This is a genomic window from Slackia faecicanis (genome assembly GCF_003725295.1).
Lineage (GTDB): Bacteria > Actinomycetota > Coriobacteriia > Coriobacteriales > Eggerthellaceae > Slackia > Slackia faecicanis.
The window spans coordinates 57,672-115,342 of the sequence record NZ_QICB01000004.1; the positions used below are offsets into that span (position 1 = coordinate 57,672).

Annotated in this window: 52 protein-coding genes (2 of these 52 cut by a window edge); 10 read left to right on the top strand and 42 right to left on the bottom strand. The window is 61.0% G+C overall.

What is annotated here, in order from left to right; genetic code table 11:
- A protein-coding gene (locus DMP07_RS06375; RefSeq protein WP_123198320.1) for an ATP-binding protein crosses the window boundary here: on the bottom strand, positions 1-886 show its 5' portion. The gene continues 284 nt to the left of window position 1, outside the view; 886 of the gene's 1,170 nt are visible here — the first part of the coding sequence; the start codon lies at positions 884-886; its stop codon lies off the left edge, out of view.
- 200 nt (positions 887-1,086) lie between these two features.
- On the opposite strand from DMP07_RS06375, the gene DMP07_RS08705 reads away from it, so the two are divergent.
- The 3 genes from DMP07_RS08705 to DMP07_RS06385 all read left to right on the top strand — a co-directional run bounded on the left by DMP07_RS08705 (position 1,087) and on the right by DMP07_RS06385 (position 4,623).
- Positions 1,087-1,440 (top strand): hypothetical protein, encoded by a 354-nt coding sequence (locus DMP07_RS08705; RefSeq protein ID WP_148039653.1) that lies wholly within the window; start codon positions 1,087-1,089, stop codon positions 1,438-1,440.
- A 78-nt stretch (positions 1,441-1,518) separates the two neighbouring features.
- On the top strand, positions 1,519-2,544 hold the full coding sequence (gene hypE / locus DMP07_RS06380) for a hydrogenase expression/formation protein HypE (protein ID WP_123198321.1): 1,026 nt from the start codon (positions 1,519-1,521) through the stop codon (positions 2,542-2,544).
- A 321-nt stretch (positions 2,545-2,865) separates the two neighbouring features.
- Entirely contained in the window at positions 2,866-4,623 is a 1,758-nt protein-coding gene (locus tag DMP07_RS06385; protein ID WP_123198322.1) for a glucose-6-phosphate isomerase, read from the top strand.
- A 98-nt stretch (positions 4,624-4,721) separates the two neighbouring features.
- Here DMP07_RS06385 and DMP07_RS06390 read toward each other — a convergent pair whose 3' ends face one another.
- From DMP07_RS06390 to DMP07_RS06405, 4 genes are all read right to left on the bottom strand, one after another.
- The gene (locus DMP07_RS06390; RefSeq protein ID WP_123198323.1) at positions 4,722-5,165 is read right to left on the bottom strand and encodes a PIN domain-containing protein; all 444 of its coding nucleotides are present in this window, start codon (positions 5,163-5,165) and stop codon (positions 4,722-4,724) included.
- Entirely contained in the window at positions 5,149-5,481 is a 333-nt protein-coding gene (locus tag DMP07_RS06395) for a hypothetical protein (protein WP_123198324.1), read from the bottom strand. Before DMP07_RS06395 ends, DMP07_RS06390 begins: the two co-directional genes overlap by 17 nt.
- A gap of 208 nt (positions 5,482-5,689) precedes the next feature.
- A complete protein-coding gene (panF, locus tag DMP07_RS06400) occupies positions 5,690-7,186 on the bottom strand; it encodes a sodium/pantothenate symporter (RefSeq protein ID WP_244594899.1) in 1,497 nt (498 codons plus the stop codon).
- Positions 7,179-7,466: a YhdT family protein gene (locus tag DMP07_RS06405; protein WP_123198380.1), complete on the bottom strand. Its 288-nt coding sequence runs from the start codon at positions 7,464-7,466 to the stop codon at positions 7,179-7,181. Before DMP07_RS06405 ends, panF begins: the two co-directional genes overlap by 8 nt.
- Positions 7,467-7,795: 329 nt before the next feature.
- Here DMP07_RS06405 and DMP07_RS06410 point away from each other — a divergent pair, with 329 nt between their 5' ends.
- Entirely contained in the window at positions 7,796-9,418 is a 1,623-nt protein-coding gene (locus DMP07_RS06410) for a hypothetical protein (protein ID WP_123198325.1), read from the top strand.
- A gap of 294 nt (positions 9,419-9,712) precedes the next feature.
- Here the strand turns inward: DMP07_RS06410 and DMP07_RS06415 are convergent, their stop codons facing one another.
- From DMP07_RS06415 to DMP07_RS06450, 8 genes are all read right to left on the bottom strand, one after another.
- Entirely contained in the window at positions 9,713-10,441 is a 729-nt protein-coding gene (locus DMP07_RS06415) for a LytR/AlgR family response regulator transcription factor (protein WP_342210405.1), read from the bottom strand.
- 227 nt (positions 10,442-10,668) lie between these two features.
- The gene (locus DMP07_RS06420; protein WP_244594900.1) at positions 10,669-11,967 is read right to left on the bottom strand and encodes a GAF domain-containing sensor histidine kinase; all 1,299 of its coding nucleotides are present in this window, start codon (positions 11,965-11,967) and stop codon (positions 10,669-10,671) included.
- Between the two features lie 12 nt (positions 11,968-11,979).
- Positions 11,980-12,834 (bottom strand): sulfite exporter TauE/SafE family protein, encoded by an 855-nt coding sequence (locus DMP07_RS06425; protein ID WP_123198326.1) that lies wholly within the window; start codon positions 12,832-12,834, stop codon positions 11,980-11,982.
- Positions 12,835-12,837: 3 nt separating this feature from the next.
- Positions 12,838-14,130, bottom strand: coding sequence for a glycosyltransferase family 2 protein (locus DMP07_RS06430; RefSeq protein ID WP_123198327.1), 1,293 nt, complete (start codon positions 14,128-14,130; stop codon positions 12,838-12,840).
- Positions 14,131-14,407: 277 nt separating this feature from the next.
- Positions 14,408-14,998: a QueT transporter family protein gene (locus tag DMP07_RS06435; protein ID WP_123198328.1), complete on the bottom strand. Its 591-nt coding sequence runs from the start codon at positions 14,996-14,998 to the stop codon at positions 14,408-14,410.
- A gap of 182 nt (positions 14,999-15,180) precedes the next feature.
- The gene (locus tag DMP07_RS06440) at positions 15,181-15,927 is read right to left on the bottom strand and encodes a DUF805 domain-containing protein (protein ID WP_211324532.1); all 747 of its coding nucleotides are present in this window, start codon (positions 15,925-15,927) and stop codon (positions 15,181-15,183) included.
- Positions 15,928-16,108: 181 nt separating this feature from the next.
- Positions 16,109-17,716: a sensor histidine kinase gene (locus DMP07_RS06445; RefSeq protein ID WP_123198329.1), complete on the bottom strand. Its 1,608-nt coding sequence runs from the start codon at positions 17,714-17,716 to the stop codon at positions 16,109-16,111.
- A gap of 44 nt (positions 17,717-17,760) precedes the next feature.
- Complete coding sequence (locus tag DMP07_RS06450) at positions 17,761-18,468, bottom strand: response regulator transcription factor (RefSeq protein ID WP_123198330.1); 708 nt, start codon at positions 18,466-18,468, stop codon at positions 17,761-17,763.
- A gap of 333 nt (positions 18,469-18,801) precedes the next feature.
- On the opposite strand from DMP07_RS06450, the gene DMP07_RS06455 reads away from it, so the two are divergent.
- The 3 genes from DMP07_RS06455 (at position 18,802) to DMP07_RS06465 (ending at position 22,693) form a co-directional block, all read left to right on the top strand.
- Positions 18,802-20,157, top strand: a complete 1,356-nt coding sequence (locus DMP07_RS06455) for a hypothetical protein (protein WP_244594901.1) — start codon at positions 18,802-18,804, stop codon at positions 20,155-20,157.
- Positions 20,158-20,423: 266 nt separating this feature from the next.
- On the top strand, positions 20,424-21,356 hold the full coding sequence (locus tag DMP07_RS06460) for a LysR family transcriptional regulator (RefSeq protein WP_123198331.1): 933 nt from the start codon (positions 20,424-20,426) through the stop codon (positions 21,354-21,356).
- 218 nt (positions 21,357-21,574) lie between these two features.
- Positions 21,575-22,693, top strand: coding sequence for a 5-methyltetrahydropteroyltriglutamate--homocysteine S-methyltransferase (locus tag DMP07_RS06465; RefSeq protein ID WP_123198332.1), 1,119 nt, complete (start codon positions 21,575-21,577; stop codon positions 22,691-22,693).
- 112 nt (positions 22,694-22,805) lie between these two features.
- On the opposite strand, the gene DMP07_RS06470 is transcribed toward DMP07_RS06465, so the two are convergent.
- The 20 genes from DMP07_RS06470 to DMP07_RS06570 all read right to left on the bottom strand — a co-directional run bounded on the left by DMP07_RS06470 (position 22,806) and on the right by DMP07_RS06570 (position 41,316).
- Positions 22,806-23,066, bottom strand: coding sequence for a helix-turn-helix domain-containing protein (locus DMP07_RS06470; protein WP_123198333.1), 261 nt, complete (start codon positions 23,064-23,066; stop codon positions 22,806-22,808).
- Between the two features lie 124 nt (positions 23,067-23,190).
- Entirely contained in the window at positions 23,191-23,397 is a 207-nt protein-coding gene (locus DMP07_RS06475; RefSeq protein ID WP_123198334.1) for a helix-turn-helix transcriptional regulator, read from the bottom strand.
- Positions 23,398-23,404: 7 nt separating this feature from the next.
- Positions 23,405-23,719, bottom strand: a complete 315-nt coding sequence (locus DMP07_RS06480) for a DUF6442 family protein (RefSeq protein ID WP_123198335.1) — start codon at positions 23,717-23,719, stop codon at positions 23,405-23,407.
- A gap of 425 nt (positions 23,720-24,144) precedes the next feature.
- Complete coding sequence (locus tag DMP07_RS09100) at positions 24,145-24,723, bottom strand: YjdF family protein (RefSeq protein WP_425303986.1); 579 nt, start codon at positions 24,721-24,723, stop codon at positions 24,145-24,147.
- 137 nt (positions 24,724-24,860) lie between these two features.
- A complete protein-coding gene (locus DMP07_RS06495; protein WP_123198338.1) occupies positions 24,861-25,628 on the bottom strand; it encodes a GyrI-like domain-containing protein in 768 nt (255 codons plus the stop codon).
- A gap of 50 nt (positions 25,629-25,678) precedes the next feature.
- Positions 25,679-26,086, bottom strand: coding sequence for an MmcQ/YjbR family DNA-binding protein (locus tag DMP07_RS06500; RefSeq protein WP_123198339.1), 408 nt, complete (start codon positions 26,084-26,086; stop codon positions 25,679-25,681).
- Positions 26,087-26,247: 161 nt separating this feature from the next.
- On the bottom strand, positions 26,248-27,108 hold the full coding sequence (locus DMP07_RS06505; RefSeq protein ID WP_123198340.1) for a hypothetical protein: 861 nt from the start codon (positions 27,106-27,108) through the stop codon (positions 26,248-26,250).
- The gene (locus DMP07_RS06510; RefSeq protein ID WP_123198341.1) at positions 27,109-28,047 is read right to left on the bottom strand and encodes a helix-turn-helix transcriptional regulator; all 939 of its coding nucleotides are present in this window, start codon (positions 28,045-28,047) and stop codon (positions 27,109-27,111) included. It abuts the gene before it with no gap.
- 53 nt (positions 28,048-28,100) lie between these two features.
- Complete coding sequence (locus DMP07_RS06515) at positions 28,101-28,715, bottom strand: LysR family transcriptional regulator (RefSeq protein ID WP_161957049.1); 615 nt, start codon at positions 28,713-28,715, stop codon at positions 28,101-28,103.
- Positions 28,716-29,088: 373 nt separating this feature from the next.
- Positions 29,089-30,483 (bottom strand): M18 family aminopeptidase, encoded by a 1,395-nt coding sequence (locus DMP07_RS06520; RefSeq protein WP_123198343.1) that lies wholly within the window; start codon positions 30,481-30,483, stop codon positions 29,089-29,091.
- Between the two features lie 213 nt (positions 30,484-30,696).
- Positions 30,697-32,040, bottom strand: a complete 1,344-nt coding sequence (gene purB / locus DMP07_RS06525; protein WP_123198344.1) for an adenylosuccinate lyase — start codon at positions 32,038-32,040, stop codon at positions 30,697-30,699.
- Positions 32,041-32,326: 286 nt separating this feature from the next.
- On the bottom strand, positions 32,327-33,007 hold the full coding sequence (locus tag DMP07_RS06530) for a potassium channel family protein (protein ID WP_123198345.1): 681 nt from the start codon (positions 33,005-33,007) through the stop codon (positions 32,327-32,329).
- Between the two features lie 21 nt (positions 33,008-33,028).
- Positions 33,029-33,688, bottom strand: coding sequence for a potassium channel family protein (locus tag DMP07_RS06535; protein WP_123198346.1), 660 nt, complete (start codon positions 33,686-33,688; stop codon positions 33,029-33,031).
- A 54-nt stretch (positions 33,689-33,742) separates the two neighbouring features.
- The gene (locus DMP07_RS06540) at positions 33,743-34,390 is read right to left on the bottom strand and encodes a hypothetical protein (RefSeq protein WP_244594903.1); all 648 of its coding nucleotides are present in this window, start codon (positions 34,388-34,390) and stop codon (positions 33,743-33,745) included.
- A 342-nt stretch (positions 34,391-34,732) separates the two neighbouring features.
- Positions 34,733-35,161 (bottom strand): PspC domain-containing protein, encoded by a 429-nt coding sequence (locus DMP07_RS06545; RefSeq protein ID WP_123198348.1) that lies wholly within the window; start codon positions 35,159-35,161, stop codon positions 34,733-34,735.
- Positions 35,162-35,174: 13 nt separating this feature from the next.
- The gene (locus DMP07_RS06550; protein WP_123198349.1) at positions 35,175-36,044 is read right to left on the bottom strand and encodes a PspC domain-containing protein; all 870 of its coding nucleotides are present in this window, start codon (positions 36,042-36,044) and stop codon (positions 35,175-35,177) included.
- Between the two features lie 39 nt (positions 36,045-36,083).
- Entirely contained in the window at positions 36,084-37,409 is a 1,326-nt protein-coding gene (locus DMP07_RS06555; RefSeq protein WP_123198350.1) for a hemolysin family protein, read from the bottom strand.
- A 58-nt stretch (positions 37,410-37,467) separates the two neighbouring features.
- The gene (trhA, locus tag DMP07_RS06560) at positions 37,468-38,130 is read right to left on the bottom strand and encodes a PAQR family membrane homeostasis protein TrhA (protein WP_123198384.1); all 663 of its coding nucleotides are present in this window, start codon (positions 38,128-38,130) and stop codon (positions 37,468-37,470) included.
- A gap of 441 nt (positions 38,131-38,571) precedes the next feature.
- Positions 38,572-40,821 carry a PH domain-containing protein gene (locus tag DMP07_RS06565; RefSeq protein WP_123198351.1) on the bottom strand — a complete coding sequence of 750 codons (2,250 nt, stop codon included), beginning with the start codon at positions 40,819-40,821 and terminating at the stop codon, positions 38,572-38,574.
- A gap of 3 nt (positions 40,822-40,824) precedes the next feature.
- Positions 40,825-41,316, bottom strand: a complete 492-nt coding sequence (locus DMP07_RS06570; RefSeq protein ID WP_123198352.1) for a PH domain-containing protein — start codon at positions 41,314-41,316, stop codon at positions 40,825-40,827.
- A gap of 290 nt (positions 41,317-41,606) precedes the next feature.
- Between DMP07_RS06570 and DMP07_RS06575 the strand changes: the two genes are divergently transcribed.
- On the top strand, positions 41,607-43,133 hold the full coding sequence (locus tag DMP07_RS06575) for a Mur ligase family protein (protein WP_123198353.1): 1,527 nt from the start codon (positions 41,607-41,609) through the stop codon (positions 43,131-43,133).
- A gap of 58 nt (positions 43,134-43,191) precedes the next feature.
- The gene (locus tag DMP07_RS06580) at positions 43,192-43,473 is read left to right on the top strand and encodes a hypothetical protein (protein WP_123198354.1); all 282 of its coding nucleotides are present in this window, start codon (positions 43,192-43,194) and stop codon (positions 43,471-43,473) included.
- A gap of 155 nt (positions 43,474-43,628) precedes the next feature.
- Here the strand turns inward: DMP07_RS06580 and asnB are convergent, their stop codons facing one another.
- The 8 genes from asnB to DMP07_RS06620 all read right to left on the bottom strand — a co-directional run bounded on the left by asnB (position 43,629) and on the right by DMP07_RS06620 (position 56,394).
- Positions 43,629-45,491, bottom strand: a complete 1,863-nt coding sequence (asnB, locus tag DMP07_RS06585; RefSeq protein ID WP_123198355.1) for an asparagine synthase (glutamine-hydrolyzing) — start codon at positions 45,489-45,491, stop codon at positions 43,629-43,631.
- A 148-nt stretch (positions 45,492-45,639) separates the two neighbouring features.
- Positions 45,640-47,949 carry a hypothetical protein gene (locus tag DMP07_RS06590; RefSeq protein ID WP_123198356.1) on the bottom strand — a complete coding sequence of 770 codons (2,310 nt, stop codon included), beginning with the start codon at positions 47,947-47,949 and terminating at the stop codon, positions 45,640-45,642.
- Positions 47,924-50,539, bottom strand: a complete 2,616-nt coding sequence (locus DMP07_RS06595) for a hypothetical protein (RefSeq protein ID WP_123198357.1) — start codon at positions 50,537-50,539, stop codon at positions 47,924-47,926. The genes DMP07_RS06590 and DMP07_RS06595 overlap by 26 nt, the downstream gene beginning before the upstream one ends.
- A gap of 161 nt (positions 50,540-50,700) precedes the next feature.
- Positions 50,701-51,951 (bottom strand): carboxylate--amine ligase, encoded by a 1,251-nt coding sequence (locus DMP07_RS06600; RefSeq protein WP_123198358.1) that lies wholly within the window; start codon positions 51,949-51,951, stop codon positions 50,701-50,703.
- Positions 51,952-52,083: 132 nt separating this feature from the next.
- Complete coding sequence (locus DMP07_RS06605; RefSeq protein WP_123198359.1) at positions 52,084-52,527, bottom strand: GatB/YqeY domain-containing protein; 444 nt, start codon at positions 52,525-52,527, stop codon at positions 52,084-52,086.
- Between the two features lie 241 nt (positions 52,528-52,768).
- Complete coding sequence (gene cydB / locus DMP07_RS06610) at positions 52,769-53,824, bottom strand: cytochrome d ubiquinol oxidase subunit II (RefSeq protein ID WP_123198360.1); 1,056 nt, start codon at positions 53,822-53,824, stop codon at positions 52,769-52,771.
- A 3-nt stretch (positions 53,825-53,827) separates the two neighbouring features.
- Positions 53,828-55,306, bottom strand: a complete 1,479-nt coding sequence (locus tag DMP07_RS06615; protein WP_123198361.1) for a cytochrome ubiquinol oxidase subunit I — start codon at positions 55,304-55,306, stop codon at positions 53,828-53,830.
- A 602-nt stretch (positions 55,307-55,908) separates the two neighbouring features.
- Complete coding sequence (locus tag DMP07_RS06620) at positions 55,909-56,394, bottom strand: HsmA family protein (protein ID WP_123198362.1); 486 nt, start codon at positions 56,392-56,394, stop codon at positions 55,909-55,911.
- A gap of 175 nt (positions 56,395-56,569) precedes the next feature.
- On the opposite strand from DMP07_RS06620, the gene DMP07_RS06625 reads away from it, so the two are divergent.
- On the top strand, positions 56,570-57,136 hold the full coding sequence (locus tag DMP07_RS06625) for a TetR/AcrR family transcriptional regulator (RefSeq protein WP_123198363.1): 567 nt from the start codon (positions 56,570-56,572) through the stop codon (positions 57,134-57,136).
- A gap of 113 nt (positions 57,137-57,249) precedes the next feature.
- On the opposite strand, the gene nagA is transcribed toward DMP07_RS06625, so the two are convergent.
- Positions 57,250-57,671, bottom strand: the end of a protein-coding gene (gene nagA / locus DMP07_RS06630; RefSeq protein ID WP_123198364.1) for an N-acetylglucosamine-6-phosphate deacetylase. Its footprint extends 703 nt past the window's final position; only the last 422 of its 1,125 coding nucleotides appear in the window; its start codon lies beyond the right edge, outside the window; the stop codon is at positions 57,250-57,252.

Consider the following 57,671-nt stretch of genomic DNA (forward strand, 5'->3'; position numbering starts at 1 on the left):
CCTTCTCGGCCTTCCCGAGCGCGCCCAGGCCGCCCGCACCGCTCCGCAGCTGCGCGATCATGCCGGCTTTCTCAAGGTACATCAGGTATTCCTCGACCACGTTGCGACTGACCTGCAGCTGCTTGGCCAAGCTGGACATGTTGGGCTTGAACGGAACCAGCGTGCTGATCACGGCAAGCAGCTTCTTGAGCTTGCGGCCTGTCGCGGCCGTCATGCCCGCGAACAGAGGAATATCCACCTCGAGCGTGCGCGAAATCACCTGTTCGAGCTCCGTTGGGAAATCGGCGTCCACGCCGAACGGGTAGTATCCCGACTGCAGATAGTCGTGGAAATACGGAAGCGGCCGCATGAGCGGCGGGGTTTCGGCCTTGTGCGCCAGCACGTCCTCGAGCGTAAGCGCCGGCAGCTCGATCCCATGCCGGATGGCCAGATACTCGCGAAACGACAGCCCCTGCATCAGATAGCGGGGAGCACGACGGCTCAGGTCGGCCTCGCCCTTCTCGATATCGAGGATGGACGACCCGGTAAAGTACACGTGGAGCTGAGGGAATACGTCGTACATGAGCTTGAGCTCGCGCGACCAGCCCGGATACTTGTGAACCTCGTCGATGAACAGATACGTGCCGCCGGCCTTGCAGAACGCCTCCGCCGTATCGAACAGCGTATGCGCGGTGAAATACAAGTCGTCGGCAGAAAAATACAGCGTATCGGACAGGTCATGGGCGTTCTTGATGCGCTGCAGGAACAGCGTGGTCTTGCCCACGCCTCGCGGACCCACCAGGCCCAGCATGCGATTATCCCAGTTGATGCGATCGTACATGTATCTGCGGAAGTCCTGAGGCGCATACGCCAACTGACGCCGCATCTGCTCGTAGAGCCTCTCCATCGGGCCGCCTCCCTTGAAATTTCATGCACTAAAGCGGTGCATATTTTCTCATTTTTTGCACTATTATAGTGCAGTATTTTAGGGCTATCGGGCAATTTGAGTTGCTTCTCGCACTACTATAGTGCGTAATTGCTCAAATAATGCACTATAGTAGTGCATTATTTTTTACCTCGCAAAGCCTTTCCTTTCCGCGGGGGGTCATGCTGGCCCTGAACATCCAAAGAAGCCCGACGATTCAGCCGGCGGAATCCTTCGCGACCCGGCCGACCGCAGATGTTCGGCGAGGATCCGGTCGCCGTGACATTCAAAATTCCGAAACCTCAACTCGCGGCAATGGACGAGCGAGGCACGGCCCGAACGAGGGTCGAAGCGACCGCCTGCGCGACCTGCGCGCGGTGTTCGGCGACGTGATAATGCGGGCGCTGCTGGCCATCCTCTCCGACAGCCAGGACATGATGGAGCAGTTCAACAAGAACCCGGAAGCCTATACGAAGATCATGAATAACGACCTCTTGCCGGTCGTCTACCGCCGCTGCAACGCCAAGCAGGACTAAGCTTGTCTGCAACACACGATGCGCGCGTCGGCGCTCTGCGCGCCGCCCGCATGAAACGCAGACCAAGGAGCACTTCCCATGAATGACGAAACCGTTTTGCTCGGCCACGGCTCGGGCGGCACCATGATGAAACGCATCATCGACGAGGTGTTCGCCGCGTCCTACGGCAGCGAAGAGCTTGCCCAAGGCGACGACGCCGCCGTTCTGCCCGCGCCCGCCTCTGGCGAGCGCCTGGCGTTTTCCACCGACACCTTCGTGGTGACGCCGCACTTCTTCCCCGGCGGCAACATCGGCCGCCTGGCCGTGTGCGGCACCGTGAACGACGTGGCCACCAGCGGCGCACGCGTGAAATACCTGTCGGTGGGCATGGTGCTGGAAGAGGGCTTCCCCATGGACGACCTGCGCCGCATCTGCGCCACGATCGCCGAAACCGCACGCGAGGCCGGCGTGCACGTGGTGACGGGCGACACCAAGGTGGTCAACCGCGGCCACGGCGACGGCATTTACATCAACACCGCGGGCGTCGGCCTGATCCCCGCCGAGCGCAGCCTGTCGGGCGCGCACTGCAAGCCGGGCGACAAGGTGCTCGTCAGCGGCACCATGGGCGACCACGGCATTGCCATCATGACCCAGCGCGAGGGCCTTTCGTTCGCCGCGCCCGTCGAAAGCGACGCCGCGCCGCTGAACCATCTGATCGCCGAGGTGCTCGAAGCCGCGCCCGAAACGCGCTGCTTCCGCGACCCCACGCGCGGCGGCCTGGCCTCCACGCTCAACGAGTTCGCCGCCCAGTCGGGCGTCGACATCGTGGTGCGCGAAGACGACGTGCCCGTGAAAGACGTGGTGCGCGGCGCATGCGACATGCTGGGCTACGACGTGCTGCAGGTGGCCAACGAGGGCAAGATGGTCTGCGTGGTTCCGGCCGACCAGGTCGACGCCGCCCTTGCCGCCATGCGCGCGAACAAGTACGGCGCCGACGCCGCCATCATCGGCGAAGTGGCCGAAGCCTCGCCCGAGCGCGGCCCCAAGGTGTATCTGCAGACGGGCTTCGGTAGCAAGCGCATCCTGGACATGCTGGTGGGCGAACAGCTTCCGCGCATCTGTTAAGCAACCGTTGCGAAAGCGCACGGCGAACGGCCGGCCTCCTTTTCGAGGGGGTCGGCCGTTTTTCATGGGCACGCGCCCTGATCGCGCCTCTCACCAGGAAAAACGTCGGTGTTTCACGTGAAACAGGCGGAATGCGGGCACGTGGCGCGCCGCGGCCGCCAAGAAGCGTATCCCACACTGTCTCTCCACATGAGAGCGCATAAAGTGGCGGACGATACTCCCCATTTGGTACACTATGCGGCCAAAGCGAAAATACCACGATGGCGCACGTTGTTTCGTGCGCCATTTTCTTGCATATCGTTTTCGAGAAAGAGAAAGCCCATGCTTGCCAGCGAAACCGAGAAACTCTACCCCGCTGCAAAAACCTTGGTGCGCGATAAGGTTGCCAGCCGCATCCACGCGAAAGACCACACCCTGTACGCGTTCGAAGAGGGCGCGTGCGATTGCGCCGCCGACTTCATGGGCTGGGCCGATCTGGCCACCAACCCGCCGTATCCGTGCGAGCAGATCCAGGCCTTCGCGAAAAAGGCCATCGCCGACGGCATCGAAACCGTGCTTCTCATCGGCCAGGGCGGTTCCACCCAGGCCCCGATGACCATCACCAAATACAACAAGATCGACCGCAACGCCGTGGATTTCAAGGTGCTCGACTCCGTGTCGCCCGTGCGCGTGCGCACCATCCTGACCGGCATCGACCTTGAAAAGACGCTCGTGCTGGTGTCCAGCAAGTCGGGAGGCACCATCGAAATGCGCAGCGTGCTTGACGCCGTGGTGGACCACTTCGCCGAAACCATGCCCGCCGAGCAGATCCCATCGCATCTGGTGGCGATCACCGACCCGGGCAGCGGCCTTGAGGCCCGCGCGCTTGACGAGCATTGGCGCGCCTGCTTCCCGGGCGAGCCCACCGTGGGCGGCCGCTTCAGCGCGCTGTCCGTGTTCGGCCTGGTTCCCGCCGCGCTGGCAGGCATCGACCTGGCCGATTTCCTGGGCCATGCCAAAGAGGCCGAGCAGGCCTGCAGCGAAGACGCCGTGGACAACCCGGCCATCGCGCTGGCGTCGTTCCTGTTCGACAACTACCTGGCGGGCCGCGACAAGTTCTGCTTCTTCACGCCGAAGCGCGGCCGCGTTCTGGGCCTGTGGATCGAGCAGCTGGTGGCCGAAAGCCTGGGCAAAAACGGCCTGGGCATCCTGCCGAACATCGAAATCGACACGCTGCTTCTGGCCGAAGACCCCAAAGACCGCTGCGTGATCACGTATTCCACCAAGACCGACCTGTGGGACGAGCGCAAGAACTTCGACCTCAGCCTGGCCTACCTGGACGACGCTATTCCGCGGCTTTCCTTCCGCATCGAAAGCGCGGCCGAGCTGGCCGAGCATTTCGTCATGTGGGAATACGCCGTGGCCATGTGCGGCTATCTGCTGAAGGTGTGCCCGTTCGACCAGCCCGACGTGGCGTCCACCAAGGCCGCCGCGCTGCAGATCCTGGCACAGGGCCAGCCCGAGCCCGATTTCGAAGAATCGTTCATCGGCCGCGTGCATATGGGCGAGGCCGAGGTCACCATGGCCCCGTGCGTCAAGGCCGACACGATCAAAGGCGCGCTGTACAACCTGTTCTCTTCCGTGCAGCCAGGCGATTATTTCGCGCTCAACGCGTTTCTGCCGTTCGACGGCGAAGGCCGCCGCGAAGCGCTCGAAGTGATCCGCCACGGCGTGGCCGACAAGCTGGGCGTGGCGTCATGCCTGGAAATCGGCCCGCGCTATCTGCATTCCACCGGCCAGCTGCACAAGGGAGGCCCCAACAAGGGCGTGTTCCTGATCATCTCGGCCGACGAGCTCAAAGACATTCCGCTGAGCAACGTCGAGGCCGAAAGCCTGGGCGCGCTGGCCAAGGCGCAAGCCGCAGCCGACCTGTCCATCCTGATCGAACGCGGCCGCCGCTGCATGCATCTGCACCTGCCCGACAACTCGGGCGTCACCATTCGCGCCCTGGGCGATGCCGTGATGCGCGTGCTCTACCGCATCGACGCCGAACGCGCCGCAGAGGCCCAGGAAGCCGCTGACGAAGCGCCCGAGGAATAGGGCGCGCGCACAGCAGCGAAGCCCTTCATATGCCCGAGAGGCGGCCGGACGCAGGTCCTGCCGCCTCTTTTCGTTGCGCGCCGAACCCTTGCGCCCAGCTAGCCCTCCACGTCGTAGAACACGCCTTTGGAGCGGCCGTATTCTTCGAAGAACTCCGTGGCCGAACATGCGGGAATCTTCGACGCCGAAAACCCGCGCACGTCGCGCGTCAGAATGTAGTCGGCCTTGATCTTTTCGGCAGCGACCGACACCAGGCAGTCCTCGAAATCGGGCCATTCCAGCGAAGCCGCCCTGGCGATATCGGCGCCGTCTATCGAGCAGACGTTCAGATATTCCATGCTCTTCGAAAACATGCGTTGCACCGCTTCCGACCCGAGGGGCTTCTTCAGGACATAGAAGACATCGGTGTAGGATTTCGCGGACGTCCACAGCTCCGCATCGCCGAACAGGCGCATCAGCATGAGGCGCTCGCAATCGGCGAAAAAGAGCTGACGGCGGCCGAAAAGATCGATCAGCGCGTTCGTATCAAGCAAGAGCCTCATAATCGGCGCGCCTCCCTTCCTCCAACAGCTCCTTATAAGAGCAGCCCTGCCAGAACGATTCGGGAACTTCGCACGTCATGGAATCGAGCGCTACCCGCAGCGCATCGCGTTGTGCAGGCGTAGGCGTTTTCACCGACCGGCCGCCCGAAGGATCGGCCTCGTCGTGCGCATGCGCGCACGGCAGCGCGCCCGTTTCAAGCACGTACGAATACGCCGCGTTCACGAGCTGGGTGGGCGTGGCCCCGATCGAGCGCAGCACCCGGGCCCCATGTTCTTTCACCTCGACAGGAACCCGCGCCGTGACCACCGCATCCATGGCTCCCCCCTTCATCGGCCTATTGTAATACCGTATTACAATAGTATTTCAGAGCGGCCCCGAAAACGCAACGATGCGCACGCTCCGCCGACCGAAAAGCTCGCGAAGCCGTCGCGCATGTCGCCGGACGTTCGCCCTAAAAACGCAAAAGCGGGCGAAGGGGAATCCTTCGCCCGCTTAGAGCTGCCGCACGCGAACGCGGTTCGCGCTATTTCTCCGGGAAGAACACCTGGAGCATTTTCTTGTCGCCGGGCTTGCCCAGATACGAACCGACCACCATGAGAACGAGCGCCACCGTGATGCCGATCACGATCTGATGCAGGCCGAACAGCTTGAAGCCGATCGCCATGGTGAGGCAGTAGGTCAGCGTGCCGCCCACCATGGACGCGATCGCGCCCGTCTTGTTCGCACGCTTCCAGAACAGAGCGCCCACGAACACCCAGCAGAACGCCGTCTCAAGGCCGCCGAACGCGAACATGTTGATCTTCCAGATCACGTCGGGCGGGGTGACGGCCAGCACGAACACGATCACGCCGATGCCGAACGTGGCGATCTGGCTGAAGCGGGAGACGTGCGCGTCCTTCACTTCGACGCCCTTTTCCTCGGCGCGATGCAGCCACAGGTCTTTGACGATCGCGGAAGAGGAAGCGATCAGCAGCGACGAAACCGTCGAGATGGACGCGGCGATCGGGCCGACGATCGCGATACCCGCAAGCCACGGGGGCAGTGTCTGGGCGATGGCGATCGGAATGATGTTGTCGACGCTTCCGCCGTATGCGGCCAGGTCGTCGGTCAGCACGCCCGCAGACAGCGTGCCCAGCGCGGTGATGCCGATCATCATGGCGCCGATGATCACGGTGCCCCAGATCATGGCTTTGTGCAGCGACTTGGTGTCCTTATAGCCCATGCAGCGGACCACCGACTGCGGCAGGCAGAACGTCAGCACGCCCACCAGCAGCCACTGCGTGAAGTACAGGGTCAGAGGCATGGCGCCGCCCGCGAAAGGCTCCAGCAGCTCGGGACGGTTGGCCTGGATGGTGTTCATCACGTTCTCATAGCCGCCGCCTGCGCTGAAGATGCCGCCCGCCAGCACGGCGATGCCCACCAGCATGGCGATGCCGCACAGCGCGTCGGTCACGGCAACGCCGCGGAATCCGCCGACCGCCGTGAAGATGATCACGGCCGCGCCGAACAGGAACAGGCCGGTGACGTAGGAATAGCCCGTCACGGCCTCGAACAGCTTCGCGCCGCCGACGAACTGGGCCACCATGGTGGCGGCGAAGAACAGCACCAGGATGAACGCCGCGGCCACGGCCAGGGCGTTGGACTGGTAGCGCTCGCGGATCACGTCGATAACCGTGACGGAGCCCAGCTTGCGCGACACGAGGGCCATCTTCTTGCCCATGATGCCGTACAGCAAGAACAGCGTGACCACCTGCACCGTGGCCATGTACACCCAGCCGAAGCCGATGTTCCACGCCTGGCCGGGGCCGCCCACGAACGAGCTCACCGAGCCGTACGTGGCGATCGTGGTCATGGCGAGCACGAAGCCGCCCAGGGCGCGGTCGCCGATGAAGTATTCCTTGACGAAGCCGCCCGTCGACGCGGCGCGCGACTTCCTGCGCACCATGAGCGCGAGGCCCAGGGCCGCCAGCAAGAACACGAGCACGGGCACCAGGCCCGCGAGTCCGATTGCATTAGTCACGGTCGGCACCTTCTTCCTCGTCGTCGTCAAGATCGAAATCGGCGAAGACGCGCTTCGCCAAAAACACCGCCACCGCAACGGCGAACAGCCACGTTCCCACCGTGCCGCCGATGATCCACACGGGCGTGCCGAATACCTTCACATCGAGGCCCGAAAGGCCGAAGCCCGCCGCGGCCCAAACCGCAATGCAGAGCACGAGCGAGACCACCGTGGCCTTCGCTTCTTTGTTCGCCTGAAGCATCTTCTGGCGATAGGTCAAACCGTCTTTCGACGACGCCATGAGCGCTCCCTCCATGTTTCCAAACGCTTTCTCCTACCCGGCGCGGACCGTGAAATATCCGCCACCGGCGCCGCCTTGAAAAACGGCACGCATGATTGTATCGACGCGGCGCAAAAAGGAGCCCGATGGAACAAAGCGAAAGAAAGTTTTACACCGTTCGCCGCGCAATACGCCTTTTACCTGGGGAAACACTTGAAACCCCAGCGCGGCCGTTTTATATTTTATGCGGGGTTCTGCGGGGTACGGCACCGCGCGGCCCCTTCTGGAATGCGAAACGAACGGCATGCGGCCCGCGAAACGGGCGCCGAGCCGCCGAAGAAAGGCCCGCCATGCACCTGAAGAAAACCAAGCGCAACGGCCGCGTCTACCTTTCCATCGTGCATAACTACCGCGAAGGCGGCACCACCAAAACGCGCACGGTGGAGACCATCGGATACGCCGACGCCTATGCCGGGCAATACGCCGATCCCATCGCGCATTTCGAGGAGCGCGTGGCGGCCATGAACGAAGAGCGGCGCGCCGAGCGCACGGCGATCGAGTTCGCGTTTCCGCCCAGCTGCACCATCGACGCCAACCGCACGGAATCGGCCCGCTGGGGCGTGGCCATCGCGCTCGCCTACCTCGACGTGCTGGAAGCCAAACGAGCCATAGGCTCCGCCCATCGCGACGGCAGCCGCGCGAAAACGGCCGATGAAGCCTTCGGCATGCGGGCCGACCCCGCGCGCACCGATGCATTCATCGCGCGGCGCACGTTCGAAGTCTTCACCGTGGAACGCGTGCTGCACGCATCGCCCAAGCACGAAACCTGGGAACGGCGCGAATCGTTTCCGCGCCCGTGTGATTTCGCGATCGACGAGGCCTACCGCGTGCTTCCCGCGATCGCCCGCGCCGACGAGGGCATCGCGCGCTCGATGCGCGCGGCCTACGAGCGCATCAGGCCGAATCACGCGCCGCTCGAATGCGCGCACGTGGTTCTGGGCGCCTTCGCCTTCGACGACACCGACGACGTGGACGCCGCCGAAGAGGGCCACGTCGAAGGACGCATGGCCGTCTGCCTGGCCATGGTGCTCGACGAAGACGGCATGCCCGCAGGCTACCGGCTGCTGGAGGCCGACCCCGACGAGCACGCCGTGCAGCGCCTGGCCGCCGACATCAAGAAGAACACGGGAGCGCGACGCGTGGTCATGGTGGCGGGTCGCCTGTCGCGCGCCGAGGCGATCATGCGCATGCTGGCGACGCAGGGCGACGGATTCATCATGCACCGCCCGCTCGAAACCGCCGTGGCGGACATGCGCCACTGGGTGGCCGACGACCAGGGCTACACCACCAGCCGCTCGGGCAACTACCGCATCAAGTCGCGCGTACGCGCCGCCACGGTGCAGGCCGACGAGCAGGAAGGCGGCGGGGAGAAACGCGTCCGCGTGCGCGACATCGTGTTCTGGGGCCGCGATTACGTGCGGCGCCAGAACACGCGCGGCGATGCCGAATCGGGCTCTTTAGACGGCTACGCGTGCATCGTGACCAGCGAGCTCGATCTGAAGGCGCCCGAGGTATTCCACCTGTACCGCGAGCTGTGGCGTCTGGCCGAACCGTTCCAGGTCCTCGAGTCGGACTTCTCGCCTTCGCCGTACCCCACGCCGCGCGACGAGCATATGCGCGCGCACTTCGCCATATGCTACGCGGCGTTTTTCGCCATGCGTCTGATGCGAAGCGACCTGCACTGGCGCTTCAACGCGGCCCAGGTGGCAGACGCGCTGATCCGCATGGAGGGCGGCTATCTGGCGCAGAATTGGTTCTTGTTCGGCTACCGAAGCCCCGTAAGCGACGCGATCGAGCAGGCCGCAGGGGTTGATGCGGCCCGACGTCTGCGCACGCGCCAAGACATCCGCGAAGGAATAGCCCAGGCGCGCAGACATATCAGGGCAGGGTCCGACAAGAGAAAAGACGCATAACGAGGCCGTCTGACGAAATGCACGCGCCGACGACCATCCATCGCCCAGAAGCGAAACGCTGCGGACGCGCGCCCATCGCCCGGAAACGCAGGGTCCCGCATGCGGCGACGCCCGCGAAACCGCATCCTGGCAAGCCCTCTACATGCGCCGCAGCGTATAACGCACCGCCTTAGACGTCCCGAAATCGGAAACGCCTTTTGTCCGCTAAGCCATGGTTGACCCGCTAATTCGGGCATGCAAAAAGCCGCGTCCCGGGGGGCGCGGCTTCGCTGTTCATCGTATGGGGCGCAAGGCTTAGAGACCCAGCGCCTTTTTCAGGGAGGACACGCGGCGGCGGGAAACCGGGATCTTGTCTTCCACGCCGTTCAGGGTGAGCAGCAGGGTGCCGCCCGCCACAGGCTCGACTTCCTCCACCATGGCCAGGTTGACCAGGTAGCCGCGATGCACGCGGAAGAAGCCATGACCGTCCAGACGCTTCTCCAGCTGAGCCAGCGAGACCGTGGAGAAGTAGCGGTCGGAATCGGTCTGGAGGTAGGCGTAATCGTCGCGCGCCATGACGTAGCGGATGCTGTCGATCGCGATGAGGATTTTCTTGCCGCCCTTTTCGACGGGAATGCGCTCGGATTGCGTAGCCTTCACGTGCAGGGTGACATGCTCGGTAGCGCGATTCACGGCCTGATGCAAGCGATCGATTTCGACAGGTTTGACCAGGTAGTCAACCGCGTTCACCTTGAAGCCCTCGAGGGCATGCTCGCTGTATGCGGTGACGAAAATAACCGCCGGCGGGTTCTTCAGGCGCTGCAGGGCCTCGGCGAACTGGATGCCCGTGACCTCAGGCATGCTCACGTCGAGGAACAGCACATCCACCGGATAGCTTTGCATTTTCTCGATGGCCTCGCGCACGCTTGCCGCCTCGGCCAAAACCTCGACGCCGCCCACTTCGCCGAGCAGATAGCGCAGCTCGGAACGCGCAGGGGCTTCGTCGTCTACGATAATCGCGTTAAGCAAAACGTCCTCCATCATGCATCGATCCGCTTGAAATCGTTCTTGCATATTAGCCGAAATATGCATCCCCGTGAAGAAGTTCCCAGGGAATGGGACACGATAGGCATCATTCCATGAATATCCACGGATATTCCTCCACATTTTACCGTTCGCCGACGTAATAACGCCGCCTGCTGCAGTGCGCATACCGTCTGCCGGGTTATCGCCGACCGACGGCATGCGCCGCACACCGACCGTTCGCCCGTCTATTCGTCCAAAAGAGCGTCTTTGAGATACATGCGCACGCACGTGCCGTCGCCCGGGGTCGAATCCACCTGCATGCGCGATTCGATGCCGTAATATCCGGTCAAGCGTTCGCTGATGTTCTTCATGGCGATACCCAAGCCCTTCGAAGCCGACGGGCTCAAAAGCTTGCGCTGCTGCTCGGCGTCCATGCCGATGCCGTTATCGGATACCGCGATGTAGACGTCGTCGCCTTCGCTGTACGCCTCCACAGAAATACGCAGCTGGCCCTCCTGGGGCATGGCGTGGCGCACGGCGTTTTCGACTAGGGGCTGGATCATGAACGCAGGCACCATGAGGTCTTCGAGGCCGGGTTCCACATCGACATCCATGACCAGGCGGTCTTCGCCGAAGCGTGCCACCTCGAACGTGAAGTAACGCATGGTCTGATCGATCTCTTTCATCAGCTCCACCAAATCGTCGGAGCTTTCGAGCGTGCGGCGATAGAAAATGGCGAACTCGCGCAGCAGCATGCGGGCGCGGTCGGGATCGGTGCGCACGAGCGAGGCGATCGTGTTGATCGTGTTGAACAGGAAGTGCGGGTTGATCTGCGACTGCAGCGCCTTGAGCTCCATGGTGGTGGCCAGCTTGGTCTGCTGCTCGAGCTCCACTGCGGCGATCTGGGTGGACATGAGCTCGCCCAAGCCCTCGGCCAGCGTGAGCTGCGTCTCGGTAATGTCGTTGGCATGGCGGTAGTAGAACTTCAGCGTGCCGATAATCGCATCGCCGCGGCGCAAAGGCACGATGATGCCGGCGCGCAGATTACGGGCCTTGGTGGGAAAGCCGATTTCTTCAGGCGTATGCAGCGCGCGGATGCGGCCGTCTTCGATCGTGGCGTGCGTGGCCTTCGTGCGAATGGGGGTGCCGGGAGTGCTGGGCGCCTCTTCGAGGCCAACGTAGCCCAGGATGTATTCCCTGTCCGTAATGGCTACGGCCTGCGCGCACGTCGCAGGAAGCAACAGGCGGCACACCTTCTGCGCCGTTTCCACATTGAGGCCCTCCTGGAAGCACGCCAGGGTTTCACGGGCGATTTTCAGAATGGTGTCCGACTGGCGCGCGCGCACCGAATCGGGGTTGAGGTGCAGATAAATCAGCAGCGCGAGCGACACGGTGAACGAAACGCCCGCCACCACGTTCAGGTTGCCGAACATGGACGGACGGCAGATGCCCATGACGAGCACGGCCGCCGCCAACGTGGCGACGGTGAACAGAATCAGGTCGATGACCTTCGCGTAGTTCGCCTTCACATTGATGATGGTCACGAAAACCTCTCCTTACCCTATGAGTCCAAGCTCGTTCACCGTCAGCACGACGGCGACGACAAGCAGAAACGCTGCGAATGCGAAGCGCAGGGCGCGTTCGGGCACGCGTTTGACCAGGCTTGCTCCCAAAACGGCGCCGGGCATGGAGCCTGCCGCCGTCGCAATGCCCACAAGATAATCGATATTGCCCAGGATTCCCTGCTCGACCGCGCCGGGAATCGCCAGAATGCACACAGCGAGCAGCGAGGTGCCAGACGCCAGGCGCATGGGCACGCCCAGCATGGCCATGAACAGCGGCACCATGATGAAGCCGCCGCCCACGCCCACGTAGCCGCTCAAGAAGCCGGCCAGGATGCCGATCGCCGCCACCTTCGCCACGAACGCAGGCTTCAAAGCGAAGCGCACATCGGATGCGTCCATGTCGGCCGCCTGCCCCTTGCCGCCCGATGCGCTCTTCGAAGAAGCGGAAGCGCCCGCCGCGCCTTCGGCTTTCGCCTTGGACGCTGCGAGCGCTTTTTTGAACATCGTATACGCCGAGTAGGCGATGACGAGCGCCGCGGCGCCCATGACCATCCACGAGGGCGACGCGGCGGCGGCGAGCACGCCGATCGGCGAGAGAACCGCGCCCGCCAGGCCGCAAATCACGCCCACGCGGATCACGCACGTCTTATTGCGCGCATGCTTGGCCATGCCCGAAAGCGACGTGGGAATGATCGTGAACAGCGACGTCGCCGTGGCCGCTATGGGGTCGAGCCCGAACACCAGCCTGAACAACGGAACCATGACCACGCCGCCGCCGATACCCAGAAGGCCCGACAGCACGCCGACCACCACGCCCGCAAGGGCCGCCACGATGAACATTTCCATGCGCTACTCTCCCGCTCCGAGGTTCAACCTGATTTCCGTGGTTTCGCCGGGGCTGACGCCGCCGGCCGCGCGCGTCGCGGCACGCAGCTCGTGGGCGCGCTCCTGCTCTTGGTTGGACGAGCCGGCCAACGCCGACTGCATAATGACGTCGTTTTCAAGACGCGCCATGACGGTGGGCCACTTGAACTGGAACTGGAAGTAGTTCGCGCAGTTCTCTTCGGCATAACGGGCCGCATCGGTGGTCGCCGATTTGGCGGCCTTGCGATACCCCTTGCCATCGGGTCGACCGATTGAGCGCAGCCACGCGGTGCGCTTGGCGCGCTTGGCCACGCCCGGCTGCAAAAACGGACCCGGATACGGCAGCAGCGATTGCGGTTTGATCTGCATCAGGTCGATCTGCGTGCGGGCGTATTCCACCTTACGGTGCTCGTAGAGCCAGCGGAAGATATCCTGGCGGAAACGCAAGCCCTCGCGCGGAGTGTCGGGCGGCAGATGACGCATACGCCACTGGTTGTCGAACCAGATATCGCTGCCGTACATGCGCAGGTCGAGCATGTAGTCGAGGTCTTCGCCGCGCGCGATCCACGGGTCGAACGACACGCGCCTGAACGCTTCGCGATGCAGCGCCAAACAGCCGCCGCACACATGGTTCGAGCGGGAAAGGCGCGGGCCGTGCATGGCTTTCTCGATCCATGCGTTGAACGCGCGGCCCTGATCCCAGAAACGGTCATACCACTTCTGCGACCTGCTGGAACGATAGCTGCCTTCCTTATTGAGGTAATAGCCGGTCTTGGCCAGAATAGGAATGCCGCGGCGCGTGAGCTTGCCCAAGCCGTACATGGCCTTTTCGAGAAACGCTTCGTCTTCCACCACGGCATCGTCGTCCAAAAACACGGCAGCGTCGAAATCGAGCATATCGGCAACGAGCAGCCCAAGGTTGCGCACGGCCCCGTAGCCCGTCAACCCTATCTCATCGCCCACGGCCACGCCCAGCTGGCCCATGCGCTGCCGGATGATCTCCAGCTCGGGCGAGCCGATCACCGTGATATCCAGGTCGGAGAAATGGTCCGCTACGTTGCGGATCTTGACGACCGCCTGGTTTTCGATGGAGGCTTCGGCAGCCACCAGAACGACCACCTGGCCTAAGCCGCGCACCTTGCGCAGCGAATCAAGGCAGCGCGGCAGTTCGCCCTGCGTCGAAAGCGTGGTGGTGTGGTCGTACGTCGCCGTGACCGAGCCCGCTTCGGTGCGGCGGCGCGCCGATATATATGTAGGTATAAGAACAACAGGGTTCATGGATGCCTTTCTGTCGTGCACCGCATTGCTGCGGGCCGTTGATTCGGCAATGCCGGGCACGACGCATAAAGCGTCACCCTCCCCTGCCGACATCGCACATTCGCCCCTTATTTTACTCTTTTGCGATACGGCACGCCTACGGGCGGCCCCACGGGGCCTCCCGCACGAAAACGCCCCCTGCGCCGTTGGGACGCGCAGAGGGCGTGCATGCGTCCCGCAGAACGCGAATCATGTCGAAAATGCAGGCGTCCGCCAGAAACGGCAGACAGCGCGAACGCTACGACAAATGCTTGAAAATATTAGCCTTACGCAGCGCCGAAAGCAGCGGCATTCCCAGCGCATACACCACCACGGCCTCGCCGATACCCGTTGCCACCAGGCCGAACAGATACATAGGCAGGTACGCCCCGTCGAGGCTGATCGTGGTGAAGGGAATGGTGTAGAAACCGAGGCCCTGCAACAGCAAGGGCAGATACGCCGGCACGATGAGCGCGTTGGCCAGCACCGGGCCCAGAAGCGCGATGCCCGGGCGGTCGGCGAACTTGCGGCACCACAGCGCGCCCACAAGCGTCGCGGCCGACCCGAACACCACATCGAGCAGGCCGAGCACGCCCGTGCCCGAAATAACCATATTGGCGAGATTGGCCACGATACAGCCGATCGTCAGACCGGGAACGGCGGCGGGCGTCAGAACCGCCAGCACCACCAAGGCCTCGGAAATCCTGAACTGGACGGGGCCCCAAGCAAGGCCCTGCAAAAGAACCAGCGCGGCAAGCGTGCAGGCGGCATACACCGCACCGATCATGCCCGCTTGGGCGACATAGGACGTGCGCGCCGAAGACGCGCCCTTCACGGCGTTGTTCTTCATGAAATTCTCCTTTTCCGCATGCGAAAGAATTCGCACGGGCTATGGGCAGCGAATAAACGAACGAGGCACAGGGCCCAACGATGCACCTCGCGACAGCGCAGTATAGCAGAAACCCCGCCGTGCGACCGAAATCGCAGCGACGGGGTTTCGCCGGTTCGAATGGTCCGAATGACGCGCGGCGGCTATTCCGCGGCCTTCTCGGCCTCGGCGGCCTTTTCGGCCTTCTTGGCGGCCTCGCGCTCAGCCTTCAGCTGGGCGATCGGCTTAGACGCCTCTTCTTTGGCCTTGGCTTCGGCAGCTTCGCGCTCGGCCTGGGCCTTCAGCTCGGCCTCGGAGGGCGCGAGGGCTTCCTCTTCCTTCTTCTTGCCGAAGGTGTGGCCGAAGCGCTTCACCTGCTTGGCCTCCTTCTTCGCTTTGCGGGCCTCCTCTTTCTGCTGGGCGACCTGGTTGGCGGCGTTGGTGGCCATGTGCTGCTTCACTTCTTTAGGATGCTTCTTCATCATTTCCATCTGATACGCGCGGCGAACCTTGCGGATCTTGGAGAAGTCGAGCCACAGGGCGCCGATGATGCAGCCGTACGCGGGAATGATGCACATCCAGGTGGCCCAAACGTTGTCGGGCATGAAGTTGGGCATGATCATGCCTAGCACCGTGAGCACGATGGCGCTGATCAGCAGCACCCACCAGATGCGACGCAGCTTCTTGTACTGCTCAGTGGGCGGGTTGTAGAACATGCGGTCCAACTCGGCGCGCTTGGCGCGCTCGGCCTTCTTGATGGCCTTCTTCTCTTTCGGAGTGTGGCCGGCGGGGCGCACGTACACGCTTGCGGCGGCTTTCGCCTTCGGCTTGGCGGACGATGCGGACTTCTTGGTCTGGCCCTTAGGCTGCTCGCTTTGGTAGCGCTCGTTCATCGGGTTACGCTGAGACAATTGGATTCGTTCCTTTCGATACGCGGATGCGCAGAATTTCCGTAAAGTGAAATAATGCCAAAGCCCAGGCCCTCTCGCAAGCGGCAAAGCGTCGTCGTTTAAACGCCGTTACATCCCGAACGTGAAAAGGCGGGGCCGCTCGCCGCGATCCCCGCCTTGTGCGCACCGCATTCGTCGAGTGCTATTTCTTGCCCTTCAACTTGCGCATGCCGCCCGTTTTGCCAGCGCTTTTATCCTTGCACTCTTTCTTTTCCTTCATGGACTTGATGCGCTCGTAATCGTACAGGGGAATGTGGATGGTGAAGCAGGCGCCTTCGCCCTTCTTGCCTTCCACCTGCACCCAACCGCCGTGACGGTCGACGATTTCCTTTACGACGGCAAGGCCCACGCCCAGACCGCCGCTTTGGCGCTCGCGGCTCTCCTCGGCGCGCCAGAACCTGTTGAACACCATCTTGCACTCTTCGGGCGAAAGGCCGATGCCCGTATCGCGCACGGCGATCGAGGCCATGATATCGCCCTTGCGCACGATCACCGACACCTTGCCGGGCGAAGGCGTGTATCGCACCGCATTGGAGATCAGGTTCGCCGTAGCCTGACGGATCATATCGCGATCGCCGTACACCATGACCTCGTCTTCGGCGTCGAATTCGAGCGAAAGGCCGGCGTCGCGCACGAAGGCCTCGTGGGACATGACCAGCGGGCGGATGAGCTCGCCCACATTGATGACCTCTTTGTTCATGGGCGTGGAGCGACTTTCCAGGCGCGACAGGCGCAGCAGCGCATCGACCAGGCGGCTTAGGCGCTGGACTTCGGCGTTCACCGTGCCCAGACGCTCGGCGTCGGGCTCGAACACGCCGTCGACGATCGCTTCGACGGTGGATTGGATGGCCATAAGCGGCGTGCGCAGCTCGTGGGCCACGTCCATGGTCAAACGGCGTTCGAGCTGCTGGTTCTTCTCGACGCTTTCGGCCATGGCGTCGAACGTCTTGCCCAGCTCGGCGATTTCGTCGTTGCCTTCGAGATTCGTGCGGGCCGACAGGTCGCCCTCTTTGATGGCGGCGGCGGTGCGCGTCATGCGGTTGATGGGGTTGACCAGGCCGCGCGCGAACAAAAAGCCGATGCAGGACGCCAGAATGGCCGACAGCACGGCCGCAAAGGCCATGGCCTGATAGCTCTGATTGCGGAAAGTCTGATCCGCCTTGGAAAGCAGCACCTCGGAACCGTACACCCACATATGGACCGAACCGACCGTCTTGCCGTTCGACAGCACGATCGACGACGTTGCCAATTTATCATTGCCGTCCGGCGCGAACGACGCATCGGCGGTGATATCGCGATCGTGGTTGCCGGCGCTTCTTCCGCCGTTCGGCAGCGACGAATCGTATATCACTTGGCCGCCTTGAGCCGACGTCACCTGGATGCCCATGCCGGGCTGCAGCATATGCGCCGACTGGGCCGGCTGCACGTCGTCCACGCCGATGGGCGGATACGGAGCATCGCCCGACCCCCGTGCGGCTTCAAGAGCGGCGGCATGGTTGGATTCGTAACGCGATGCCACGCTTTCGGCCGTGGCGTCGGCCAACTCCTGCACGTTTTCGCGCGTGTAGGCCTGGAAATGCTGTTCCCATACATACGAAAGAACGCCCATGGCCACGATGACGGTCATCATGGCCACGAGCGCGAACGTCACGGTGACGCGTGTTGTATAGGAATATTCGAAGAGGCGGTCATGGATCCGCGAGAAAACTCCCTTGCGGTCCTTGGTCGAAGTGTCGCCCGATGATGCCATGGCACACGCCACCTTTCTGAGCCGCTATGGAAGCTTCGCGGCCGCTAGCTTACTTTCGTGGGGTCCTCGAAGCGATAGCCCACGCCGTGCACGGTGTGCAGCCACTTGGGATTGCGCGGGTTGTCGCCGATCTTGGCACGCAGGTTCTTGACGTGCGAGTCGATGGTGCGCTCGTAGCCTTCGAAATCGTAGCCGAGCACCTTTTCGACCAGCTCCATACGCGAATACACACGACCGGGATAGCGGGAGAGCGTGGTAAGCAGCTTGAACTCGCTGGCGGTCAGGTCCACTTCCTCGTCGTTGACAAGCACCTTGTGGCCGGACACGTCGATGGTCAGCTCGCCGAACTCGAGCACCTCGCGCTGAGGCTCGGAATCGGCGTGCACGCGGCGCAGCAGGGCGCGCACGCGGGCCACCAGCTCGCGGGGGCTGAAGGGCTTGACCAGGTAGTCGTCGGCGCCCAGCTCGAGACCGATGATGCGGTCTTCCACTTCGCCTTTGGCGGTCAGCATGATGATGGGCACATCGGAGTTGTCGCGGATAGCGCGGCAGACGCGCTCGCCCGGCACGCGGGGAAGCATGAGGTCGAGAACCACCAGGTCGAAATGGTGTTTCCCGAATTCTTCGAGGGCCTCTTGGCCGTCGCCGACGGCAGTGACCCAATAGTTTTCACGCTCGAGGTAGGCGGCCACGGCATCGCGGATGGCCTTCTCGTCTTCGACCAGCAGAATGCGGCGAGTTTCGTTGCTCATGATTGGACTCCTCCAATTCTCGGGGGGTTGAAACCCTCGCGCGAACACCAGGTTTCGCGCGGGCCCGGTTTGCGTTTATTGTAACGATTCGAAGCGCGGCCCACGTCACCTCAGGTGAAAATGACACAATAAGCTTCTATGGCTCAAAGAAAACCTACACCACGCCGAACGACCTCCTCGCGTCCGTCGCGCCCTCAGCATGCGCAGCCGAGCAGGTCGCCGCAGGCCCGACGCAGCACGCGGGCCTCTGTCGGCGTTTCCGCAAGCCGCGCCACGAAAAGCAACCGAAGCGCCCATAACGCGCGCGCGCCGCGCGCGCACGGACGCGCCGAGATGCCGGCCTTGGCCAAAGGCGCTTCGAGCGCGGCGTTTCGCGCAAGCCACGCCGCCACCGCACGCGCCGCCGCGGCCTATAAGCCCAAAGCGCGCCGCGTGGCAAGCCCGCTCGACAGCCAGGTGCGCATTCCCCTTCCCGAAGGCGAGCGCACGCTGACGCGTCGCCAGCTGCTCATCGGAGCGGCCGGCCTCGGCGCGCTTCTCGCCGTAGGCGCGGGCGCGCAGGCGATCACGAAATCCAAAGAGGCCGCTAACGCCGTGGAAACCCTCGAAGTTCCCGCCGATGCCGTGACGCTGCTGAGCAGCGATACGTATTCCGCCGTCGAAGGCGATGCACCGCTTGCCGCCGCAGGCGAATACAAGCTTCCCTACGGCACGCTGGTCTGGGCGAACTGCGATTCCTATGCCGCGTGCCTGCTACCCACCGAAGGCTCCACGCCGCTCACACAGGCAGGCATCATCACGCTGGCCGACGGCTCCGTGAACACGGTTCTTCCCCAGCCTGCAAGCGGGGAGCGCGGGTTCGACATCTACGACGTGCGCTGCGACGAACGCGGCATGGTCTGGGTGGAAGCGAACTGCCTCACCGGCGAATGGCGCATCTACCAGGCAACGCATTCCGGCGCATCGCTCGGCGCGCCGGTGCTGGCCGAATCGGGCACGGCCGATTACGACGTGCCCTTCATCGCCGCCGCGGGCGGACGAGCCTTCTGGCAGGTGATTCCCGACAAATCGGGCGCTGCGGCGAACGAAGCATCGCTGCTCAAGTCGGCCGCGTTCGGCTCGTCCGACGTGCGCGAAGACTGGCGCTCCAACGGGCGCATGGGCACGCCGATCTATTCCACGGGCGACGGCGTGGTCATCACGCCGCGCGTCGACGCTACGGGCGTGTACTACCGCCTCACGCTGATCGACGCCGCAAGCGGCCAAACGAAAGATTCGATGACGCTTCCCGCCGGCATGAAGCCGCTCGAGGCGGGCTACGTCAATGGGCGTTTCACGTTCTCGTTCGACGCGGGCTATTCCCAGCAGAAGGGCCTTTCGAGCATCGGCACCTACACGCCCGTCGATAAAGGCTGGGCGAGCGGCGCGCAGTGGTTCTGCTTCGACCGCAACCCCACTGCGGCGCCCGCATGGGCGGGGCCGTATTTCATCGTGAAATCGACCCGCACGGTCAGCGGCGTCGATTTGGCGGCGGGCACGTACTTCTCGCTGCCCTGCCCGAACGGCTGCGACAACTACGGCGACTACCTTGCCAGCAGCGGCACCGTGAATACCCTGGTCACCTACGTGGCCATGCCCGCCGCGGGCGAAACCGAGGCGCATACGCTCCTGCGCGTCTGGAAGGCGTAGAAAAGGCGCGGCCACACGCGAGCACGGCCTGGTAAGGGCGGAAACGCCGGGCGATGGACAGACGCAACACCCGCACCCCGACAAGCCCCGCCATTCGCCGGAGGGCAGAATGGCGCAAGGTTCGCCCAGAGCGCGCCTGGGCGCCGGGCGAACGACGAACGGCCTTTTGCAACAAAGCCTTCCACGTCCGGCAAACGGCGAACGGCATGCGCTCCCGAAGGCCGCTCGACCGCGAACGGCCGCCCCGCGAACGAAGGAGATTCGCCGTGAAACTTCAACAGCTCAAATACCTCACGGCCGTGGCGGAATGCGGCAGCATCACCGAAGCCGCACGGCGGCTGTTCGTGTCGCAGCCCAGCATCACCGCGTCGGTCCGCGACCTCGAACGCGAGATGGGCATCACCATATTCGAACGCACCAGCAAGGGCGTAATCGCCACCGACGAAGGCCAGACATTCCTGGGCTACGCGCGCCAAGTGCTCGAACAGGCCGACCTTCTGGAGGAACACTACAAAAACAACGTCAAGCCCTCGCCGCGCTTCGCCGTCTCATGCCAGCATTATTCGTTCGCGGTGAACGCGTTCGTCGACGTGATCCGCGCCTTCGACGCGTCGCATTACGATTTCACGATCCGCGAGGAGCAGACGCACGAGATCATCGAAGACGTGGCCCGCATGAAAAGCGAGCTGGGCGTGATCTATTTGAGCGACCGCAACCGCGAAGTGATCGGCAAGATGCTGCGCGCCGAAAACCTCGAGTTCAAACCGCTGTTCACCGCGGCGCCGCATGTGTTCATCTGCTCGTCTCATCCGCTAGCGGGTCGTGCGTCTGTCACCTTCGACGACCTGGACGACTACCCGTACCTGTCCTACGAACAGGGCAATTTCAATTCGTTCTATTTCTCGGAAGAGCCTGCATCCACCCTCGACCGTCGCAAGAACATCCGCGTGCGCGACCGTGCCACGCTATTCAACCTGCTCATCGGCCTGAACGGCTATACGGTGTGCTCGGGCGTGATCAGCCACGAGCTCAATGGCGAAAACATCATCGCGCTACCGCTCGATGCCGACGAGCATATGGAAATCGGCGTGGTCACACGCAAGGGAACCACGCTTTCGCGCTACGGCAAGGCGTACCTCGAGGCGATTCGCAGCCATGTTCCAGGCGCTGCGACCGACCCTGGCACCGCCGCCGAATAAGGACGGCGATGCGGGCGATTCGGGCTTAGACCTTTCGCTCCCCCTTCGAATCCTTGCGCCACCTGCGGCTCGGTCGCAACACCTGCCCCTTTGCTACCATTTTCCATAGGAAATACCTATGGATAAGCCATATTTTCTTGTATTTCTCAATCGCGAACGCAAGCGTCATACTCCTCGGCATCGAACATTCCACCGCACATCCGACGAGAGGATTCACCATGACCCAGCTTGCACCCAACCGTTACGACGTCGTCGGCAGCTTCCTGCGCCCCGAGCGCCTCAAGGAGGCGCGCGCCCAGCACGCCGCCGGCGCCATCGACGACGCCGCGCTGACCGCGATCGAAAACGAATGCATCACGGAATTGATCGAAAGGGAGAAGGCCGCCGGCCTGCGCTTTATCACCGACGGCGAGTTCCGACGCGGCTACTGGCACCTCGACTTCATGTGGGGATTCGGCGGCATCGACCACGTCGAGCTCGAGCGCGGCTACCAGTTCGTCGGCGAAGAAACCACGAAGGGTTCGGCCATCCTGACGGGCAAGATCACCGGCAGCGGCCATCCGTTCATCGAGCATTTCAAGTTCGTTCAGCAGTTCGAAGACGAGAACCACACCGCCAAGCAAACCGTTCCCGCGCCCGCTCAGCTTCTGCTCGAGCTGTACCGCAACGAAGCCGCCATCGAACGCGTGCACGCCATCTACCCCGACGAGGAAGAGCTTTTCGCGGACATCGCCGCGGCGTATCGCACCTTCATCGAAGAAATCTACGAAGCCGGCTGCCGCAACCTGCAGTTCGACGACTGCACCTGGGGCATCCTGGTCGACGACCGCTACTGGAAAGACCGCCGCGGCGACGATTTCTCCGAAATCACCGAGGCAGAAAAGTACCTGCGCTTGAACAACCTTGTGCTGGAAGGCAAGCCCGAAGGCATGGTGATCAATACGCACGTATGCCGCGGCAATTACCACTCCACCTACGCCAGCAGCGGCCCGTACGATGCCATCGCACCGTTCCTGTTCTCGCGCGAACATACAGATGCGTTCTACCTGGAGTTCGATGACGAACGCTCCGGCAGCTTCGAGCCGCTGAAATACGTTCCCGAAGGCAAGAAGGTCGTCTTGGGCCTGATTACCACGAAGCGCCCCGAACTGGAAGACCGCGATGCCGTGATCGCCCGCATCCACGAAGCCGCGCAAATCGTGCCGCTTGAAAACCTGTGCCTGTCGCCGCAGTGCGGTTTCGCGAGCTGCGAGATCGGCAACAAACTCACCGAAGACGAGCAGTGGGCGAAAGTCGCGCTGGTCAAAAGCATCGCCGAGGAAGTCTGGGGCTGCTAGGCGAGCCATGCGCCGATCGCGTACAGTCCCTCAGACGCGATCGGCGCCCCACGCTTCCACTCGGGCGACGAGGCGCGTAAGGGCGGCGTCTTCCCTCAAGAAGGCATATTTCTCATTCGCGCACAAGGCGATCGACCGTGCGCTGGATGGCGATGTTCTGCTCTTGAGTGATGTCTTCTTGAAACGACAGCAACGTGTTCGCGTCGGTCTTCAGCAGGCGCGCAAGCGCAGGAACCAACGTTATGTCGGGATAACTTGCCCCGCGCTCCCATTTGTTCACTGCGGGCGTCGAAACGCCCAGGCGCGTTGCCACCTGCTCCTGCGTCATGCCAAGCTCGAGACGCTTTGCGCGAATGACTTCGTTGATTTTCATGATTGCCCCTTCGGTCGAAAGCATATCCGGTCGGCGCGCCTTGACGTTATTTAACTGGATGAGCGAACGGCCCGCAATTGAGGATCCGTCGCGATGCGGGCAAGGAAAATTAACCGCTGGTTAATTAGAAGTAGAACAGTTCTTCGAATTTTTTGTCGAGCGCGATGCAGAGAATGAGCGCGAGTTTCGCCGTAGGGCTGAATTGCCCCGTTTCGATGGAGCTAATCGTGTTTCGAGACACCCCCGTCAACTCAGCGAGCTGCGCCTGCGAAAGACCGCGCTGGTTGCGCGCCTCTCGCAGGGAGTTTTTAAGAATCAACGATTCCTTCATAGTCTCATCAACCCGCAACCACATAGGCGCACAAGCATCCAAGCGCGACGGCGCCGTACAATATAGCTATCAGGAGAGTCCACCCCGACCTGGTCTTTCTCCATTTATAAGCGCCCGCGGCAGCAAGATATACAAACAGGATGGCCAGCAAATCGTACGGATTCCCACCCTTGAAAAGCATGCGGATGAGGAAGATAGAGGCGACCGCCGCCGCTACAGCGATTATTCCCCAGGTTCCCGCCTCGTCGGCCATCATGCGTTCGCGCTCATCCCAGCACCGATTCTCAAGACGGCTTTTAGCGAGAACTTCTTCCCTGTCCATAGCTGCCTCCAATTATGCCAAGTTTTATTGTCATCGCCAGTATAAGAATGCCAATAAAACTTGTCAAACAGCCGTTTACAACGAAAGAGGGCGCGATGGAAGGCGCCGTGGCAAAACGTCGGATCAGTCCGACAACTCACTCTTTTAAAGGCAAAATGTCAGGTTGACTCGACATTTTGCCTTTATATATGCAACCGCCCCTATAGCCGACGATGCCATATACGAACGAGAGCTCGCTCCGTTCCATCGAAGCATGCGATGTGATGGAGGGGTTCGGCGGCGCAGCGCAGCCATCAATGACCTTTATGCTTGTGCTTTCGCTTCTCCTGACGAAGGGCGAAGCGAGCGTCGGAGTCGGCCCTCTTGCGAACGGCCCGAACGCGGCGGCGATCGCCCTTGGCCGCTTCGCGCGCTTCGGCGAGCACCTACTGGGCTTTGGCCCCCAAGGAAACGTTGCGCCTCGTCTGCTTGCGCACTTCTCGCTGACGACGCTTCGGGTTCTTCGCCATAGGAGGCACGTCGGCGGCGCTTTCGGAGAAGCCGTCTGCACCAGCATCACGCGCGGAACCAGCCCACCGCGGCGACCCTCCCTCGCGCAAGCGAGGGAGCCGTTGGCGCTGCGCCGGCCGGCCGGGCAGAACAACGCCAGCTGCATCCTCGCGGACACACGCCGCGGCCTTGCGCTCTCCAGAAAAGCGCAGACAATCCCAAGCATGGCTCAGAATGAGTTGCTCTATTTCTTCGCTGGACGGCTCCGCCCCAAACACGATGCGAGAAACGAAAAGCCTCCCGTTGTCGATACGTTGAACGACGCCCTCCCAAAATCGACCGTCATGAAAAACGGCCAGGGTGCACGACACGCTGATTTTCCGCATGGCAATCCTCCTTTTATGTGAAACCATGCGGAGAAGGGACAACCAAGGAGGCAGGTTACTGACGAAAGCCGCGAATGCACGAACGGCGGCCTTTCGCGCCCCGACTACCCGACGAGGCCGTGTTTTCATCTCCGATAAAACCAATATAGCGCTTTACCGCAATCAGCCCGTGGCCGATACGCGAATTGCTCGCCAGATAATTATCGCGGCGCTTCGAACATCCGAGAAGAGAAGCTCACAGCACAACGCCGCGAGGACCGTGCGCCCTATGCACGGCGCACAGGGTGGCGAATGACCGTCTTGAGGTTTTCAGGCTTCGTGCGGCGCGGGTCGGCGAGATAAATCTCGTGGTGCAGCCTCACATTCGGCACGGCGCCGTTCGAATCAAGCGCGGCAAGCACCGCAGAGCCGTCGAATCCTCCTTGTGCCCTATGCCCTACGGGCGATTCGCCGCCCTCGGCAATGTCGCAAGGCAATCCCTCGCTGTGCATATAGGCCGACAGCTTCTCAACGGAAGCAGGCTCGTCGTCATACGAGCCGCGGTGCATAACCTGAACGCACGGCCCTTCAGCGAAATGCACCAGATACGGAACCCCTTCCGCATATCCCTCCGATGCTCTCTCGCACGCCTCCGCCAACGCAGGCTTCTTCTTTGCCAATTCAGCGCACGCCCATGCGAACACCTCGGGCGTCACGAAATCAGGCTGGCAAATGAGCGAAACCCACGAAAGCGCACCCTTGTCGACGATCGAAGCACCATCGAACGCGCCTGCGCCTGCCCACCACAGGCCTTCAAGCGGCGGCACCACGTAATCGAAATACCCCTCGGGCTGCCACGCGCCCATCTTCGACATTTTCACCGTATACGAAAGCCCGTAAAGCAGTTCGAGCGCCCTCGCGTAGGCGCCATCGGGCTCGTTCGGATCTCCCGTGCCCGCCACGGCGAAAAACGTCATCGGCGGAACTTCGATGAAAACAGGCTTGGCCTTGGGCATGTAAAGATCCTTGTATTCCTTCTTGAAATCGAGCGGCATTGCGAACCTCCCTGCGCTGCACCCGTGGAAACAAGCCGTATCGACACGGCCTAAATAGCGGAAAGCCCTTCGTCGGATGTCGAGGCGATTTCGCGCTGCAGCTTCTTGGTAAGCTTGGAAAACACCAGGCCATACGAGTGGTCGCACAACTCCACGAGCAAACTGCCAGCCACATCTGCATCGAGGTCGATCGATATCCAATTGCGTTTATCCATGTAAAACCCTGGATAAACGGCATGAGGGAGATCCAAACGCAGGGCTTCAGCCCATGCAGGATCGCATTTCAGAGTCAAAAGATGACGCCCTCTATACGGCTCCTTATGCTCGGGGCCCACCGTGAATTCGGCAGCGAACATCTTGCCGCCTACCAGGTAGCGCCACCACTCCCATTCGGCTTTGAAATCTTTTTCGGCGCCAGGCTTGGCGCGCAAATACGCATCGATTTCCTCAGTCTTCATCGAATCCTCCTGACAACATGACGCGCCCATCCTACAGAAGAAAACTGGACAACGCATGGCCTGTTTCGAAGTAAAGAGAGTCCTACGCCAAAAAAAACGACCAGGCAAGCCTGCACGACCAAGCAACAGCCAACGCAGGCGCGGGGCCGTAGGCGCAGCCCCTAAAGAAACGTTGCCGACACGAGCGTTTCAGTGCGTGGATAAAACACGATGCGAATTCTATCTCCCACGGCTGATGTCGCGAAAAACTCGATTTCGTCGCCATCGATCGACGCCAGCTCTATGCGATGCAATGTCGACCCCTCAACGCCACCTTGGACCTCCGCGAAGTCGACCTCCGTCACTTCGCCCGAAAAGCCTCCTTTTCGGGCATCGCCGGCGCGTTTAACCGTGTCTATCTCGACAATCGAGGCCTCGATATTCTGCGGACCCGCCGCCATGTCGATCGCCAAACGCGAAAAACGGACGACCCCGAGTGCAAGCGCAGCACAGGCCAGCACTGCGATAGTCACGATAATCACGTCGCTTATCACGCGTCCCCGCAACAACACGACGTTGCAACGATTGCCAAAACGCGCACGAAACACACGCCACACGATTACAACCCAAGCAATCGTCGCTATCGCAACCCCCGCAACAAGCACCATGCGAGCGGTGCCGTAGGGAAGAAATCCGGAAACCGCAATTCCAAGCGCCCACACTCCGACGACGCCCGCCACTTCCGAAGCCGCGCACAACAACACGGGACGTTCGGCCCTAAGGGCCTCTTTGTAAGAAAATTCCAGTCGTTGATTACGGCCCTTGTCCCACGCACCGCGCAAGACCGTTCCCGTCAAAACAGCGCAGATGCCGCCGAGGAGCAAAGCCGCCAGAATCATCGACGCAGCACCCGCAGCGTACGTAATCAATCCTGCCGCGCCGACGCGCGAGGCTGCACGGGAATAAAGAATACATGCAGCGGCGCATGCCGCCACTATCCCTGCCGCAATACGTGTTTTACGCGAAACGCTCGACTTCGCCATCTACCGGCCCCTTTCCAGCATGGCTCGCGCTTGGCCATTCATCCAATCATGCACCCAAACCGGCTCGAGTATCTCTAATTGTGCGCCATAAGAAAACAAGTGATGAAGCATTCGGTCGCTCGGCTGGCAAAATACCGTCACCGATAAAAACCCGTCAGGCGCAACGTCGATAACGTCGGGGGCGAATTCCTCTCGAACACGACTGGCCGCCTCGGGAGCGAATATCATAGAAAGACGGGGCGCGCCGGCGGGCTGGCCACCTTGGGCAGCCCGCCCATCAGGCCCGATAAAACGCGTGATGGCCGGGGCTTCGCGCGGCTCGAACACGGCGGGCAAAAGCTCGATCGACTCCCAATCCATGCGCAACAGCTTGAACGTACGCCAATCACGGCGCGCCCTGCACCATGCGCGCAGATACCACGACCGCTCTTTGAACAAAAGCTTCGCAGGTTCGACCTCGCGCACGGTCAGGCGATCGGTGCCATCGCGATACGAAAACCGCAAGACATGGCGGTGCACAATGGCCTCGCGCGCAACGTCGAAAGCGCGACGACACGTTGGCGGAGCACCCCAAAAAGAGAAATCGACTTCGATCCAATCGCTCGGCTCCCGACGAAAGAGTCCGGCGAGCCGCCTTGCAAGGCCGCCATCGGCGGCAACGGGCACGTCTATGCTCGAGATGAGGGAAAGCGCTGCGAGCACATCGTCTTTTTCCGCATCACTCACGAACGACGACTCGATTGCGTACCCTGGCAACAAACGCACGCCGCCGCCTTTTCCTTGCACCGTATAGATAGGAACGCCCGCAGCCGAGAGCGCCTCGATATCTCGACGCACCGTACGCGGCGATACCTCGAGCATGCGGGCAAGATCGCCCACCGTGCATGTTTCCCGCGACATCACCGCGTAGACGATTTCGAAGAGACGCTGTTGTTTCACGGCCTCGCCCCATTTCCCTCTGCGTTCGAAGCATCGACGGCATCGTACGGCGTCTATTCCTGCGGCGAAACATTCTCCAGAAGCGCGACGAAGCGCGCCGCGGCCGAAGACGGGCGCCGCGGAAGAAGCGTCACTGACGAGACGCCTTCGGCAACGATGGTCTCGATACGGCAGACGCCGCCCCACAGCTTCTCGCACGCGGCGGCCGACACGTCCGACACCTCGATGATGTCGACGCTGCCGCCCAAATTCGCAACCACGCCGAGTTCGTCGTCGTAGATATCGCCGATCGGCACCAATTCCAGATGCAACGAAGGGTCGGCCTCGTGAATGCGGGGCCACGCGGCGAGCGCCGCATGCGCGGGGCACGCCGCCGAAATCCCCAAACGCACCGTCGTGCCGCCGAACGCCTCCTGTTCGCGGGCACGGCGCAACACGTCTTCGGACATGCGCATGATCGCGCGCGCGTCTTCGACGACCGATGCGCCGGCGGGCGTGAGAAACACGCCGCGACGCGTGCGGCTGAACAGCTCGATGCCGTATTCGCCTTCGAACGTTTCGATGCGCTTGGCAAGGGCGGGGGTCGATACGCCGAGCTGCTTGGCGGCCTTCGAGAAGCTGCCGCAATCCGCCGCCGCGACGACGGAATCGAGCCTTCGGTCGTACACCCCGCCCTCCTTTCTTTCCCCGCAGTTTTCCACAGTGTATTAACTAATTGTTAATAACCTTTTCCCCTTTTTCTTAATAATCAGGGGATAACTTAGCTTGAGTGTTTTGTTTTAGTTAACACTAAAAAAGATACTTTTGTCCGGTGGGTAATCGACATAAATGCCCAGGAAATGTAAAACGGCCGGATAAATGCATAAAAAATGGGCCCTCGCACAGAGCGAAGGCCCGATTCATGCATCGATCGCTATTCAGTTGCAAAGTGGAAATGGGGAAAACTTTTCAAACGCGTCGCGGCGCTTGGGGAAAACCCGCCGAAACCCCGGGCGGCACGACCACGCTGCAAGAGTTCGGCAGCGAGAGCAAAGGCGGCCGCTATCGGCCGATCGTCAGCGCGTCCGCTCCGTCGATGCACAGGTCGGTCGCATAGAACGCCTGCAGCGCGCGGATGCCGTTCAGCACGTCGCGCATGCCCATGGTCTCGAACGACGCATGCATCGCCAACTGCGGCAAGCCCACATCGATAGCATGCATGCTCGCCTGGATATTCGACAGATTTCCCAACGTGGAGCCGCCCGCCGCGTCGCTGCGGTTTGCGAACGTCTGCAGCGGCACGCCCGCATCGGCACACACGGCCGCGAACGCCGCACGGCTGAACGCGTCGGTGCAGTAATGCTGATTGGCCGCCTCTTTCACCACGATGCCGCCGTTGAGCACGGCCCTGTTGGCCTCGTCGTATTTCTCGGGGTGGTTCGGATGCACCGCGTGGGCGTTGTCGCAGCTCACGAGCATCGACTTCGCCAGCGCGCGACGGTAATCCTCGTCGGTGCCGCCCAGCGCCGCGCACGCGCGCGTGAGCACGTCGGGCAAAAACGTCGACATGGCGCCCTGCTTGGTGTTCGAGCCCACCTCTTCGTTGTCGAAGCAGCACCAGGCCGAAACCGCTTCCTCATCGCTGTTGGCACGCAAGAACGCCTCGAGCGACACGTACGCGCACGCCAGGTCGTCGAGTTTCGGCGCCGAGAGGAACTCGCCCGCCGCCCCCCACACGCAAGGCTTCTGACGGCTCACCAAGAACAGATCGCGCGCAAGCACCTGCTCGGGCGCCGCGCCCGCTTCTTCGGCAACCAGCGCGTCGAACGCGCCGCGCTCGAGGGCGCCGGCCGAAAACAGCGGACACAGATCCACCTGCCTATTAGGGGCGAACCCGGCATTCACGCCGCGATCCAGATGCACCGCCACGCTGGGAATGATCAGCAGGTCGCGATCAGGCGCAATCAGGCGGCTCTCGATACGGTTGCCATCACGCACCAGCACGCGACCCGCCACGGTGAGCGGTCGATCGAACCAGGTATGGTCGATCATGCCGCCGTACGCTTCCACGTTCAGACGCAGCGATCCGCCCGCGCCTTCCAGCTCGGGCACGGCCTTCACCTTGAACGTCGGCGAATCGGAATGCGATGCCGTCAGCTTGAAATGGAACCCGCCGCCCGAGGGCTGCACCTGGGCGCCCGCGCGAAACGCAATGACGCTCGAGTTGTTGCGCACCGTGTAGTAGCCGCGACCGGGCTCCATCTGCCAGGAGTCGCCTTCGCGAAGATAGACGAAACCTGCCTCGTCGAGCCTGCGCCGCGCTGCCGCTGCGGCATGGAACATGCTCGGGCTTTCTTCGATGAACTCGATCAGGCCCTGAGCCGCCTCGGCGTAGCAGGCGGAATCGCAACCCGCCCCATATCGTCTTTCGGCCGCCTGTTGCGTCCCGTTCGTCATTCCTGCTCCTTCGGTCATCTCCGACACCCCGCTTTTCGTGCGATCGTAAATCTCTCTCGAGGGCCATGGTATATGAATGCCTCCGGCGCGGCGGCCGAAGACTTCAGCACGTCCGACGCTCCAACGAAAGAACAGCCTCACGCAATACAAAGCCGCCCTCACTTCCCGTTACCGGGAAAAGAGGGGCGGCTTGCCATCGGTCACACAAGCGCTTTAAAACTCCAGCGCCTCGAGCTTCTTGAACACCACGTCCTTGTGGCCCAAAAACGCCCACGGATCGAAGATCTGGTCGAGCACCTCGGACGAAAGCTTCGCCTCGGGGTCGGCCTCCAAACGCTCGCGATACGTCGGGCCGGCCACGGCGTTCTGGATATCCTCCCACACGGCCATGGCGTTGCGCTGCACGATCGCGTACGCCTCTTCGCGCGTGATGCCCGTATCCACCAGCGCCAGCAGCACCTTGGACGAATAGATCAGGCCACGCGTGCGGTTGAGGTTGTACTCCATTTTTTCGGGATACACCTGCAGGCCGTCGAGCATCCACTGCATCTTGCCGAACATATAATCGAGCGCCGCGAAGCTGTCGGCCAGCACGACGCGCTCGGCGCCGGAATGCGAAATATCGCGCTCGAACCACAGGGCCACGTTGTCGTAGCCCACCTGGGCGTTCGCCTTCACCACGCGCGCCAGGCCGCAAACGCGCTCGGCTGTGATCGGATTGCGCTTGTGCGGCATGGCGGAGCTGCCCTTCTGACCCGCGCGGAACGGCTCTTCGGCCTCGATGACGTCGGTCTCCTGCATGAGACGAACCTGCAACGCGATGGTCTCAAGAACGCTGGCGGCCACGGCCAGGGCAGAAAGCACCTGCGCGTGACGGTCGCGGAACAGAACCTGCGTGGAAAGCGGATCGGCGGTCAGGCCCATCTTCTCGCACACGTACTGCTCGACGAACGGGTCGATGCTCGAATACGTGCCCACGGCGCCCGAGATAGCGCCCGTGGCGGCCACGGCACGGGCCTCCTCCAAGCGAATCTGCGTACGCTTGAGCGCCCACGCCCAGCTGCCGAACTTCATGCCGAAGGTCATGGGCTCGGCATGGATGCCGTGCGTGCGGCCGGCGCACAGAGCGTCCTGCAACTCGAACGCGCGGCGCTTGCAGGTTTCGCCGAGAGCCTTCACGTCTTCGAGGATGATGTCGATAGACTGCACGATCTGGCACGAAAGCGCCGTGTCGCCCAGGTCCGACGACGTCATGCCGTAATGCACCCAGCGGCTAGGTTTCTCTTCGCCTTCGGGAACCTCGGCGTCGATGCGCTCGCCCATGCAGGTGAGGAATGCAATGACATCATGATGCGTCACCGCCTCGATCTCATTGATTCGCTCAACGGTAAAGCCCGCGTGCTCGCGGATCCAGGCGGCGTCCTCCTTGGTGATGCCGCACTGGCCAAGCTCGGCCTGGGCCTCACAGGCGAGGACTTCGATTTCCTGCCAGATGGCGAACTTGTTTTCGAACTCCCAGATCTTCCCCATGGCAGGACGCGTATAGCGAGAAATCATGCCGGTTCCTTTCAGCCGAACAAGGCCGCCGCGCATGCCTGAAGGCGCGGCGGCCGATACGATATGCCGTTGCGCTACGGAATCGACCATAGCGTCATGTCTGGGTTCACTATACCGCGCAAAACGCGCCAAAAGCCCAGTTCGGGGCGGGTTCGCGAAAAACAAAGAAGCGCGCCGGCGCGAAATTCGCGCGACACGCTCTGCAATGCATTTCGCCTAAAGCTCTACGACCAGGCAAAACGTTTATCTATACAGTGTAAGGCATCCAGTACTCGACGCTGTAAACTTACAGATTCGCGAACAACGCGCGCACATCGTCGACCACATCGTGCTCGGCCACGACCACCGCCTTGTCGCCCGGATACAGCACCGAATCGGGCGTCGCTATTTCGGCGTCGTTATATTCGCGGCGGTCAATGGCGGCAAGCAACGCGCCTTCGGGCAGTGCGATCATGTACGCAGGCACACCCTGCTCGGGATCGAAATGCTTCATGCGCGCAGGAATGCCGAATTCGATGAGCGAAATGTCGCCGCGCGACAACGCCGACACCACGCCCACGCTGCCCAGCAACGCCTCTTCCTCGATCATGTTCGCAATCAGCATGGTGGACGAAACGCTTTCGATGCCCACCTCGCGGAAGATGCGGCGGTTCTTGGGGTTGTTCACGCGGGCGATGCAGCGCGGCACGTTGAACACGCGCGTGGCGATTTCGCACGCCACCAGATTATCGTCGTCACGGCCGGTAACGGCTACGAACACGTCGGCGTTGCGGATGCCCGCATCCTCCTGGAAGTCGGAATCGCAGCCGTCGCCGTTAATGATCAGATACTGCCCCTGTAACTCCATAGACAGGCGGTCGGCCTGGGCGCGGTTGGCCTCCAGCACGGCCACCTCGTGATGTTGCTTCAAAAGAACGTCAGCCAGATAAATGCCCACCTTACCGCCGCCCATAATGACGATATACATCGATCCTCCCGATTCCGCAGCCTACATCTGCATGTACTTGGAAAAGGCAGCGAGCAGGTCGTGGCGCACGCACGCCAAAACGCTGTCGCCGTGATACAGCACGCTGTCGCGCGTGGGAATGGAGCTGGCACTGCCGTCGCGGCGTTCGAACGCCACGATGCGGATGCCGTGGTTGCGCTCGAGCTCGGACACCTTCACCTGCTTGCGCATAGTGCTGGACAGATCGAGCGAGAAGCGCAGGATCTCGAAGTCGCCGAAGGTGTCCAGATGGCTGCCGTGGCCCGACATGATCTTGGAGAACACCTCTTCTGCCACGAGCGAAGTGCCGCACACGTAGTCCAAGCCGAGCTGCATGTACGCCCTCTCACGCGCAGGATTGTACAGACGCGCGATGACGTGAGGCACGTGGAAAATGCGGCGGGCCACCTCGACCACCATCAGATTAGAATTGTCGGACTGGGTTACCGCGGCCACGACATCGGCGTCTTCGACGCCGGCGCGGATCAATACGTCCTCGTCGAAACCGAGGCCCTGCAGCGTGGTGCCGTTGAAGTTTCTGTTCAGATTGGAAAACGCTTCCGCATTGCGGTCGACCACGCACACGTTGCCGTCGTTTTGCGAGAGCAGCGTCGCCAGCTGAGAGCCGACGCGGCCGCAGCCCACGATGATGACATTCGCCATTGCACGCCCCCTGAAAAAGAGGATGCGCCCCCAAGCGCATCCTCGCCGTTTCCTTTATAGGAATTTGTAGTATACCGAGCGAACGCCCCAGTCGTGCACGTCGGTCACTCCGAAGGCTTTCCAACAGCCGGGAGCAAGGTCGAGCGCACGACCGTACGACTCGAAGCCGCCGGTGTCGGTGACCGTGGCCACGATGATGGTTTCGCCGTAGCGAAGGGCGACAGCATGACCCAGAAGATGCGCTTGAGATTCGGGAACGGCGACCGTCAAGCCTTCGCTGGACAGCGGCACGCCCGATGCGGTGACGTCGGTGCCGAAGTTGCCCTTGCCGTCGTCGTTATCGGCGTGGCTGTAGGCGGACGCGTTGCCCAAAGACCAGCCATCGCTTTCGTCGGGCATAATATGCGGAGCCGTAGGAAGCGGATCGGTGGTGCCGAGCGCCATGGCCGCCGCGACGGTGGATGCGTTGGTGGCGTCGTACGCGGAAATGACGATGACCGGGTCGGGGTCGTTCACAGTGATGGAGCGCCTGGCCGACGACGAAACGGACTCGGTGTCTGCGCTTGCCGCACGCATGCGGTCGGCAGAGGAAGCGGGGGCATCGGAGGCCGTGTTGCGGGCATCGCCGATGCCGATGGTGTCGACATCGACATCATGCGACGCGACGGCCGGCTGCAGCATGAACGCGGAAACCGCCGCCACAACGGCGAGAATGCACGCGCCCGCCGCCAAAGGCGCCAGACGAAGCGGGCTATGTGATGCCTGTCGAGCCAAACAAACTCCCCTATACGACGCAGGGCCCGGCTAATACGCCGACGCGCGGCGGCCGTCTTCGAGCCGCCATCCTGCGCATGCGATCATGAAACCCAGCTATTGTACTCGATAGCGCGCCCATAGGACAACAGAGGGCGGCCGTATGCGGCAAAGCACAAAATTACACGTATCTCACCAGGGGTTATGCATTTTTTAACGCATGATTGAAATTGTGCGGCGAACGAAAAACGGCGCCTAGAGCGCCATTCGCCGGCGCGAAAACGCCGCCCGCTAAGCGCGCGGAACCAGCAACGCCACCAAAATATAGGCGAACAGCACGGTAGGCGGAGACATGACCAGCAAGATCACGGCGATCACGCGCACGACCGTCGAATCGACGCCGAAGTAATACGCGATGCCGCCGCACACGCCCAGGAAACGCTTGTCGGCGATGCTTCGACGGAAGGGCCCGCGCGGGCGTGACGCCACGAATCCCGCGAGCTTGCCGCGCTTTGAGGCCCACAGCAGATAGGCCCCCGCCGCCACCAGCGCGCACGGCCACAGGATGCGCCATATCGTGCCGATAATAGCGCCCACCTGCACCCAAATGCCGCGCGGAACGATATTGCCAGCAAGGCTGAGCAGCCCGAACACGATCAAGATGATGCCGAGCACCACCGCAGCACGGGGGCGGCGCGGGGCGTTTCTATATTCGGCCATCACGCACCCCTTCCTACAGCCACGGATTGATATGGTAGATTCTCGGCCCGAACGGCAGGTTCACGGCGACCTGCTCCAGCGGCCCAGGAATAGCGAACACCGTGCACATGGCAACGCATGCCACGATCACGCACAGGGCCAGGCCGAAGTCGAACATCTGGTCATGGAACGACACGTTCATGACCACCAGGCCCGCCATGATCAGCGCGATGGGCCACAGCTTCGCCATGGCGTAGAGCACCGATACGGAATCCAGGATGCCGATCGAGATGAACAGCATGACCACGCTTGCGGCCACGACCACCAAGCCGCACGAAAACCGCCGCGCGAACGAACCCTTCTTCGAGGGAACGACCATCAAAACGAGGCCCGACACCAGGCACAGCACGGGCCACAGCTGCCACCAGACGATGCCTTCGACCAGGTAGTCGAACAAAAGCGCAGCATCGACGGCCAGAAGGCCCGAGCCCAGCCACACGCACAGGCGCGACCAGCCCGACATGCCGCAGCGCTCGCACGGCTCCTCGGGCCTGCCCACGGGCGCCGCGACGGGCGCGGGCTTGCAGCAGCCGTCGTCCACCACGAAACCCGCGGGCGGCACGGGCGCAGAGCCGCGCCGCTTGCGAGGAAAGCCCGCCGGAACGGGCTCGGCCGCAGGAACGTACGCCGCGCACGCGATCGGCGCAGGCACTTCCATCTGTTTCGGCAAAACGAGCCACATGACCGCATACGCCACGACGGCCAGGCCGCCCGTGCAAACCGCCAGCAAAACGGCGAGAATGCGCGCCGCGATGGGGTCCAGGTCGAAACACTCGGCAACGCCGGCGCAGACGCCGGCTATGACTTCATCATCGGAGCGATGAAGGCGATTCGTCTCGAGCACGGCCGGCCTCCTCTCTCTTCCGCGTCCGGCGCTGCCGGTTTACTCCTCTTCGAGCGGCTGCTCCTCCTGCACGGCGTCGGGCGTGCGCGTGACGCGCAGCTGAGAAACGCGGCGGCGGCGCATCTGCTGGACTTTGAACACGTATCCGTCGACGACGAACTCGTCGCCCAGTTGAGGAACGCGGTCGAACCTGTCCATCAGCCAACCCACGACGGTCTCGTAGCTTTCGTCTTCCTTCACGGGCCATCCAAGTTCGACGGCCTCGTCGCACGGAATCGAGCCCGCGGCAAGCCATTCGTTGTCGGAAAGGCGCGTGACGTGCTCGTTCTCGCCGAAGTCGGTCTCGTCGACGATTTCGCCGACGATCTCTTCCACGATGTCTTCGATGGTAATTAAACCGGCAGTTCCGCCGTACTCGTCGACAACGATCGCCATCTGTTGACGATTCGTTTGCATCTCGTTGAGCAGGGGCAGAAGCGCCTTGCTTTCGGGCACGAAGCCCGCTTCGGCCATGTACCCGTCGACCGTGTCGGCTTCTTTGTCGTCGAGCAGCGGGTTGATCAGGTCTTTGTACCTCACGATGCCCACGACGTTGTCAAGATCGTCGTGATACACGGGCAGGCGGGAATAGCCGGTGCCGCGCATGCGATCGAGAACCTGACGCACCGTTTCGCTGTCTTCGGTGGCGATCATATCGACGCGCGGGGTCATGGCGTCTTCGGCGGTGGCGTCGCCCAGGTCGAGCACCTCGTGGATCATGCGCTTCTCGTCGTCGTCGAGCTCTTCGTTGTCGGCCACGATGTAGCGGATCTCTTCCTCGGAAACCTCCTGGCGCTCGTCGGCGCTTTTCACGCCCATCAGGCGGGCGAGCAGATTCGCGGAAGCCGCCGTGAAGCGCACGATGGGGCTCGCGATCTTCTGGAACACCTTCAAGGGGCCGGCGACGGTCTTGGAAACCGATTCGGCTGAAGCCAGCGCGATGCGCTTGGGAACGAGCTCACCGATCACGATGCTGAAATACGACACGATCAGCGTGATGATGACGGGAGCCATAGCGGGCGCCGCGAACGACAGCCACTCGATGCCGAACGACGACATCCACTGCGCCAGCGGATCGGAAAGGTTCGTAGCGGCCGCGGCCGATGCGAAAAAGCCCACCAGAGTGATCGCGACCTGGATCGTTGCCAGGAAGCGGTCGGAATCGGAGGCCAGCTCAAGAGCGGTGGCCGCCTTCTTAGAGCCTTCCTCGGCCTCTTTCTGAAGAACGACCCTGCGCGCATTGACCAGGGCCATCTCCGATGCGGAAAAATACCCGTTCACCAGGATGAGAACGAACGTGACCAGAATACTTATGCCGACGTCCATGAGGATATGTCACAACCTTTTCAAGCTCGCCGCCTACCGGGCGGATGAACACACGCGCCTACAGCACGTACAACACGATAGAAAGGAACTGCAGCACGCTGCCCGCCAGCACCCACACGTGGAACACGGTGTGCATGTACGGGACCTTCTTCAACACATAGAAGATGCAGCCGATGCTGTAGCAAATGCCGCCCACCAGCAGCAGCATGAGGCCGGGGAACGGCAAGCTGGCGATCAGCGGCGGCAAGAAGCCGACCACGCACCAGCCCAGAAGCAGATAGATGACCGCGGAGATCCAGCGCGGGCGGAAAACCCAGAACGCCTCGAGCGCCACGCCCACGATAGCAAGCGCCCACACGGCCAAACACAGCAGCATGCCATTGGAATCGGCCAGCGTGATCAGGCAGAACGGCGTGTAGCTGCCCGCAATGAACAGATAGATCGCCGAATGGTCGATGACCTTGAACACCTTTTTGGCGGGAATGGGCACCAACGCGTGATACAGCGTGGAGGCCACGTATTCGAGCAGCATCGAAATGGTGTAGATCAAAGCCGCCGCCAGAGCCACGCCGCCGCCGTGCGAAACGGCCGTCACGACGCAGATGGGAATGGCCGCAATGGCGAGCAGCGCGCCGATGCCGTGCGAGATGGAGTTGGCGATTTCCTCGCCCACCGTATACTCGCGCACGTTCTTCTTCGAACGCGGGGCGCCGGCCGACATGCCGGAGCGCTTGGAGGCGCGTTTTTCCGCCTTTTCCTCGGCGGAGGATTTCTTGAAATTGGAAATTTCCCACGCGTGGGATGCGGAAGGCGAGCAGGTCGCAGCCCCGCCCGGCGCCGCGGCGGCAGCGCAGGACGCGCCGTCGGCGGTGTTGGTGTTCTTTGTCGTAGTATCCATGGCCGACATTCTAGCATGGGGGGCCGCACGCGCAGCATCTGCTCGGCGTGCGTTACCAATCCATCAACCAAGGCCTCGATGTGGAATTTCGGCGGGCGTAAGAAGGGACGGATACGACCCTCGCCTGACGCACGCATGACCTCGTTTTGACGAAAGCGTCCTCCGCGCACGGCGCGCGACAGGACGCATGCTTCGCCCAAGCTCGGACGGCCGCCGACGAGCGACCCCCTACCAGCCAGCAGCTGCCCCGGGGCCGGCGGACACCTACCCTTCGGCGCCGTTCGCCGCCGCAGCCTCGTCTGCCGGCGCGGCGCCGTTCGCCCGTACGGCCCCGTTCGCCGATGCGACCGTGCGCGGGCGCACCCACTCCAGCCAACGGGCGGCCTCTTCTTCGGGCACGTCCCACAACTGCTCGGTGATGCCGCCGACGCCTGCGGCCGTGCGCGCATTCACAATGGCCACGTGCGCGCCGCGCTGGAACGGATTGGTTTTCACATAGCCGAACTGGATCTTCTTACGCGGAAACACCGCCGTGGTCTTCGACAGGCCGCCGTTGGTGATGCTCATGAACGAGCTGTCGTAGCCAAGCACGGACGAACGGTGCCACAACACCGCATCGACCACGTTCAGCGCGAACGCGATGATGAACAGCGCGACCGCCGCGGCGAACGCCGTCTCGCACAGCGCGAGCATGCCGGCATCGATCGCCAAAGCGCCCGAACGCAAGCCGGCCTCAAGCCCGATCCTGCCGAGAATCGCGCCGACCATCAGCCAAAACACCGTGCTGCGAATGACGCCTTTGCGCACGATCGCGCGCCGCAGCGCCACGGGGGCCGGGCGCACCGTCTGCTCCGGCATGTCGGCGAACTCGGGCAGCAGGCCGCCGACGAGATCGGGCACGCGGGAGGTTTTCACGAAGGGATGAATCACCATGCCGCGCGCCTGGGGCGCGCCGTCTTGGGAATCCTGCACGGCCGAATCGATCTTGCCCACCGAAAGCTCGCAATAGCCGAACATGCGGCGCACGAACGATTCCTTCACCACGACCGTCTGCACGCGGTCCACATCGATGCCGTGGAACGTGCGCTGCAACAAGCCGTGCTCGACTTCGATGCGGCCCTCGCGGCGGCGCACCTTGAATCCGCCGTACTGGACAATGGTGCCGATGACGGAAAACGCCCACAGCGCCAGCACCGAAACCACGGCCCACAGCGCCACCTGCCACGCGAACGAACCGAACAGCCCGCCCAGCGCGGCGGCGCCCTGAGCAGGAAGCGATGCGTCGGCCGAAACGCCCGCCATCGCGCCTTCGACCCACGCTTCGATATTCGACTCGAAGAACTGAGCCAACGTGCCCGCCAGGCCGATGATGCCGGCGATGATCACGCCGAAGTGCCCCGCGGCGCCCGAAAGCCCCGCGAAAAACAGCTCCTTGTTGCTCAGGCCCGCCTCGTAGGAAACGGCGCCCGTGGCCACCTCCTGGCCGCCGAACACGCCGCGCATGTCGTTGAGAAGCTCATCGGCGCCATCCAGAAGATTGCCTTCCGCGGGCGTCCCGACACAGGAGCACGCCTGCTCAAGCGACATATCCGCCGCGGCGGGATCGGCGCCGAACGCAATCTGGGCCGAGCGCGCATCGCCGCCGGCGCAGGCGATCATCCACGCCGAAGGAACCACGGTCCCGCCTACGTACGCCGTACCGAATTCGTCGAGCGCGCCGCCCGCCAGAAGCACCTTCTTACGGCGGAACAGCTCGGAGCGCAGCGCCTCGGCCTCCGAAGTGCGCACATAGCGCAGCGTGACGGCCTCGTTGGCAGCGCCGCCCGCCGTGTCGATTTTCACGTCGCAGATGCCCAGCACGCGCTGCATAACGCCCGCCTGCTGATTGACCGATTGGATGCGCTGATACGGAACGTGTCGGCGCTTTTTATTGACGATGCCCGAAAACAGGGAAAACTCCGTAGGGGCCAGCTCGTAGCTCAGATTCTTCCACGCAAGCCACTGCGCCGCGAACACCACGGCGCCCACGACGAGAGCCGTCAGCAGTCCGATGCCTGCAGATGCGGCCAGCGCAATGAACACAGGCATCCCGCCTTCGACCATAGACATGATCGATCCGGCCGACGAAAGGATCATCACCAGCATGATCGCGCCGACCGCCGAAAGGCCGCCGAGCCATATATACGAGTGATGCACGGCATGCCTGCCGGGACGCAGCGACGCGGGAACGGCGTTGCGCGGGTCGTTGGGCGCAAGCGCCGCCGCGCCGGCGCGCGCATACGCCGCCAGCGCGTCGCGGTAGGCCTGCCATTCGGCACCCAAGCTCTGCAAAGGAACGCCCGCCTCCGTGGCCGGCGCGGCCGTCCGCCCCGCAGAAGCGCTGCCGGCATCGGGATGAGGAACCTCGCATGCCTGCGCGCCGGCCGCTGTATCCACAGGCTCGCAGGAAGCGGGCGAAGCAGCGCGGGGTTCGTCGAGCACCTGGTCAGGCACGTTGTTGTAAGAATCGCCCATGGCCTACACGTCTTCCTGAGCAAGGCGGGCCTGCGTGGCGATGCGATCGCGCAGCACGTCGGCCTCTTCGAACGAAAGGCCGGGAATCTCATGCTGGCCCGCCGCCGTGGAGACGGTCACGCCGGCCAGGCCGAATGCGCGCAGAATGGGGCCCTGTTTGGTGTCGGTGTTCTGCACGCGCACGAACGGAATCACCGAACGCGTGCGCCAGACGATGCCTTTGGCTATGTCCAGCTCGTTTTCGCCCACTTCATAGCGCCAACGCACGTAGCGCACAGGCGGCAGAACAACCACCGCCACAATCAACGATATCGCCCACACGGCCGTCATGACCGCCACGACCAGCCACGCCCAGCCACCCGCAGGGTCGGCCAGCGCGATGACGAAGAACGTGAACGCGCACATCAGGTACGCGGCGGTGATCCACAGCGCGTCGCCGATGCGCCAGACGCTTTTCACCTTGGGATCGAGCTGGTTTTGAGGCAAAGGCCGCATAAGACGCTCCCATCGAAATCGGAACAGGGTCGCCCGCCGCAGCAGGCGCCTTGCGGCGCAATCGCCGCAAGGAAAATCATGCATAAGTATACAGCCGAACGTACGCGCTCCTGACGGCCGTAAGAATATCGTCAAGCCGCGGACCGGGCTTTCGGCAATGGCTCGGACATGGGCGAACACGTGGAATCTTTCGCCTCGAACGCTCCCGCCAGACCGCTTCGGCTAAGCTATAGCAACCGACCGGCCGCGAAGGCGGCCCTTTAAGCACGACCAGCAATCAAAGGATTCCCATGAGCACCCTGCCCTCTCTTTCGCTGAAACACCTTGTCGAACTGCTGAACGCAGCGGGATGCGCCGCGCGCCTCGAAGGCGCGGACACGCAGGTCAGCGGCATGACGGTCGATTCGCGCGAAGCCGCGCCGGGATGCCTGTTCGTCTGCAAAGGCGTATCGTTCAAGCCCGCGTTCCTCGCGTCGGCGATCGAGGCGGGGGCCGCGGCATACCTGTGCGACGAAACGCTCGCCCATGCCGTCGCGCAAGCCGGCGGCACCGCGCCGCGCATCGTCGCGAGCGACGTGCGCCGCGCCATGGCGATCGTGGCTGCCAAAGCCTACGGCAGGCCCGACGAGCGTCTGAATATCATCGGCATCACGGGCACGAAGGGCAAATCCACCACGGCCTATATGCTGCGCTCCATCTTCGCCGCCGCCAACATCGAGACGTCCATCCTGGGCTCGATCGAAACCGACGACGGCTTCGAGCACTACGAAAGCCACAACACCACGCCCGAAGCGCCCGAGCTGTGGCGCCACCTGCACAACACCGAAGAAGCCGGACGCGACATCATGGTGATGGAGGTATCGAGCCACGGCCTGAAATATGACCGCGTGCTCGGGCTGCATCTAAGCACCGCGTGTTTCCTCAACATCGGCCGCGACCACATTTCGCCCGTCGAGCACGCCGATTTCGAAGACTACTTCTCTTCGAAGCTGCGCATTTTCGAGCAATGCGAAACCGCCGTGGTGAACCTCGATTCCGACCATGCCGACCGCGTGATCGAAGCCGCAAAATCAGCAAAACACCTGGTCACGTTCGAACTCGAGCATCAAGGCAAAACGCCGCAGGCAAGCGGCGCGCAGGCCGATTTCCTGGCGCGCGACATCATGGCCTCCGAGCGCGGAATCTCGTTCACGGTGGAGGCCGAAGGCGAGCGCCACGCCATGACGCTCGGCATGGCCGGCGCCTTCAACGTGTCCAACGCCCTGGCGGCCATTGCCATGGCACGCCTTGCGGGCGTAAGCTTCGACGCGATCGCCGAGGGCCTCGCGCACGTGCGCGTGCCCGGCCGCATGGAACTCGTGTCCTCCGCCGACGGACGCATCGTTTGCATCGTGGACTACGCGCACAACGAGCTTTCGTTCGAGACGCTATTCTCGTCCGTCGTGAAAGAATACCCGGGCCGCAAGGTGATCGCCGTGTTCGGCGCGCCGGGCGGCAAGGCGGTCGAGCGCCGCGAATGCCTTCCTCGCGTTGCAGGACGCTACGCCGACCTGATCATCTACACTGAAGAAGACCCTGCGCACGAGCGCGTCGAAGACATCTGCGCCGAGCTTGCGGCCAACACCCCCGCAGGCGTCGCGCATGAAGAGATCCACGACCGCGAGGCGGCCGTGGCCCGCGCGTTCCAAGCCGCCGAAGGCGAAGCGGCCGTCGTGCTGCTGCTGGCGAAAGGCGACGAGACCACCCAGCATCGCGGCGACGAATACCCCGAGGTCAAAAGCGATTTGGCGCTCGCCCGCGAATTCCTGGGCGCCTAAACGGCCCGCAGCCGCGACCGCACCGCCCACCCGCTCACGCACCACCGGAAGGAGACCGATGCCCACCTATATCGCCCACTACAAATCGCCCAACGGAGCCACGCAGGTTTCGGGCGTGTTCGAATTCGAAAGCACCCATCGCGCGGGATCAAAGCAAAACATGCACGACGCACGCATGTGCATGCTGCAGTCGTACGGCAACGAAGCCGTGGCCTGGCAGATCGATTCCATCGAGGCGAAAAAGGCCGACGAGGCACGTGCAGACCACCAGATGCAGCTCGACTTCCGCGAACCCGCCGAGCACAAGCCTAAAAAGCGCATCGTCCGCGGGTTCAAATAGGAGCAGCTACGCCCACCTTCCGATGGGATCTATTCAAACAAGCCGCCGAACAGGCGTAACGTAATAAAAAAGACCGAACCGCATGAACGCGCGGTTCGGTCTTTTCGTTTTCCAGGCTTTGCCGGAATGTCGCAACGAGCGCAACGTCGAGCGCCTTATGCCGCCACGGGGCCCTTCTCGTCCACGAAGTAACGCTTGTACCAGATCAGGAAGGTCAGCGTGGTGTAGATCTTGCGATGGTTGAGCGCGCGGCCCTCGAAGTGCTCATCCAGCATGGCCATGAGCTTCTTCGTGTCGAAGAACTCCTCGGCCCACGGCGCGGTGAAGTACTCCTTCACGTAGTCGTAGTACTTCTGCTCGCGCAGCCAGAACTTGATCGGCACCGGGAAGCCCTTCTTGGGGCGCGTGGCCCACTCGTCGGGCAACACGCGGTTCGCCGCATAACGCAGCACCTGCTTGTTGCCGTTTTCATTCACACGGTAGCGCGCGGGAATGTGCTGGGCGAACTCCATGACCTTCTTGTCGAGGAAGGGAACGCGCAGCTCGAGCGAATGCGCCATGCACATTTTGTCGGCCTTGAGCAGAATGTCGCCTGGCAGCCACATGTTCATATCCAGATACTGGCGCTTGGATAGGTCGCAGAAGTTCTGCACGCGGTCATACACCGGCGCGCACAGCTCGAACGCGTCGGGACCCTTGGCGTAATCGGGCTTCACCACGTCGTCGATTTCATCGGGACGGTAGATGAACGCCTGGCCAGTGAACCACTTCTCGGGTATCTCGGCCGCCTTCAACAGGAAGTTGCGGCCCTTGAAATACGACTTGTTCTCGACGAACTTGCCAAGGCTGCGGCGGATGCAGCGCGGCACGATGCGCTTGAACCTGGCCAACGAGGGCACGTCTTCGTAGTAGGCGTAGCCCGCGAACAGCTCGTCGGCGCCTTCGCCCGAAAGCACCACCGTGACCTGCTCGGATGCCAGCTGGGCCAAGAACCACAGCGGCACGCTGGACAAATTCGACTGCGGCTCGTCCATGTGGTACTGGATCTGCGGCAGCATTTCGAAGAACTCGTCGGCCGTCACCATCTTGCGGAAATTCTTGATGCCCAGCTTGTCGGAAAGCTCGGCCGCGTAATTGGTCTCGTTGAAGTCCTTGTAGTCGAAGCCCACCGAGAACGTGTTGTCGGGCATCAGGCATGCGGCGATGTAGCTGGAATCGACGCCGCCCGAAAGGAACGAGCCCACCTTCACGTCGGCGATGCGATGGGCCGCCACGCTTTCGTGGACCACCTGGTCGCATTCCTCGACGTACTGGTCGAAGGTCTTGGAATCGTCGTCGGAGAAATCGGCATCCCAGTAACGGCGCACGTCCATCGTGCGCGTGGCCAGGTCGTACGTGAAGCAATGCGCCGCCGGCAGCTTGAAGACGCCCTCGAAGAACGTCTCGTCCGTCGCAGGGAACTGCATGGTCAAATACGGGCGCAGGGCCTGCTTGTTCACGGCCTTCACGAAGCCGGGATGCTCGAGGAAACTCTTGATTTCGCTGCCGTAGAGCAAATCGCCCTGGGCCGTGGTGCAGTAGTAGAACGGCTTGATGCCGAAGATGTCACGCGCGCCGAACAGGCGGTTTTTCTTCTTATCCCAGACCACGAAGGCGTACATGCCGCGCAGACGGTCGACGATGCCCTCGCCCCACTCTTCGTAGCCGTGAAGGAGCGACTCGGTGTCGGCGTCGCAATGGAACTCGTAGCCTTTGGCCTCGAGCTCGCGGCGCAGCTCCTGGAAATTGTAGATTTCGCCGTTGAACGTGATCACCACGCTGCCGTCGGCGTTGCTCATGGGCTGCGAGCCCGCCTCGGTCAGGTCGAGGATGGACAGGCGACGGAAGCCCATGGCCACGTTATCGGCCAGAAACGCATCGCCCATGTCGGGACCGCGATGCACGATGCGATCCATCATGGCCTGCAGGACCTGCTGCCTGTTTTCGATATCACCGGTGAATCCGACGAATCCGCACATAGGGCACCTTTCGTGTAGCAAAATGGGGCCAGCGCCAACGGACCCAGCCCATATGTTAAAAAAAATATTCTAACGTCCCTGATACATCAATTAGCAAAATTACGCCATTTCACTACGGACATCTCTCCACGTGCCAAAAGATACAGGGCTATACCGACTTTTCCCTCAACAATGCAATCTGTCGCTTTAGCAAATTTAAATTATTGGGTAGCCATTTCTTATATAAGTAACAGCAACCGACCCCTAAATCGATACTCTTCTCGCAATAATAATTCGCCTCCCTGCCTTCGGGCTTTCGTCGACGCAGCAATGGGTGCCCAACCCCCATCCGACGAGCATACTTCTCATCAAACAAAGCCCCCGAATCAACTGATAGGCGAATTAGCTCTGCTATCAAAGGCGCTACATCATCGATACCATCCTGCGAGCAATCTACGGAATCAAGGTCACCTTGACTTCCGTCTTTGACCACCTCGCCAGCTGAACCCACATACGAAGGGCGCCCATCGGGAAAAGGATGCTGGCCATGGCCATCTATCCCAAGCTCCCCGAATACATCCAGCAAAGCATTAGCCCCTGGAGCAACCGCGGCAACCCCATCAGGCAAAACCAATTCCTTATGGCTTTGTGCCCATGGAGAATTTTGACGGACCTTTATTTGACGACGTGAAACCCTGCCGCAAAGAAGCCAAAGGGCATCGACCCTTGACCCATCTTCAGCGAGGGTATCGATCTTGTACTTTCGAAGACAGCTGTCCATGCTGCTTTCGGCATTGCTCTTACCAGCCCACCTGACCGCCGACATCTTACGAAATTTGGCATCAAAAATAATCCTCTTTGTTTCTCCCCCCGACTTAAAAATTAAATAGAAATCAGGGGTCCAATAATTAAACCCCCTTCCGCCCCGCGTCGTTCTATAGAGATCGACCTCGTTATTCTCTTGATACTCGCCATAGAAAACGGGCTGATAATATAGCTTGACCTTTTCCGAGCCTCTCATCAATTCATACAACGTTGCAACCTGATCTTCGTTTTTAAAGCACTTTGATTCAACATCGTACTGGATACAACGAATAGGCCGTCTTCCAAGTGTGTAATCGGGCTCAAAACGGCACGCACTTAAAGCCTCAAGCATCTTGTACAAAACGTAATACTCATAAAGCTTGTCCATACGCCAAGTGCGCAGCACCAAGCCATCGCGAATGAGACGAAATTCGCCAAAGTCATCCCATTTGACCATTACCGAATATACGTCCATATACGGCAGTATTTCCTGAAATGCCTTTGAACGACGAGGTAATTTGTACGCAACATCTGCGACGCGGGGTAACGCTGAACGAAGCGAATAAGAAATTCGCTTAACTTCGTCTAAAAGGGACCTGGCCCTGTCAACGAGCGGCTCCTCTCTTTCAAGGCACGACTCTATGACGACAAGAGACAGAACCGCCCCCTCCTTCACATCAAAAGATTTAAGCCTGGACGCAATGTCTCGTAGGTTACGGATCTTAGTTTTTGCAAGAGTAATCGCATTCGAGAGAGAACTTTCAACGCGACCAAGAAAGGCTATTACCGACCTGTTTTCTAAATTATCATACGTTCTACAGGGGCGCTCCGTCCGAACCTTGGAGGCAATATAATAGTTCCCTTGCATCCGTACCGCCGTCTCAGCATCTGTCCTATGGAGCATATTCGGCATAGTCGCCAACCACATAAGCTCGTTACGCCCCAAGCGGTGAACCTCGGACGGACCCACGACGACGCTTTCCTTCGCCGTCCTGCTGTAAGCATGCGAGCGAAAATAGCCCAAGTGGCGACCATAGGCCCGAACGACATCTTCGCACAAAGACAGAAAAGCAGACATCGACTGAGAGTCATCGAAAACGTTTTCGGACTCGGTCAGAGCAGCGCTACCGAAGTCTTCTTCGACCCCTTCAAACATCCATCTCATAGGGGTATTCTGCCCCCCATTTACAAACTCATCAAGAATGCCCGACACAACCCGTTCTTGGTCCTCTTTATCACATATGCACACCAAGTCCCGCGTCCCAAGAATTCTCGAATGACCGTTTGGGTAATCAAAAGAGATCTCAATCGAAGCGAACCCACATGCCATACTGAACGGATACCATCGCTCCCCGTCTTTTCGCGAAAGCCGATAAGACACACATGCGCGGCCTTCTTTCCCACATGCACTACTATCCGCCTCCCTAATAAAGACCTCAAGGGCATCCCGGCCGTTCACGCACCACGTAACCAATTCGCATTCTATTTCCGCGTCAGTAACAACCCATACTTCATAATCGTGGCCCTCGTGGACGAACGCCGATTGCTCAAGATCAAAATCCTTGATTGACGACGCAACAAACAAAGGCAGCTCAACCACCGACCCGTCAACGCCATCAACCATCCTCAGATGCCACAAGGAATGGCTTTTACGCGAAATATTGATAGAAGCCATTATCGTCGCCAACCTCAATCATGCGATCGATTCTTTTCTCAGTCATCGGCAAGCCGGGGATGCCCCGAAGCTCATCTAGCAATTCCCTGATTCTGCCATCGGCGCCAGAAATCAGCGGCAAAGCCTTCTGCAAGACAGCGTAATCGACGGGTGAATACTGTTCCTCCGATGATGAGCAATTCATAAATTCAGACGCAGTTCGTATGTAATCAAACATCATCTTTTGACTTCTCGGACTAATAGGGCGACCGTTCTTTGCGAACACATCTACAACCTTCTCAAGCTTCCCTCGCAACTCGCCATCAACAGTCGTTTTTTCCCTGACGCCAAAAGCTTCAATCAGATCCGCATACGAAAACGCGGGCATATCTGGAAATTCGACGGCCCTACCTACTTCGTCAATATCGAGGGCCACCGGATTGCACATCACAATCCAGCTTCGATCGAGGAAACGAGGAGAAAGTTCTTCTGTCGTATGGTCGAAATTAACCGTAGCCACAAACCTCATGTATTCAGGAACGCTAAATACCGTCTCCCCTCCAAGCCCTAGCTCATAAGGTCCATCCTTAAAGGAATCGCACGCGCCCAAAAACGGCGACCAGTAATGCTCCACGGAGCTCAAGTTCGCTTCATCCAAGAGCAAAAGATAAGGAGACACCTTGCTTGGGCCCAAGCCAAGACGAGACTCGGAATCCAAAGCGCCGAAAGCATCGAAGGCAACCTTGTTCGCCTTCTCGAGTGACTTAGTGAACGGATTATAGTATCCAATAAAGTCCTTGTAGGAAGTCCACCCTTTTTCTACTGGGACCTCAGCAAAACGGTAAGCGGAACTATTTTTAAGACCCAAAGCGGCAGCAATAATATTCACAAGAGACGTTTTACCAGTACCTGGAAGACCGGCCAAAGTGACAATATATCCCTGCATCAAGCAAACCATGAGGTTAACGATTTCGTTCCTAGATATATCGCGACCAGAATATTCCCCAATTCGTCTCTCGATTTCTTCTAGCACCCCCATGGGAGAACCGAAGGCCCCTTCGACAACAGCCAGCCCGGGGCCGACGAGCCCCTGTTCGGATTCCTCTTTTGCCCTTGATGCATCATCGGAATTAATCGAGGAAACGATCTGCCTAATCATCTCGTTCTCAAGGATTTTGCTCGATACGGACAGCTCATCGGACATATCACCCACGGTTCGCCTGATCTGCCTTCTAACAAGAATATTATTCTCCTCGAGCTCGAGATTGGTCTTCTCGAGCTCAGACTTCTCGACATTAAGCTTAGCGACCTCGTCAGCTAAGCTCTCCTTCTCGGAAAGCAAAGCGGCACGCTCTTGATGAATCTGCTCGAGCTGGTCAGCAAGCTCCCCCTCTACTTGCTTTTTCTTTTCCTCCAGGGCGCCTTCGTACGAACTCAGCTCTGCCTTAACGCGCCTAAGCTCCGCCTCTACCAGTCTAGCTTTATCCTCGTCTGCAGCAATCTGGCTGCGGTAAGCGTCTTTTTCTTGCCTGACCTTCTCCCTAACACCATCGTTCTCCATTACCTTCTCATAAAACGACCTAAAATGGTCATCGCTTAAAACGTATCTAGCCAACTGATTAGGATCGGCATTCTTAATCGCGTTGTCCTTAATCTCATCAGGCAGAGAAGACCATTCGGACGTCATCCCCAATAGCCTTTTCATTCTAAGCCTGCGACTAGGGGTAAGCGGAATTTTTGCACTCTCGTCAGCGCAAGTTAGTATCTGGGATTTGAGACTCTGCATCTGGGCCTTTGTAAACGAGTCGGCCCCACTGCGAGAAACCCTTCCAATAGCCTCCACTAAGGCCTCGTCACTAATCCAATCTATTACGTCATCGGCATCATCGAACTTGCGCCTAACCTCGTCAGCGTCAACGAATTGAGCAACGATATCCTCCCTGTCGTTAACGAGATCTATGGACATGGCGAAAGAGGCCTCGTCAAAACCCGCAATACAAGCATCAAAGGAGCCAGTCGCAGAAAGAAAGACCTCTTCGCCGTTTTTACAATTGCATTCAAATGGGCCGAAGTACCTCTTTTTCCCCTTGGAAACCTGCGCAATCAAGGACAGTTTCGTCCTTGGAGCCGCCTGATCAGGATATATATGAACAGGGACTTCAAGCGGCTTTGAAAAATCGACGTTTTCCTGAATCTCCAGAACCTGAATTAACGCGCCAGATAGAGGATGCTTCGAAAGCGGCGTAAACTCAACGGGAGATGCACCTCTTGGCTTGTTCGGGTTAAGCGCCCCAAAAAACTGAGACTTCTCAATCGGGTATTTATTATTCACGCCAAGAGAATTACTGTTAACGATCGCAACAACCATGTCGCCATACAGGTCTCGAATCTGTCCAGAATTGTATCCAGATGTAGACATGGGAAGGCATCCGTCGTCAGGAAAAGCTTCCTTCTCTATGAGGGTCAAGCCGTCGCCATCAATCAAAAACTGGGGATACGCAAAACAAAGAGAGGCTTCGCCATTCTCGGGATATTTAACATACGCAAGCAGACCCTTGCGGACGCATTCCTCAAAATCGCTGATTCCCCCGTCAACAAGATGTACTCCCATTTTAATCGCTCCCTAATAGCAAAACACCATTGCTATTAGTGTACCTCCTGAAACAAAGAAGGAAACAACCTGCGTGTGAAAGAAATGCCAAGCGACGCCGTTTCAAAAGTATGTTGCTGCATACAACAAGCGCCCTGCCTTAACGCAGGGCGCTTAGAATGCTATTTGTAGTTGTCCGGGTTGGCGAACTTGTCGATATAGCGGTGCACGTGAATCTTCATCCAGGCCCAGCGCATCAGGTTGAGGCGCAGGTCGGGGGCGTAGTCGAAGCTCATAGACTCCTTGCCCTGGGCAACCAGCTGCTTGGCGCGCTCCACGAACTCGGGGTCTTTCACGTATTCGTACACCACCTTGCGCGGCACGGAATGCCAGAACACCTCGTTGGTGTTCTGCACGCACTCGCCCAGGTCGCGCTTGAACACGCGGTCTTCCACCACGTAGCGGGCGATGTTGTGGCCCGCCGCCGTGACATGGTAGTTGGTGCGGCCCTGGCGCAGGTTCACCTCGAACACCTTGTAGGAGCCGTCGCGGTCGTCGCGCTTGATGTCGAAGTTCGCGAAGCCCGTGAACCCAATGTTCTCGAGGAAGTTCTTGATGAGTTCCTGCAGCTCGGGGTTGGGCTGCGTGATGATGGCGCAGGGGTTGCCGAGCGCCGTGGGCGTGTGCTCTTCGAGGCCCTCGCGACCGAAGCAAATCAGCTTCACCTTGCAGTTGCGGTCGCAGTAAGCGGTCAGGACGTTCATGTTGCAATCTTCTCCGACCACCATGTCCTGCAGCAGCACCTCGTCGGGATAGCCCGCGCCGAAGATCAGGCCCAGGATGCGCAACGCGTCGGCCGGGTTTTCGGCGGTGTACACCTTCTTCATGCCGTCGAAGGGGTGTTCCCAATACGTCACGCTCATGGCGGGCTTCACGATGATCGGGTACACGAACCCGACGGCCTCCTCTGACAGGTCGGCCTCGGTAAGGCCCTGCTCGAAGCGCTCGGGCGTCACGGCGACGGTCTTCGGGTACGGAATGCCGTGCTCTTCGCACATGCGATAGAAGCTCGACTTCGACTCCAGGCGGTCGCGCAGCTCGGCGTTGATGTAGAGCGTCACGCAGTTGTCGGGCAGGTCGTCCTGGACCTCGGACAGCAAAGCCGCGTACACGTCGGCGCAGCCCCATACCAGGTGCATGGTGTCGGGATGCTTGGCCGCGAATTCCTTGATGGTGGCAAGAAGCACCTCGGGCTTATCGAGGTTTTCGTTATAGCTGCATTCCACGATGCGGCTGTGCATGGTGTCGCCCGCGGCGAAGCGGCCGAACGCATAGCTTTTCTTGCCGTACTGCTCATGGATGGCGCGCGCCACCGAATAGCAGTTCATATCCCCGCCGATCAATACGGGAATGAAATCGATTTCCTCAGACAAGGTTTCTCCTCGTTCAGTATCGGTGAAGGCGAGCGGGATCGCCCGCTCGCCCCGAGCGCCTGCGATTATAGGCCGAAATGCGGGCAGGCGTGTAAAACGCGAACGCGCCCGCGGCGGCGGATCGCAAGGCCTTTACGCCAGGCGGCTGCCGACCTCTTTCGCAGCGGCGGCCTTGTCGAAGTTTCCGCCGGTGGCGGCGTTGAGCGCGCCCATGACTTTGCCCATGTCGCGCTTGGTTTCGGCGCCCACCTCGGCGATCGTCTTCTCGACCAGGGCCACCAGCTCGGCGCCTTCGATCTGCTTGGGCAGGTAGGCCTCGAGAATTTCCACCTGCTCCTTCAGCATGGCGGTGCGCTCTTCGTTAGTGCCCGCCTTGATGGAGCCCTCGAGCGTTTCGCTCGTCTGCTTGACCAGGCGCTTCAGCATGGCGTCGACGTCGGCTTCGACGATTTCGCGGCGCTCGTTGACCTCGATGTTTTTCACCTCGCCCAGAACCTGGCGCAGAATGGCCAGGCGGTTTTTGTCGCGGGCGCGCATAGCGTTCTTGATCTCTTCCTGAAGTGCGGCGTATTCCATGATGCCTCCCCGTATCTCGCAATCGCGCCTTGCGCGGCGCGTCGGTTTTCGTCGTGCTCCCAAGTATAACGCGCGCGAAAAAGCGCGTTGCCAAACGAAACAGAAACGCATCCGAGCACCCGAAACAAGCAGCGCGGCCAAACAAAAAGCCGGACCCGATCGGAATCGGGTCCGGCTTCGAAACCGTATGGACGCTTATCTCAAACGCTGTCGCACGTTTGGAAGCAACGCCCAAGCTTTTTTAGTAGTGCAGGTCTTTCGTGTCCACGCGACCGCGGAAGGTGCGATAGATCATGAAGTGGTACGCCAGCACCAGCGGCAGGCCGACGCAAGTGATGCCCAGCATCCAGCCAAGAGCCAAGTCGGTCGACGCGGCGGTGGCGATGGTGATGTTCTCGCCCGACGCGGCGGTGGCGAACAGGCTCAGCGGATCGCCCGCGCCAGCAACAACCAGGTTGGGGAACATGAGCGACGCCCACAGGGCCACCAGCATGGCGCAAGCGGCGGAGGAGGCGATAAAGGTCAGCAGGTCGCCGTTCTCATCCCTGCTCTTCACGATGGCGGCAGCCAGGGCCACGATCACCAGCGCGAAGAAGAGAATGCGCAGAATGGAGGTCTCGGGAGCCATTTCGGGCTTCAGGATGAACAGCGCATAGGCGGCGGTCACCAGGAACAGGACGCCCGCGACCACCAGGGCGACGCTGCGGATCTTCTTAGCGCGCGCACGCACGTCGGAGTTCAGCGGCGCCTTGAGAGACAGCCAGCTGGAACCCTGGCAGATGAACAGAGCCAGACCCAGCAGGCCGGTGAGCAGCGTGAACGGCGTAACCAGGCCCAGCAGCGGAACGCCCACGTAGTCGCCGTTGGCATTCATCGGAATGCCGGCGAACACGTTGCCGGCAGCGACGCCCAGCAGCAGGGCAGGCAGCAGCGAACCGACGAAGAAAAGCGCGTTCCAGATCTTGGACCACTCTTTGTCGTGACCGGCGAACTCGACGGACACGGCGCGCACGATCAGGCCCATGAGAACCAAGATGATCGCGAGATAGAAGCCGGAGAACGTGGTGGCGTACGCCGGCGCGAACGCGGCGAACAGCGCGCCGCCCGCGGTGAGCAGCCAAACCTCGTTGCCGTCCCACACAGGACCGATGCTCTGGCGGACGATGGCCTTCTCTTCGTCATTCTTCGCGACGAAGGGGCTCAAAACGCCTGCGCCCAGGTCGAAGCCGTCCAGGATGAAGTAGCCGGCGATCAGAACGAAGATGAGGCAGAACCAGATAATTCCGAGAGTCGTCATGACTTATGCCTCCTTCTTTTTGTCGGCGGCGTCGGCGGCAGCAGCCTCGACGACGGCCTTGTCGGAAGCCTTTTCGGCGGCCTTCTCGGCCTTCTTGGCGGCGTGAGCCTCGGCGAGCACCGGGCCCTCCTTGATGAAGCGGCCGATCAGACGGACCCATGCCACGGCCAGGAACAGGTACACCACCAGGAACAGCAGGATGGTGACGATCAGCTCAGGAGCCGAAACGGACTGAGAGATCGCGTCGTTGGTCAGCAGCGACACGCCCTCGGGGCCGCTCACGGACGGGTACACGACGTAGGGCTGACGGCCCACCTCGGCGGTCACCCAGCCGGACTGGATGGCCAGGAACGGGAACAGCGGGGACAAGATCAAGATCCACTGGACCCATTTCTTGGAGCCGAGCTTGCCGTTCTTCTTGAAGGCCACCACGGCGGCCAGGATGATGGCGAGCGCGATCATGCCGAACAGCGCGACCATCAGGTGATAGCTCTGGAACACGAGGTTCACGGGCATCTCATCGAGATTGAGCTCGGGGTTCTCGGCCGCGAGGTCTTTCAGGCCCGGGTATTCCTTGTTGAAATCGCCGGAGGCGAGCCAGCTGGTGAAGCCGGGCAGCGCGAAGGGAGCGATGGTCTCCTGGTTTTCCTCGTCGACGATGCCCACGGCATACAGAGGCAGGGTGCCGGTCTCGTAGTGGCCTTCCATCATGGCGATCTTGGAGGGCTGCTCTTCGGCAACCACGACGGCAGAGGAGTGCGCGGAGATGAACAGGCAGCCGGTGGCGACGATGGCAACCACGACGCCGGTCTTCATGGTTTTCTCGGCGAAGTGCTGGTGCTTGTTCTTATGCATGTACCAGGCAGACAGGGCGATGGCCACGAATGCGCCCAGGACCAGCAGCGCCAAAACGGTGTGGCTGTAACGCGGAAGCGTGGTGGGGTTGAAGGCCGCGGCGAAGAAGTCGGTGATCACGGCCTTGCTGCCATCGGCGGCAAGCTCGGCGCCGGCGGGAGTCTGCATCCAAGAGTTGGCGATCAAGATCCACAGCGCGGAAAGGCAGCTGCCGAACCAGACCAGCCAGGAAGAAATCATGTAGAACTTCGGGCTTACCTTGGCGCGGCCGAAGAGCACGATGCCCAGGAAGACCGACTCCAGGAAGAACGCGAGCAGAGCCTCGGCGGCCAGAGGAGCGCCGAAGATATCGCCCACGAAGCGGCTGTAATCAGCCCAGTTGGTGCCGAAGGAGAACTCCATGGTGATGCCGGTGGCGACGCCGATGGCGAACGTGGTGGTGAAGATCTTCACCCAGAAGCGCGTAGCGGCTTCGTCCTTCGGATCGCGGGTTTTGTAGTACCGCGTTTCGTTGATGGCCATGATCAAGCCGAGACCGATGGACAGCGGAACGAAGCAGAAGTGGAAGATGACCACCAGTGCGAACTGAATACGCGAAAGCAGCGCGACATCGGTAAAGAGCTCCATAGCACACCCCCTTTTCTTTTTTTCTTGCGCCCGCGGGCGCATCCCCTTTTTACCTCCTTCGCGGCCCCGGCATTTCCGCGGCCCGAAGGCTTTCTTTTTTCGGTGCTTTCCTTGACCTACGCCGCATTCGAACCGCGAATCGGGTCGCCCACGGCCATATAACACCGTTGGCCCAGAAAAACACGGTGCCATCATACCACGTTCTCGTTTTTATATGTTATTAGTTTGGTATCAATTTAAATATTTTTACGATCGCATGACAACGGCCGCACATCAGGGCGATCGACCAGGCGTTCGCAGCATGCGACCTGGCACAACATGTCTCACAAGACCGACGGCGCCGGCTGGATGCGTCTGCTTGAAACCATACGGCCCAAAAAACCACCTGGTACGACCTCGCGCGCGGCATGGACAAACGTCCCATTGAAAACAGCGTCGTTCTTTTTGCGTCGAAGCGCGCGAGCGAGCGAGGCGAAATGGCGGCATCGCGCCGAAACCCGGCCGGCATGCGTTTGCGCCCTTCGACCGAAAGCCCACAAACGCAAAAAAGGCGCGGAACCGAAGCTCCGCGCCTTGGAAATGCACCCGCGTATTCGGGGAATTTACTTGTCAGAGTGCTTGGCAGCGCCGCGACGCAGCAGGAAGAAAGCAAAGGCGGCAACCACGAGGGTGGCGGTGCCCACGGCGCACACGGTCTGCAGGTGGATCATAGGAATGCCGACCAGCATGCCGATGATGTAGGGGATCAGCCAGAGCAGCCACACGAGGGTGCTGAACTTGTGGAAGGTCTTCTCGGCGCGCTCGTTGCGACGGATGTAGGTAGCGGTAGCCCAAATCGCATGCACGAGCATGAGGATGATGGCAAGCAGGCCGGAGATGGCATGGATGCCGAAGCCGGTCGCGCCGGAGGTCTGCGCGATGTTGGTCATGATCGTCGTGCCCGTGGTGTCGAACACCAGGCCGCACCAAAACATAATGACGTGGCTCAGCTTCAGCGAGCTCGAACGGCGCTCGGAAAACACGCCCACGGTGTAGAAAACGAGTGCCAGGGTAATGGCGGCAGAAGCGGCGATCAGTTCAAAACTCATAGCAGTCCCTTTCCTTTGTGTTTGCTGTGCATCCACGAGTTCTTTTTCGAATTTCTGAACTATGTTCATAAATGAACGTTGTTCAGAATAGTAATATTCGAAACCGAACGCAATGGCATTCGCCTTGCTTCATCATTTCATCAAGATTTTTTAACGGTTCGAAAGCAGGTACGACATGGGAAACAAGGCCGTCATATCGAAGCAGCATATTCTTGAAACGGCATACGACCTGTTCAGAGCCGAAGAAACGTCTTCGCTCAGCATCCGCGGCGTCGCTGCCGCATGCGGCGTCAGCGTGGGATCGATCTACAACTATTTCCCCACGAAATCGGCTCTTGTGGCCGAAATCGTCGAAATGTTCTGGCGCGAATCACTTCATAAAGAGATGTTCATCGCCACGTCGGACGAGAATTTCGTCGCATTCTGCGAACGCCTCCTAGAAGACCTGCGCGCCACGCTCGAAGTGTTCCGCCGCGAATGGCTATCGAAATTGATGGCGCTCGACACCGAAAGCGTCGGAGAAATCCGCCGCCGCGAAGAGGCCGCCTTCGTCCATATTCGCCGCGGCCTGGCCGTGGCCATCCGCAACGACAAAGACATCAAGCTCGACGTTATCGGCGGCGAAGAAGGAATCGACAGGCTCGCCACCCTGGTCTGGGGCACGATCGTAACGTCGCTCGAACACGACGACGAATCGTACAAGGCGCTGTTCGCCCTCGTTCACGAAGCGCTGTACGACTAAGCGCGATCGGGCACGGCGGATCCCAACGCAACGGGCCGCGGCATGCACGCCGCGGCCCGTTCATGTTCTCCCTCTATATATGCAACGTCGCGGCGCCCGCAACGCAGCGGCGCCTAAAGCGCCGTGCCCCTCAAAACGACCTGGCGAAGCGTCAGGTCTTCGCCAAGAAGGGCGATATCGGCAATGGCGCCCGGCTCGAGCGTGCCGCGATCGCCCAAGATGCCCAGAGCGCGGGCGGGGTTGACCGAAGCCGCCTTGACTGCTGCGACCAGGGGAATATCCATGTCGCGCACCGCAACGCGGAAGCATTCCATGAGGTCGGTCGCACTGCCCGCCAGCGTGCCGTCGTGCAGCGTGGCGCGATTTCCGCGCACGGTGACGGCCTGGCCGCCCAGGCTGTATTCGCCGTCATCGAGGCCCGTTGCCATCATGGAGTCGCTGACCAGGATCATGTTGTCTTCGCCGAACAGGCGGAATGCCGCGCGCACCGCCGAGGGGTGGATATGCACGCCGTCGGTGATGATTTCGGGGGTCG

What these genes read in the sequence shown, in the direction of transcription:
- DMP07_RS08705 (WP_148039653.1), top strand. Translation starts at nt 1,087, where the DNA reads ATGCTGGCCCTGAACATCCAAAGAAGCCCGACGATTCAGCCGGCGGAA.
- hypE (WP_123198321.1), top strand. Translation starts at nt 1,519, where the DNA reads ATGAATGACGAAACCGTTTTGCTCGGCCACGGCTCGGGCGGCACCATG.
- DMP07_RS06385 (WP_123198322.1), top strand. Translation starts at nt 2,866, where the DNA reads ATGCTTGCCAGCGAAACCGAGAAACTCTACCCCGCTGCAAAAACCTTG.
- DMP07_RS06390 (WP_123198323.1), bottom strand. Translation starts at nt 5,165, where the DNA reads ATGAGGCTCTTGCTTGATACGAACGCGCTGATCGATCTTTTCGGCCGC.
- DMP07_RS06395 (WP_123198324.1), bottom strand. Translation starts at nt 5,481, where the DNA reads ATGGATGCGGTGGTCACGGCGCGGGTTCCTGTCGAGGTGAAAGAACAT.
- DMP07_RS06405 (WP_123198380.1), bottom strand. Translation starts at nt 7,466, where the DNA reads ATGGCGTCGTCGAAAGACGGTTTGACCTATCGCCAGAAGATGCTTCAG.
- DMP07_RS06410 (WP_123198325.1), top strand. Translation starts at nt 7,796, where the DNA reads ATGCACCTGAAGAAAACCAAGCGCAACGGCCGCGTCTACCTTTCCATC.
- DMP07_RS06415 (WP_342210405.1), bottom strand. Translation starts at nt 10,441, where the DNA reads ATGATGGAGGACGTTTTGCTTAACGCGATTATCGTAGACGACGAAGCC.
- DMP07_RS06425 (WP_123198326.1), bottom strand. Translation starts at nt 12,834, where the DNA reads ATGGAAATGTTCATCGTGGCGGCCCTTGCGGGCGTGGTGGTCGGCGTG.
- DMP07_RS06430 (WP_123198327.1), bottom strand. Translation starts at nt 14,130, where the DNA reads ATGAACCCTGTTGTTCTTATACCTACATATATATCGGCGCGCCGCCGC.
- DMP07_RS06435 (WP_123198328.1), bottom strand. Translation starts at nt 14,998, where the DNA reads ATGAAGAACAACGCCGTGAAGGGCGCGTCTTCGGCGCGCACGTCCTAT.
- DMP07_RS06445 (WP_123198329.1), bottom strand. Translation starts at nt 17,716, where the DNA reads ATGGCATCATCGGGCGACACTTCGACCAAGGACCGCAAGGGAGTTTTC.
- DMP07_RS06450 (WP_123198330.1), bottom strand. Translation starts at nt 18,468, where the DNA reads ATGAGCAACGAAACTCGCCGCATTCTGCTGGTCGAAGACGAGAAGGCC.
- DMP07_RS06455 (WP_244594901.1), top strand. Translation starts at nt 18,802, where the DNA reads ATGCCGGCCTTGGCCAAAGGCGCTTCGAGCGCGGCGTTTCGCGCAAGC.
- DMP07_RS06465 (WP_123198332.1), top strand. Translation starts at nt 21,575, where the DNA reads ATGACCCAGCTTGCACCCAACCGTTACGACGTCGTCGGCAGCTTCCTG.
- DMP07_RS06470 (WP_123198333.1), bottom strand. Translation starts at nt 23,066, where the DNA reads ATGAAAATCAACGAAGTCATTCGCGCAAAGCGTCTCGAGCTTGGCATG.
- DMP07_RS06475 (WP_123198334.1), bottom strand. Translation starts at nt 23,397, where the DNA reads ATGAAGGAATCGTTGATTCTTAAAAACTCCCTGCGAGAGGCGCGCAAC.
- DMP07_RS06480 (WP_123198335.1), bottom strand. Translation starts at nt 23,719, where the DNA reads ATGGACAGGGAAGAAGTTCTCGCTAAAAGCCGTCTTGAGAATCGGTGC.
- DMP07_RS09100 (WP_425303986.1), bottom strand. Translation starts at nt 24,723, where the DNA reads ATGAAAACACGGCCTCGTCGGGTAGTCGGGGCGCGAAAGGCCGCCGTT.
- DMP07_RS06495 (WP_123198338.1), bottom strand. Translation starts at nt 25,628, where the DNA reads ATGCCGCTCGATTTCAAGAAGGAATACAAGGATCTTTACATGCCCAAG.
- DMP07_RS06500 (WP_123198339.1), bottom strand. Translation starts at nt 26,086, where the DNA reads ATGAAGACTGAGGAAATCGATGCGTATTTGCGCGCCAAGCCTGGCGCC.
- DMP07_RS06505 (WP_123198340.1), bottom strand. Translation starts at nt 27,108, where the DNA reads ATGGCGAAGTCGAGCGTTTCGCGTAAAACACGTATTGCGGCAGGGATA.
- DMP07_RS06520 (WP_123198343.1), bottom strand. Translation starts at nt 30,483, where the DNA reads ATGACGAACGGGACGCAACAGGCGGCCGAAAGACGATATGGGGCGGGT.
- purB (WP_123198344.1), bottom strand. Translation starts at nt 32,040, where the DNA reads ATGATTTCTCGCTATACGCGTCCTGCCATGGGGAAGATCTGGGAGTTC.
- DMP07_RS06530 (WP_123198345.1), bottom strand. Translation starts at nt 33,007, where the DNA reads ATGTATATCGTCATTATGGGCGGCGGTAAGGTGGGCATTTATCTGGCT.
- DMP07_RS06535 (WP_123198346.1), bottom strand. Translation starts at nt 33,688, where the DNA reads ATGGCGAATGTCATCATCGTGGGCTGCGGCCGCGTCGGCTCTCAGCTG.
- DMP07_RS06545 (WP_123198348.1), bottom strand. Translation starts at nt 35,161, where the DNA reads ATGGCCGAATATAGAAACGCCCCGCGCCGCCCCCGTGCTGCGGTGGTG.
- DMP07_RS06555 (WP_123198350.1), bottom strand. Translation starts at nt 37,409, where the DNA reads ATGGACGTCGGCATAAGTATTCTGGTCACGTTCGTTCTCATCCTGGTG.
- trhA (WP_123198384.1), bottom strand. Translation starts at nt 38,130, where the DNA reads ATGTCGGCCGGCGCCCCGCGTTCGAAGAAGAACGTGCGCGAGTATACG.
- DMP07_RS06565 (WP_123198351.1), bottom strand. Translation starts at nt 40,821, where the DNA reads ATGGGCGATTCTTACAACAACGTGCCTGACCAGGTGCTCGACGAACCC.
- DMP07_RS06570 (WP_123198352.1), bottom strand. Translation starts at nt 41,316, where the DNA reads ATGCGGCCTTTGCCTCAAAACCAGCTCGATCCCAAGGTGAAAAGCGTC.
- DMP07_RS06575 (WP_123198353.1), top strand. Translation starts at nt 41,607, where the DNA reads ATGAGCACCCTGCCCTCTCTTTCGCTGAAACACCTTGTCGAACTGCTG.
- DMP07_RS06580 (WP_123198354.1), top strand. Translation starts at nt 43,192, where the DNA reads ATGCCCACCTATATCGCCCACTACAAATCGCCCAACGGAGCCACGCAG.
- asnB (WP_123198355.1), bottom strand. Translation starts at nt 45,491, where the DNA reads ATGTGCGGATTCGTCGGATTCACCGGTGATATCGAAAACAGGCAGCAG.
- DMP07_RS06590 (WP_123198356.1), bottom strand. Translation starts at nt 47,949, where the DNA reads ATGGCTTCTATCAATATTTCGCGTAAAAGCCATTCCTTGTGGCATCTG.
- DMP07_RS06595 (WP_123198357.1), bottom strand. Translation starts at nt 50,539, where the DNA reads ATGGGAGTACATCTTGTTGACGGGGGAATCAGCGATTTTGAGGAATGC.
- DMP07_RS06605 (WP_123198359.1), bottom strand. Translation starts at nt 52,527, where the DNA reads ATGGAATACGCCGCACTTCAGGAAGAGATCAAGAACGCTATGCGCGCC.
- cydB (WP_123198360.1), bottom strand. Translation starts at nt 53,824, where the DNA reads ATGACGACTCTCGGAATTATCTGGTTCTGCCTCATCTTCGTTCTGATC.
- DMP07_RS06615 (WP_123198361.1), bottom strand. Translation starts at nt 55,306, where the DNA reads ATGGAGCTCTTTACCGATGTCGCGCTGCTTTCGCGTATTCAGTTCGCA.
- DMP07_RS06620 (WP_123198362.1), bottom strand. Translation starts at nt 56,394, where the DNA reads ATGAGTTTTGAACTGATCGCCGCTTCTGCCGCCATTACCCTGGCACTC.
- DMP07_RS06625 (WP_123198363.1), top strand. Translation starts at nt 56,570, where the DNA reads ATGGGAAACAAGGCCGTCATATCGAAGCAGCATATTCTTGAAACGGCA.